The sequence below is a fragment of the Pseudomonas sp. Tun-23181 genome, assembly GCF_057415455.1.
The window spans coordinates 4439744-4496966 of record NZ_CM171630.1 but is presented as its reverse complement, the minus strand read 5'-3'; the positions used below and the strand labels follow the sequence as shown (position 1 = coordinate 4496966).

46 protein-coding genes, 2 tRNA genes, 3 rRNA genes and 1 pseudogene (2 of these 52 cut by a window edge) are annotated in these 57223 nt (G+C 63.9%); 24 read left to right on the top strand and 28 right to left on the bottom strand.

Annotated features, from left to right (window positions below):
• Nucleotides 1-485, top strand: the final stretch of a protein-coding gene (locus ACDI39_RS21275; RefSeq protein ID WP_225790524.1) for an NCS2 family permease. It extends 811 nt beyond the left edge of the window; only the last 485 of its 1296 coding nucleotides appear in the window; its start codon lies beyond the left edge, outside the window; its stop codon occupies nucleotides 483-485.
• Complete coding sequence (trmA, locus tag ACDI39_RS21270) at nucleotides 482-1567, top strand: tRNA (uridine(54)-C5)-methyltransferase TrmA (protein ID WP_368816412.1); 1086 nt, start codon at nucleotides 482-484, stop codon at nucleotides 1565-1567. Before ACDI39_RS21275 ends, trmA begins: the two co-directional genes overlap by 4 nt.
• Nucleotides 1568-1676: 109 nt before the next feature.
• On the opposite strand, the gene pcaG is transcribed toward trmA, so the two are convergent.
• Complete coding sequence (gene pcaG / locus ACDI39_RS21265) at nucleotides 1677-2282, bottom strand: protocatechuate 3,4-dioxygenase subunit alpha (RefSeq protein ID WP_225790526.1); 606 nt, start codon at nucleotides 2280-2282, stop codon at nucleotides 1677-1679.
• A 10-nt stretch (nucleotides 2283-2292) separates the two neighbouring features.
• On the bottom strand, nucleotides 2293-3012 hold the full coding sequence (gene pcaH / locus ACDI39_RS21260) for a protocatechuate 3,4-dioxygenase subunit beta (RefSeq protein ID WP_225790527.1): 720 nt from the start codon (nucleotides 3010-3012) through the stop codon (nucleotides 2293-2295).
• A 200-nt stretch (nucleotides 3013-3212) separates the two neighbouring features.
• Between pcaH and ypfJ the strand changes: the two genes are divergently transcribed.
• From ypfJ to ACDI39_RS21245, 3 genes and pseudogenes are all read left to right on the top strand, one after another.
• Complete coding sequence (ypfJ, locus tag ACDI39_RS21255) at nucleotides 3213-4100, top strand: KPN_02809 family neutral zinc metallopeptidase (RefSeq protein WP_225790528.1); 888 nt, start codon at nucleotides 3213-3215, stop codon at nucleotides 4098-4100.
• A 370-nt stretch (nucleotides 4101-4470) separates the two neighbouring features.
• A pseudogene (locus ACDI39_RS21250) lies at nucleotides 4471-5349 on the top strand (methyl-accepting chemotaxis protein); the annotation flags it as partial.
• A gap of 42 nt (nucleotides 5350-5391) precedes the next feature.
• Entirely contained in the window at nucleotides 5392-6255 is an 864-nt protein-coding gene (locus ACDI39_RS21245) for a methyl-accepting chemotaxis protein (protein ID WP_410896988.1), read from the top strand.
• A 276-nt stretch (nucleotides 6256-6531) separates the two neighbouring features.
• Here ACDI39_RS21245 and ACDI39_RS21240 read toward each other — a convergent pair whose 3' ends face one another.
• From ACDI39_RS21240 to mdaB, 4 genes are all read right to left on the bottom strand, one after another.
• The gene (locus tag ACDI39_RS21240; protein ID WP_225790530.1) at nucleotides 6532-7077 is read right to left on the bottom strand and encodes a hypothetical protein; all 546 of its coding nucleotides are present in this window, start codon (nucleotides 7075-7077) and stop codon (nucleotides 6532-6534) included.
• A gap of 244 nt (nucleotides 7078-7321) precedes the next feature.
• Nucleotides 7322-8989, bottom strand: coding sequence for a gamma-glutamyltransferase (gene ggt, locus ACDI39_RS21235; protein ID WP_225790531.1), 1668 nt, complete (start codon nucleotides 8987-8989; stop codon nucleotides 7322-7324).
• 96 nt (nucleotides 8990-9085) lie between these two features.
• On the bottom strand, nucleotides 9086-9991 hold the full coding sequence (locus ACDI39_RS21230) for a LysR family transcriptional regulator (protein WP_486537015.1): 906 nt from the start codon (nucleotides 9989-9991) through the stop codon (nucleotides 9086-9088).
• A gap of 87 nt (nucleotides 9992-10078) precedes the next feature.
• The gene (mdaB, locus tag ACDI39_RS21225) at nucleotides 10079-10669 is read right to left on the bottom strand and encodes an NADPH:quinone oxidoreductase MdaB (RefSeq protein ID WP_225790533.1); all 591 of its coding nucleotides are present in this window, start codon (nucleotides 10667-10669) and stop codon (nucleotides 10079-10081) included.
• A gap of 194 nt (nucleotides 10670-10863) precedes the next feature.
• On the opposite strand from mdaB, the gene ACDI39_RS21220 reads away from it, so the two are divergent.
• Nucleotides 10864-11178, top strand: coding sequence for a putative quinol monooxygenase (locus ACDI39_RS21220; protein ID WP_225790534.1), 315 nt, complete (start codon nucleotides 10864-10866; stop codon nucleotides 11176-11178).
• Here ACDI39_RS21220 and ACDI39_RS21215 read toward each other — a convergent pair.
• Nucleotides 11168-11932, bottom strand: coding sequence for a sulfite exporter TauE/SafE family protein (locus ACDI39_RS21215; RefSeq protein WP_410045273.1), 765 nt, complete (start codon nucleotides 11930-11932; stop codon nucleotides 11168-11170). The genes ACDI39_RS21220 and ACDI39_RS21215 overlap by 11 nt on opposite strands.
• A gap of 77 nt (nucleotides 11933-12009) precedes the next feature.
• Here ACDI39_RS21215 and ACDI39_RS21210 point away from each other — a divergent pair, with 77 nt between their 5' ends.
• A complete protein-coding gene (locus ACDI39_RS21210; protein WP_225790536.1) occupies nucleotides 12010-12894 on the top strand; it encodes a LysR family transcriptional regulator in 885 nt (294 codons plus the stop codon).
• 50 nt (nucleotides 12895-12944) lie between these two features.
• Here ACDI39_RS21210 and ACDI39_RS21205 read toward each other — a convergent pair whose 3' ends face one another.
• Together ACDI39_RS21205 and ACDI39_RS21200 are read right to left on the bottom strand one after the other, a co-directional pair.
• Nucleotides 12945-13721, bottom strand: a complete 777-nt coding sequence (locus tag ACDI39_RS21205) for a hypothetical protein (protein ID WP_225790537.1) — start codon at nucleotides 13719-13721, stop codon at nucleotides 12945-12947.
• Complete coding sequence (locus tag ACDI39_RS21200; RefSeq protein WP_225790538.1) at nucleotides 13703-14719, bottom strand: hypothetical protein; 1017 nt, start codon at nucleotides 14717-14719, stop codon at nucleotides 13703-13705. The genes ACDI39_RS21205 and ACDI39_RS21200 overlap by 19 nt, the downstream gene beginning before the upstream one ends.
• A gap of 195 nt (nucleotides 14720-14914) precedes the next feature.
• On the opposite strand from ACDI39_RS21200, the gene ACDI39_RS21195 reads away from it, so the two are divergent.
• The 4 genes from ACDI39_RS21195 to ACDI39_RS21180 all read left to right on the top strand — a co-directional run bounded on the left by ACDI39_RS21195 (nucleotide 14915) and on the right by ACDI39_RS21180 (nucleotide 18933).
• Nucleotides 14915-15520, top strand: a complete 606-nt coding sequence (locus ACDI39_RS21195) for a CDP-alcohol phosphatidyltransferase family protein (RefSeq protein ID WP_225790539.1) — start codon at nucleotides 14915-14917, stop codon at nucleotides 15518-15520.
• A 24-nt stretch (nucleotides 15521-15544) separates the two neighbouring features.
• The gene (locus ACDI39_RS21190) at nucleotides 15545-17299 is read left to right on the top strand and encodes a bifunctional alpha/beta hydrolase/class I SAM-dependent methyltransferase (RefSeq protein ID WP_225790540.1); all 1755 of its coding nucleotides are present in this window, start codon (nucleotides 15545-15547) and stop codon (nucleotides 17297-17299) included.
• 76 nt (nucleotides 17300-17375) lie between these two features.
• Entirely contained in the window at nucleotides 17376-17999 is a 624-nt protein-coding gene (locus ACDI39_RS21185) for a lysophospholipid acyltransferase family protein (protein WP_225790541.1), read from the top strand.
• Nucleotide 18000: 1 nt separating this feature from the next.
• A complete protein-coding gene (locus ACDI39_RS21180) occupies nucleotides 18001-18933 on the top strand; it encodes a phosphatidate cytidylyltransferase (RefSeq protein ID WP_225790542.1) in 933 nt (310 codons plus the stop codon).
• 94 nt (nucleotides 18934-19027) lie between these two features.
• Here ACDI39_RS21180 and ACDI39_RS21175 read toward each other — a convergent pair whose 3' ends face one another.
• The gene (locus ACDI39_RS21175) at nucleotides 19028-19303 is read right to left on the bottom strand and encodes a metal/formaldehyde-sensitive transcriptional repressor (protein ID WP_225790543.1); all 276 of its coding nucleotides are present in this window, start codon (nucleotides 19301-19303) and stop codon (nucleotides 19028-19030) included.
• A 70-nt stretch (nucleotides 19304-19373) separates the two neighbouring features.
• Here ACDI39_RS21175 and dmeF point away from each other — a divergent pair, with 70 nt between their 5' ends.
• The gene (gene dmeF / locus ACDI39_RS21170) at nucleotides 19374-20312 is read left to right on the top strand and encodes a CDF family Co(II)/Ni(II) efflux transporter DmeF (protein WP_225790544.1); all 939 of its coding nucleotides are present in this window, start codon (nucleotides 19374-19376) and stop codon (nucleotides 20310-20312) included.
• 96 nt (nucleotides 20313-20408) lie between these two features.
• On the top strand, nucleotides 20409-20753 hold the full coding sequence (locus ACDI39_RS21165) for a cupin domain-containing protein (RefSeq protein WP_023631693.1): 345 nt from the start codon (nucleotides 20409-20411) through the stop codon (nucleotides 20751-20753).
• Between the two features lie 191 nt (nucleotides 20754-20944).
• Here ACDI39_RS21165 and mmsB read toward each other — a convergent pair whose 3' ends face one another.
• Nucleotides 20945-21832 (bottom strand): 3-hydroxyisobutyrate dehydrogenase, encoded by an 888-nt coding sequence (gene mmsB / locus ACDI39_RS21160; RefSeq protein WP_486537013.1) that lies wholly within the window; start codon nucleotides 21830-21832, stop codon nucleotides 20945-20947.
• A 10-nt stretch (nucleotides 21833-21842) separates the two neighbouring features.
• Nucleotides 21843-23369 carry a CoA-acylating methylmalonate-semialdehyde dehydrogenase gene (locus ACDI39_RS21155; protein ID WP_225790546.1) on the bottom strand — a complete coding sequence of 509 codons (1527 nt, stop codon included), beginning with the start codon at nucleotides 23367-23369 and terminating at the stop codon, nucleotides 21843-21845.
• A gap of 132 nt (nucleotides 23370-23501) precedes the next feature.
• Here ACDI39_RS21155 and ACDI39_RS21150 point away from each other — a divergent pair, with 132 nt between their 5' ends.
• Nucleotides 23502-24452 carry a LysR family transcriptional regulator gene (locus ACDI39_RS21150; RefSeq protein ID WP_225790547.1) on the top strand — a complete coding sequence of 317 codons (951 nt, stop codon included), beginning with the start codon at nucleotides 23502-23504 and terminating at the stop codon, nucleotides 24450-24452.
• Nucleotides 24453-24513: 61 nt separating this feature from the next.
• Here the strand turns inward: ACDI39_RS21150 and yfiB are convergent, their stop codons facing one another.
• From yfiB to aptA, 13 genes are all read right to left on the bottom strand, one after another.
• A complete protein-coding gene (gene yfiB, locus ACDI39_RS21145) occupies nucleotides 24514-24972 on the bottom strand; it encodes an outer membrane lipoprotein YfiB (protein WP_225790553.1) in 459 nt (152 codons plus the stop codon).
• 72 nt (nucleotides 24973-25044) lie between these two features.
• Nucleotides 25045-26286, bottom strand: coding sequence for a diguanylate cyclase DgcN/YfiN (gene dgcN, locus ACDI39_RS21140; RefSeq protein WP_225790548.1), 1242 nt, complete (start codon nucleotides 26284-26286; stop codon nucleotides 25045-25047).
• Nucleotides 26283-26858: a regulatory sequestration protein YfiR gene (gene yfiR / locus ACDI39_RS21135; protein WP_225790549.1), complete on the bottom strand. Its 576-nt coding sequence runs from the start codon at nucleotides 26856-26858 to the stop codon at nucleotides 26283-26285. The genes dgcN and yfiR overlap by 4 nt, the downstream gene beginning before the upstream one ends.
• 131 nt (nucleotides 26859-26989) lie before the next feature.
• Nucleotides 26990-29065 carry an exodeoxyribonuclease V subunit alpha gene (gene recD / locus ACDI39_RS21130; protein ID WP_486537012.1) on the bottom strand — a complete coding sequence of 692 codons (2076 nt, stop codon included), beginning with the start codon at nucleotides 29063-29065 and terminating at the stop codon, nucleotides 26990-26992.
• Nucleotides 29062-32739, bottom strand: a complete 3678-nt coding sequence (gene recB, locus ACDI39_RS21125; protein ID WP_225790551.1) for an exodeoxyribonuclease V subunit beta — start codon at nucleotides 32737-32739, stop codon at nucleotides 29062-29064. Before recB ends, recD begins: the two co-directional genes overlap by 4 nt.
• A complete protein-coding gene (gene recC / locus ACDI39_RS21120) occupies nucleotides 32736-36218 on the bottom strand; it encodes an exodeoxyribonuclease V subunit gamma (protein ID WP_225790552.1) in 3483 nt (1160 codons plus the stop codon). Before recC ends, recB begins: the two co-directional genes overlap by 4 nt.
• Nucleotides 36219-36529: 311 nt before the next feature.
• Nucleotides 36530-36645 (bottom strand): 5S ribosomal RNA (rrf, locus tag ACDI39_RS21115).
• 129 nt (nucleotides 36646-36774) lie between these two features.
• A 23S ribosomal RNA gene (locus ACDI39_RS21110) occupies nucleotides 36775-39666 on the bottom strand.
• Between the two features lie 234 nt (nucleotides 39667-39900).
• Nucleotides 39901-39976, bottom strand: a tRNA-Ala gene (locus ACDI39_RS21105).
• A gap of 25 nt (nucleotides 39977-40001) precedes the next feature.
• Nucleotides 40002-40078 (bottom strand) — tRNA-Ile (locus ACDI39_RS21100).
• Between the two features lie 82 nt (nucleotides 40079-40160).
• A 16S ribosomal RNA gene (locus tag ACDI39_RS21095) occupies nucleotides 40161-41697 on the bottom strand.
• Together the 16S, 23S and 5S rRNA genes with 2 tRNA genes alongside form the textbook arrangement of a ribosomal RNA operon.
• A 553-nt stretch (nucleotides 41698-42250) precedes the next feature.
• Entirely contained in the window at nucleotides 42251-43744 is a 1494-nt protein-coding gene (locus ACDI39_RS21090) for a CoA-acylating methylmalonate-semialdehyde dehydrogenase (RefSeq protein ID WP_225790914.1), read from the bottom strand.
• A 69-nt stretch (nucleotides 43745-43813) separates the two neighbouring features.
• The gene (aptA, locus tag ACDI39_RS21085; protein ID WP_225790913.1) at nucleotides 43814-45160 is read right to left on the bottom strand and encodes an omega-aminotransferase AptA; all 1347 of its coding nucleotides are present in this window, start codon (nucleotides 45158-45160) and stop codon (nucleotides 43814-43816) included.
• A gap of 118 nt (nucleotides 45161-45278) precedes the next feature.
• Here aptA and ACDI39_RS21080 point away from each other — a divergent pair, with 118 nt between their 5' ends.
• From ACDI39_RS21080 to ACDI39_RS21055, 6 genes are all read left to right on the top strand, one after another.
• On the top strand, nucleotides 45279-46196 hold the full coding sequence (locus ACDI39_RS21080) for a LysR family transcriptional regulator (RefSeq protein ID WP_225790912.1): 918 nt from the start codon (nucleotides 45279-45281) through the stop codon (nucleotides 46194-46196).
• An 89-nt stretch (nucleotides 46197-46285) separates the two neighbouring features.
• A complete protein-coding gene (locus ACDI39_RS21075; RefSeq protein ID WP_225790911.1) occupies nucleotides 46286-46948 on the top strand; it encodes a TetR/AcrR family transcriptional regulator in 663 nt (220 codons plus the stop codon).
• Between the two features lie 9 nt (nucleotides 46949-46957).
• Complete coding sequence (locus tag ACDI39_RS21070) at nucleotides 46958-47542, top strand: IMPACT family protein (protein WP_253080407.1); 585 nt, start codon at nucleotides 46958-46960, stop codon at nucleotides 47540-47542.
• A 402-nt stretch (nucleotides 47543-47944) separates the two neighbouring features.
• The gene (locus ACDI39_RS21065; RefSeq protein WP_225790909.1) at nucleotides 47945-48631 is read left to right on the top strand and encodes an SDR family oxidoreductase; all 687 of its coding nucleotides are present in this window, start codon (nucleotides 47945-47947) and stop codon (nucleotides 48629-48631) included.
• A gap of 120 nt (nucleotides 48632-48751) precedes the next feature.
• Nucleotides 48752-50107 (top strand): 8-oxoguanine deaminase, encoded by a 1356-nt coding sequence (locus tag ACDI39_RS21060; RefSeq protein WP_253090962.1) that lies wholly within the window; start codon nucleotides 48752-48754, stop codon nucleotides 50105-50107.
• Between the two features lie 135 nt (nucleotides 50108-50242).
• The gene (locus ACDI39_RS21055) at nucleotides 50243-51190 is read left to right on the top strand and encodes an adenosine deaminase (RefSeq protein WP_225790907.1); all 948 of its coding nucleotides are present in this window, start codon (nucleotides 50243-50245) and stop codon (nucleotides 51188-51190) included.
• Between the two features lie 25 nt (nucleotides 51191-51215).
• Here ACDI39_RS21055 and ACDI39_RS21050 read toward each other — a convergent pair whose 3' ends face one another.
• Nucleotides 51216-51929 (bottom strand): ArsR/SmtB family transcription factor, encoded by a 714-nt coding sequence (locus ACDI39_RS21050; protein WP_253080409.1) that lies wholly within the window; start codon nucleotides 51927-51929, stop codon nucleotides 51216-51218.
• Between the two features lie 524 nt (nucleotides 51930-52453).
• On the opposite strand from ACDI39_RS21050, the gene ACDI39_RS21045 reads away from it, so the two are divergent.
• Nucleotides 52454-52651, top strand: coding sequence for a hypothetical protein (locus ACDI39_RS21045; RefSeq protein ID WP_368816704.1), 198 nt, complete (start codon nucleotides 52454-52456; stop codon nucleotides 52649-52651).
• On the opposite strand, the gene ACDI39_RS21040 is transcribed toward ACDI39_RS21045, so the two are convergent.
• Nucleotides 52602-53783, bottom strand: a complete 1182-nt coding sequence (locus tag ACDI39_RS21040) for a multidrug effflux MFS transporter (protein WP_225790904.1) — start codon at nucleotides 53781-53783, stop codon at nucleotides 52602-52604. The genes ACDI39_RS21045 and ACDI39_RS21040 overlap by 50 nt on opposite strands.
• A gap of 212 nt (nucleotides 53784-53995) precedes the next feature.
• Nucleotides 53996-54193, bottom strand: coding sequence for a cation transporter (locus ACDI39_RS21035; RefSeq protein WP_225790903.1), 198 nt, complete (start codon nucleotides 54191-54193; stop codon nucleotides 53996-53998).
• Nucleotides 54194-54338: 145 nt separating this feature from the next.
• Between ACDI39_RS21035 and ACDI39_RS21030 the strand changes: the two genes are divergently transcribed.
• The 3 genes in view from ACDI39_RS21030 to cueR are tightly spaced (at most 52 nt apart) and all read left to right on the top strand, a layout consistent with a single transcriptional unit that may run on beyond the window.
• Nucleotides 54339-54725, top strand: coding sequence for a hypothetical protein (locus tag ACDI39_RS21030; RefSeq protein ID WP_225790902.1), 387 nt, complete (start codon nucleotides 54339-54341; stop codon nucleotides 54723-54725).
• Between the two features lie 52 nt (nucleotides 54726-54777).
• Nucleotides 54778-57177: a heavy metal translocating P-type ATPase gene (locus ACDI39_RS21025; protein WP_225790901.1), complete on the top strand. Its 2400-nt coding sequence runs from the start codon at nucleotides 54778-54780 to the stop codon at nucleotides 57175-57177.
• Nucleotides 57174-57223, top strand: the beginning of a protein-coding gene (cueR, locus tag ACDI39_RS21020; protein ID WP_225790900.1) for a Cu(I)-responsive transcriptional regulator. It continues 376 nt past the right edge of the window; 50 of the gene's 426 nt are visible here — the first part of the coding sequence; the start codon lies at nucleotides 57174-57176; the stop codon falls past the right edge of the window. Before ACDI39_RS21025 ends, cueR begins: the two co-directional genes overlap by 4 nt.

Below are 57223 nucleotides of genomic sequence, written 5' to 3'. Positions count from 1 at the left end.
AGGACGGCTACATGCCGAAGATGGGCCGAGCCCTGATCGCCGACAGTACCGCAGCCATGGCCGGCTCCCTGCTGGGCACCTCGACCACCACCAGCTACATCGAATCCGCCGCGGGCGTGAGTGCGGGCGGGCGTACGGGCCTGACCGCCATCGTGGTCGCCATGCTGTTCCTCCTGGCGCTGTTCTTCGCCCCACTGGCCGGCAGCGTACCGGCCTTCGCCACCGCCCCGGCGCTGCTGTTCGTCGCGGTGCTGATGGCCTCGGGCCTGGCGGAAATAAACTGGGACGACGTCACCGAGGCCGCGCCCGTGGTGGTCACCGCCCTGGCCATGCCGCTGACCTACTCGATCGCCAACGGCATCGCCTTCGGTTTCATCGCCTGGACCGCCGTCAAGCTGATCTCCGGTCGCTACCGCGACCTGAACTCGGCCCTGGTGATCCTGTCCATCCTGTTCGTCATCAAGCTGGGCTGGCTCAACGCATGAGTGCTGTCTTCGATCCTTCCACCTATGCCACGCAACTGGACGCCAAGGTCACCCGCCTGCGCGAGCTGCTGGCACCGTTCGACGCGCCGGAACCGGCCGTGTTCGACTCGCCGCGCGAGCACTATCGCCTGCGCGCCGAATTCCGCCTGTGGCGCGAGGACGGCCAGCGCCACTACGCGATGTTCGCCCCGGGCGAGAAGCACACGCCGATCCTGATCGACGACTTCCCCATCGCCAGCCAGCGGATCAATGCCTTGATGCCGCGCCTGAAAGCCGCCTGGCAGGCCAGCGAGGCGCTGAGCAACCGGCTGTTCCAGGTGGAGTTCCTGACCACCCTGGCCGGCGATGCCATGGTCACCCTGTGCTACCACCGCCCGCTGGACGAAGCCTGGGAAATCGCCGCGCGACAGTTGGCCGACGAGCTGGGCGTCAGCATCATCGGCCGTTCCAAGGGCAAGCGCCTGGTCATCGGCCGCGACTATGCCGTGGAAAGACTCGAGGTGGCCGGCCGCGTGTTCAGCTACCGCCAGCCGGAAGGCGCCTTCACCCAGCCCAACGGCGCGGTGAACCAGAAGATGCTGGGCTGGGCCTTCGAGGCCATGGGCGAGCGTGATGACGACCTGCTGGAGCTGTACTGCGGCAACGGCAACTTCACCCTGCCGCTGGCCACCCGCGCGCGCCAGGTGCTGGCCACCGAGATCAGCAAGACCTCGGTCAATGCCGCGCTGAGCAACCTGGATGAGAACGGTGTGGATAACGTTCGGCTGGTGCGCCTGTCGGCCGAAGAGCTGACCCAGGCCCTGAACGAGGTTCGCCCGTTCCGCCGGCTCGAAGGCATCGACCTGAAGGGCTATGCGTTCGGCACGGTGTTCGTCGACCCGCCGCGTGCCGGCATGGACCCGGACACCTGCGAACTGGCCCGGCGCTTCGAGCGCATCCTGTACATCTCGTGCAACCCCGAGACCCTGGCGGCGAACATCGCCCAGTTGCACGACACCCACCGCATCGAGCGCTGCGCGCTGTTCGACCAGTTCCCGTATACCCACCACATGGAAAGCGGCGTGCTGCTGGTACGGCGCTGACCGCACGGGCGCTATCGCCGGCAAGCAGGCTTCCACAGGCAATGCGCTGAGCTTGAGGGCTACGCGGTGCCTGTGGAAACCAGCTTGCCGGCGATGCTTTTCCGGTGCATCAGAAGTCGAAGAACACCGTCTCTCCTTCTCCCTGAATGCGGATATCGAAGCGATACGCCGCCTGGCCCTCCACCTCGCAGCGCCTGGCGATCAGCGTCTCGCGCCGCTGCGGCTGCTCGATCAGGTTGAGCACCGGGCACGTGGCGTTGGCCTCGGCCTCATCGTCGAAATACAACCGCGTATGCAGGTGGATGTTGATGCCACGGGCGAACAGGCTGATGTTGATATGCGGCGCCATGGGTACGCCCGCGGCATTCTTCACCACCCCTGGCTTGACCGTGTGCAGGGCCCACTCGCCGGCGTCGAAGGTGGTGGCGGTGCGGCCGAAGCTGTTGAAGGCGTTTTCCAGGTTGTAGTGGTCCTGGTACTCGCCGCTGGCGTCGGCTTGCCAGAACTCCAGGAACGAATCGCGCACCAGGTGGCCGTTGCCGTCATACACGTGGCCGATCAACAGGATGTGCTCGCCCGGCGCGTGCGGCTTGGCCAGGCGGTTCCAGATCTCCTGGTCGCGGGTCGGGTTGCCGGCCGCCGCCAGGGCGAGGCCGATATGCACGTAGGGGCCGGCGGTCTGCGAAGGGGTTTCCGGCAGCAGTTCGATAGGCATGGCAGGCTCCTCAGCAGTTCTCGAAGTGGCTCTTGCGCTGGCCGCGCAGCACGATGTCGAAGCGATAGGCCAGGCAGTCCATGGGGTTGGCGTTGCTCATGTCGAGCTTGGCGATCAGCCGCTGTACCGCGTCGGGGTTGGCGATCGACTTGACGATCGGGCACAGCGGGATCAGCGGGTCACCTTCGAAATACAGCTGGGTGATCAGCCGGGTGGCGATCGACGGGCCGCTGATCGACACATGGATATGCGCCGGACGCCAATCGTTGGGGCCGTTGCGCCAGGGGTAGGGGCCAGGCTTGATGGTGCGGAAGCTGTAGTAGCCGTCGCGGTCGGTCAAGCAGCGGCCAACACCGCCGAAATTCGGGTCCAGCGGCGCCAGGTAGCGATCGTTCTTGTGCCGGTAGCGACCACCGGCGTTGGCCTGCCACATCTCCACCAGGGTGTTGGGCACCGGCGTGCCGTACTGGTCGAGCACACGCCCGGCCACGATGATGCGCTCGCCGATCGGCAGGCCGCCATGGTTGAAATTCAGCAGCAGATCGTTGTCGTGGGGGCCGAAACCGAGGTGGGAAAAGTCCGGGCCGGTGCTTTCGCTGATCGACTGCGGGATGCTCACCAAGGCTTGGCGCGGGGAGCGTGCCACGGACGTCTTGTAGTCGGGGGTGAAGGCCTTGGGGTGCCAGTTGCGATCACGGATCACGAAGCGGCGGGTGTCCTGGGCGGGCATGCCGTTTTCCTCTCTTGGAATTATGGAGTCGCCTGTGCGTGGCAGGCTGGCCTGCAGTTTCGAACAGGCCGGGCAGCGTGAATATTGAAAACATGCCGACCATCCATAACCTTTTGGTTATGGATGCACACGCCGGCTGACAGGCGCAGCGACACTGAACTAATCTTTGTCTTCATGTTTCACGCTCCGGAGAGCATTTCATGGAATGGCGAAAAGGCCGACGCAGCGACAACGTAGTCGATGCCCGCGGCGCAGGTGGTGGCGGCGGCATGCGTTTTGGCGGCGGCAAGGGGTTGGGGCTTGGCGCGATCCTGCTGATCGTGGGGATCGGCTGGATCACCGGGCAGGATCCGTTGCAGATCCTCGGCCAGATCGCCGGCCAGATGGAGCAGCAACAGCAGCAGGTCCCTGCCGGGGCGGGTGGCAAGGCACCGCCGGCCAACGACGAGCAGGCCGAGTTCGTCGCCTCGATCCTCGGCGACACCGAAGATACCTGGAAAGCCCTGTTCGCCCAGGCCGGCAAACAGTACCGCGACCCCAAGCTGGTGCTGTTCAGCGGCCAGGTCAGCTCGGCCTGCGGTTTCGCCTCCTCGGCGGTCGGACCGTTCTACTGCCCGGCCGACCAACGGGTGTACCTGGACATGACGTTCTTCCGCGAAATGGAAACCCGCTTCGCCGCCGCCGGCGACTTCGCCCAGGCCTATGTGATCGCCCATGAGATCGGCCACCATGTGCAGACCCTGCTGGGGGTCTCTGCCCAGGTCGACGCTGCCCGCCGCAGTGGCCAGCGCATGGAGGGCGACAACGGCCTGCTGGTGCGCCAGGAGCTGCAGGCCGACTGCCTGGCCGGGGTCTGGGCCTACCAGGCGCAGAAACGCCTGAACTGGCTGGAGCCGGGCGATGTCGAGGAAGCCCTCAGCGCCGCCAATGCCATCGGCGACGACCGCCTGCAGCAGCGCGGCCAGGGCCGCGTGGTGCCGGACTCGTTCACTCATGGCACCTCGGCCCAGCGTGTGCGCTGGTTCAAGGCTGGTTTTTCCAGCGGCGACGTCAATCGCTGCGATACCTTCAACGCACGCAACCTCTGAAACCCACCTAACCCCCCATTCGCGGCGCTCCGGCGTCCCGGCAAGCCCGCGAATGGGGCGCAGAGCGCCCTCCGCGATCTCCCGCACGCAAACGTTTCAAATGTTCTCGAAAAAGCGTTTCAGCTTCGGCCCTGCTTGCCGATAACCCCTCCACGAATCAGCGGGCCCACCTGATAACAACAAACGCCCGGCGGTTGGAGATCAAGAGAGCGAAAATCACTTCGGGAGAGCGTGCATGAACAGCTGGTTTGCCAACATCAGCGTCAACCTTAAACTCGGGCTGGGCTTCGGCCTGGTCCTGCTGCTGACCGGCCTGCTGGCCCTGACCGGCTGGACCAGCCTGGGCAGCCTGATCGACCGCAGCAACTGGATGAGCGACATCACCCAGCTCAACAGCGACCTGACCAACCTGCGCGTCGCGCGCCTGCAATACATGCTGACCAACGGCGACGACACCTCGGCCGCCAACGTGCTGGACAAGCTCGACACCTTCGGCGCCCAGCAGCAACACCTGGTCAACACCTTCAAGAGCCCGGAAAACCTCAAGCTGCTGCGCGAGCAGGGCCAGACCATCAGTGAGTACCGGGTCTCGCTGGACAAGATGCGCAAAGGCTACAAGGCCACCCTCGCCGCCCGTGAGGCCATGGACCAGACCGCCAGCCAGGCCCACGATGCGATCGAGACGATCGGCCGCGACGTGCTGGCAAGCCCGCAGGACGATGCCGCCCGCCTGGCGCAGTACCTGGTGGTCAGCAAGGTCGAGCAACAGTTGGCCCAGGTGCGCCTGGACGTGCGCAACTACATCACCGACCTTTCCCCCGATGCCGAACAGGCCGCCCTGCGCCAGCTCGATGCCGCACTGGCGCAAATCGACGGCCTCAAGCGCCAATTGCCGAGCGAGACCGCGCCTATCCAGCAGTTCGAGCGTGCCATGCTGGCCTATCGCGATGCCGTGCGTCAGTTCCGCGACGCCACCGCCGAGATTGGCGTGGCCCGCGCGGAAATGACCGTACAGGGTGCCGATATCGTCAAGCGCAGCGATGCGCTGTACAAGATCCAGCTCGAGCGCCGCGACAACGAAAGCGCCCAGGCGCGCAGCCTGCAGACCATCGCTACCCTGCTGGCACTGCTGGTGGGCGTGCTGGCGGCCTTCCTCATCACCCGACAGATCACCCGCCCGCTGCGCGAGACCCTGGATGTGGTGGAAAAGATCGCCAGCGGCGACCTCACCCAGGACCTGCGCGTCACCCGTCGCGACGAACTGGGCGTGCTGCAGCAGGGCATCGCCCGCATGGGCGTGACCCTGCGCGAGCTGATCACCGGTATTCGCGACGGCGTCACGCAGATCGCCAGTGCCGCCGAGGAACTGTCGGCGGTGACCGAGCAGACCAGCGCCGGCGCCAACAGCCAGAAGGTCGAGACCGACCAGGTCGCCACGGCGATGCACGAGATGGCCGCGACCGTCCAGGAAGTGGCGCGCAATGCCGAGCAGGCCTCCCATGCCGCCACCGGCGCCGATGAGGAAGCCCGTGCCGGCGATCGCGTGGTGGGCGAGGCGGTCAGCCAGATCGAGCGCCTGGCCGCCGAGGTGCATCGCTCCACCGAGGCCATGAGCCTGCTGCAGCAGGAAAGCCAGAAGATCGGCAGCGTCATGGACGTGATCAAGTCGGTGGCCGAGCAGACCAACCTGCTGGCGCTCAACGCCGCCATCGAGGCGGCACGCGCCGGTGAGGCCGGTCGTGGCTTCGCGGTGGTGGCCGACGAGGTACGCGGGCTGGCCCAGCGTACCCAGCAGTCCACCGAGGAGATCGAGGAGCTGGTGGCCAGCCTGCAGAACGGTACCCAGCAGGTGGCCGACGTCATGCTCGGCAGCCGCTCCCTGACCGACAGCAGCGTGGAGCTTGCGCGCAAGGCCGGGCTGTCGCTGGAGAACATCACCCGCACGGTGTCGAACATCCAGTCGATGAACCAGCAGATCGCTGCCGCTGCCGAACAGCAGAGCGCCGTGGCCGAGGAAATCAGCCGCAGCATCCTGAATGTACGGGATGTGTCGGAACAGACCGCCACGGCGAGCGACGAGACGGCGGCCTCCAGCGTCGAACTGGCGCGGCTGGGTGGGCACCTGCAAACGCTGGTCAGCCAGTTCCGCGTTTGACCGACAGGACCAGGGGCTGCTTCGCAGCCCATCGCCGGCAAGCCCTGCCCGCATAGAGCCTGGTGTAATTTATTGATTTAGTAGGGTTCCTGTGGGAGCTTGCTCGCGAATTAAGGGCGCAGCCCTTGTCATACACCTGGGGTGTCAGGGCCGGCCTATTCGCGGCGGTTCGGCGCCCCGACAAGCCCGCTACAGGGCCCTGCGTCAACCGCATGTCTCTGCGCGACAGCGCACCCGATGGCCCCAAGAGCATGCGACTGGCATGACACCCGCCCATCAGAATAGTTGGAACAAACTACTGAAAAATTCCCGGCAAAAATTCGTCGATCCAGAAAGCGTATGGCAGTCTTGCCATATGACTCCGCCCCAAATCGCAAAGGAGATAGAAACCAGAGAGCCGAACATACCTAAGTAGGCGCGTAACAATCCGCTACCATCTGTATCTCCGCTTTTATCATCGGTGAAAATTCTGTAGTGAACTTGCCCCTTGATCGCAACCCATGCAATAGCAGCCTGCACAACCCCTGAGGTTCCCAGCAGCCCGATTGCCAATGTGAAAAAAAATCTCTCGACAATTCCGGTTAGCACACCCGTAAAAATAAAATCGGACAGCCCCTCTTTGTTATTTTCCCCGTGCACGTCTGATCCAGCACTTTCCCTGACAGCCCTTCCCTTCTTCTGGGCAACAATTAACTCCTTCACATACCACATCATCAGAAAAGCTATTTGCGTACCAATCGCTCCCAAGACCCCCGAAACGACTACTAAACCCAGAAACCATGAAGAATCACATATCAAAACGCTTTCTATATTGTTATCCATGATGTCCACTTCTCTCAGGCAGCCAAACGCCAACGTTTTGCGCGTCCTAGCCCCAACAGAAGGACTCCCATAAAACCCATCACACGGTGGCTATCAATAAAAGAAATAGCCTAGAAACAATCAATGTGCCATCAGTCATCCATGCCGGCGATCTGACATTCACAACGCTTGCCAACCTACGCTGAGTGGAACGGCTAGCTAAGAGGCGGACCACTCAACCCACCATCCCAAGTCCAGCCAACGCTTATTCGACAACCTTCCCCACACCCCGCCCACGTGGATCGGACGCCGTCTCCAGCTTGTCCCCCGTCACCCGGATCGCCTGGATATCGCCCATTTCCCAGCCCTGGTCCTCCAGCACATAGCCCATCGCCTTCAGCTCCTCGGCCACCGGCCCGGTCAGCGGCGCGTAGCTGTCGAAGTAGATCGTGTCCTTGGGCAGCAGTTGGTGATGCACGCGCTGCGCCGCCACGGCCTTCTCCAACGGCATGCCGTAGTCATACAGGTTGTTCATCACCTGGAAGATCGAGGTGAAGATCCGCGAACCACCCGGCGTGCCGATCACCAGCGTCACCTTGCCGTCACGGGTGACCAGGCTCGGGCTCATGGACGACAGCATGCGTTTGCCCGGCGCGATGGCATTGGCGTCACCGCCGACTACACCGAAGGCATTGGCCACGCCAGGCTTGGCGCTGAAATCGTCCATCTCGTCGTTGAGCAAAAAGCCCGCGCCCTTGACCACCACACCGCTGCCGTAGTCGAGGTTGAGGGTATAGGTGTTGCTCACCGCGTTGCCCTGCTTGTCGACGATGGAGAAGTGGGTGGTCTGGTGCGACTCCAGGCCCGGGCGCACCTTGTCGGTCTCGGAGATCGCATCGGGGTTGACCTGTTCAGCGCGCTTGGCCAGGTAGTCCTTGTCGATCAACCGGGCGACCGGCACCTGGGTGAAGGCCGGGTCGCCCAGGTAGTCGGCGCGGTCGGCGAACACGCGCTTCTCGATCTCCGCCAATAGGTGGATGTAGCGCGCCGAGTTGTGCGCCACGCCCTTGAAGTCCGCCGCCCGCACTTCCTTGATGCCCAGCAGCTGGGCCAGTGCAACACCGCCGGAGCTGGGCGGCGGTGCGGTATAGACCACGTTGCCGCGCCAATCGAGGGCCATCGGCTGGCGCCACACGGCCTTGTAGTCCTTGAGGTCGTCCTTGGTGATCAGGCCCTTGTCGGCCTGCATCTGCGCCACCAGCAGGTCGGCGGTCCGGCCCTGGTAGAACTCGCTGACGCCCTTGTCGGCGATGCGCTCGAGGGTCTGCGCCAGCTCCGGCTGCTTGAACAGCTCGCCGACCTTCATGCTGGCGAAGTAGTCGTTGAAGTTGGTGGCCTCCTTGAACAGGCCCTGGGCGTCGTCGCGGTACTGGTACTGTTTTTCGGCGACCTTGAAGCCGTTTTTGGCATAGCCGATGGCCGGGGTCAGCAGCTCGCTCCAAGGCAGCTTGCCGAACTTCTGATGGGCCTCCCACAGCCCCATCACCGTACCCGGCACGCCGGCGGCACGGGCGCCGACCAGGCTCAGGTTCTCGATGACCTCGCCCTTGTCGTCCAGGTACATGTCGCGGCTGGCGGCCTTGGGAGCCACCTCGCGGTAGTCGAGGAAATACGGCTTGCCGTCGACGAACAGGGTCATGAAGCCACCGCCACCGATGTTGCCGGCCTCGGGGTAGGTCACCGCCAGGGTGAAGGCCGTGGCCACTGCGGCATCCACCGCGTTGCCGCCCTTCTTCAGAATATCGGCGGCGACCTGTGCGCCATATTCATCGGGGGCGGCCACGGCACCGCCTTCGAGGGTCACGGCAAATGCCGAGGAACAGCTGAGGATCGCGGCCCCGAAGGCCAGGGACCGGAACATGACGATACGCATGCGCACTTTCCTTGGTGTTGTTCTTGTCGAACAGTCATTAAGGCCCAAGCCTCTGGACTACGCAAACACCCAGGGAATTTCCACCGTCGATGAACGTCAGGGCAGCGAGCAGGCGTACATCGCCAGCTTTTGCTGGATGAAGTCGAGGAAGCACTGGATGCGCAGGGCCAACTGGGTATTGCGGTAGTACACCGCGTGAATCGGTTGGCGATAGCCAGTGTTGAACTCGCCTAGCACGACCTGCAGGCGACCGCTGCGGATGTCCTCGTGGGTCATGAAGTGCGACAGGCTGACGATGCCCTCGCCAGCCAGGGCCAACTGACGCAAGGTCTCGCCGCTGGAGGCGACCAGGCTGGGGCGGATGCTCCAGCGATCGCCCTCGGCATGACGCAATGGCCACTGGTTGAGGGTTTCCAACTGGCTGAAGCCGAGCAGGCAATGCTCGTCGAGGTCCTCCACCCGCTGTGGGGTGCCATGGCGGGCCAGGTACTCGGGGCTGGCCAGTACCTGCACCGGGCTGCAGCCCAGGGAGCGGGCGTGCAGGCTGGAGTCGGCCAGCTCGCCGATGCGGATGGCCACGTCGGTGCTCTGCTCCAGCAAGTCGATGATCAGGTCGTCGGTGTTCAGTTCCAGTTCGATCCCTGGGTACTGGCGGCGGAACTCGCCGATCCAGGGCAGGATGGCATGCAGCATGAACGGCGCGGCGGCATTGATGCGCAGGCGCCCGGAGGGGGTCTGGCGGTGCATCGACAGACGTTCTTCCATCTCGTCCATCTGCTCGAGGATCAGCCGCGCGCGTTCGAGGAAGAAGCGACCTTCCTCGGTCAGGTCCATGCGCCGGGTGGTGCGATTGACCAGCGTGGTGCCGAGCTTGGTTTCCAGCCGCGACAGGGTGCGGCTGACCGCCGAGGGGGTCTGGCCGATCTGCTCGGCGGCGGCGGAGATCGAGCCGCAGTCGATCACGGCGACGAATACCTGGAGCTCTTCGGATCGGGTTTTCACGTATCAGACCTGTGCTGAAGCATGCCGTGATTGATAGCCGGTGATGGGGGTTCCTGCAAGGGGGCCGCTTCGCAGCCCCAGGCCCCATCACTGGGCCTTGCCGAACACCTTGTCCAGGTGCGCCTCATAGGCCGCCACGGTCGCCGGCACATCCGGCCGCTTCATCACATCCACCGCCAGGAAGGTCGGCAGCCCACTCATGCCCAGGAACTGGTTGGCCTTGTGGAACGGGAAGTACACCGCATCCACCCCCTTGCCCTCGAAGAAGTCGGCTGGGTCATCGAAGGCCTGTTGCGGTGCGTTCCAGGTGGCCGAGATCATGTACTGCTTGCCCTGGACCAGCCCACCGCTGCCGTACTTCTGCGAAGCATCGGAGCGGGTGCGGCCGTCGTTGGCGTACAGGCTGCCGTGGCCGGCGGTGAAGACTTCGTCGATGTACTGCTTGACGGTCCAGGGCGCGCCCATCCACCAGCCGGGCATCTGGTAGATCACCACATCGGCCCAGAGGTACTTTTCCACCTCTTCCCGGATGTCGTAGCCGCCGTCGATATAGGTCTGCTTCACGTCGAAACCGGCGCGGTCCAGGTGGGCCAGGGCGACATCGTGCAGGGTCTCGTTCAGGCGACCGTCGGAGTGAGCGAAGCGTTTGCCGCCGTTGAGCAGGAGGATCTTTTTCATGGGGGCCTCGTAAGGTGGTGTCGATCCGAGGCCAGTGAGCCGCCGATCGAGTCAAGTTGGATGGCGGTAGAGTAGGTATCCAGCGGAGGAGGAAAAAGAGATCCCAACGCAAAATACATTTGCGCTCAAATCATGAATGACAACCCTATTGTTGCCTTAGACTCTGACACCTCCCCATTCCCAAGGCCCTCTCCATGACCGAGCAATACGCCTTCATCCTCAAAGCCAAGACCCGCCCGGAAAAGGCCGAAGCCTTCGAACGACTGTTCCGTGCCTACGTCGAGCCCAGCCGCCAGGAGCCGGGTTGCATCGAGTACCACATGCTGCGCGACAAGGAAGACCCGAGCCTGTTCGTGTTCTACGAGGTGTGGGCCAGCAAGGCCGACCTGGACGTGCATTCGGCCCTGCCGCATATGCGCGAGTTCTTCGAACGGCGCATGGACTACCTGGAGCGCGACTTCGATATCCAGCTGATCGAAATGCTCAGCCCGTCCTCCGCTACCCGTTGACCAGCAGCTGCCCCCCCAGCAGCGCCAGGCCGATGAAGAAGCAGCGCCTGAACAGCGGGGCACTGATGCGCTGGCGCAGCCACTGGCCGCCGAGCATCCCCAGCAGGGCGGGTACCAGCACCAGCAGTGATGCGCCCAGTGCCTGGCCACCCAGCGCATCCTGCCCTGCCAGGCCCAAGGCCAGGGCGAAGGTGGAAACCGTGAACGCCAGGCCCAGGGCCTGGACCATCTCGTCGCGCGACAACCCCAGGCTCTGCAGGTAGGGCACCGCCGGCATCACGAACACGCCCGTCGCCGCCGTCACGACACCCGTCGCCAGGCCACACAACGGGCCCAACCACCACTCCCGCCGCGGCACCACCGACACTGTCGGCCCCACCAGCCCGTACAAGGCATACACCAGCAGCGCCCCACCCAGTGCATGCGCCGCCCAGGGGCCGCTGTCGATGCCCAGCCAGGCGCTGCCGAGCAAGGTACCGACGAAGATCATCGACAACATGCCGGCCAATCGGCGCAGCAGCACGCGCAGGTGCCCGCCGGCAGCCAGTTGCCAGAGGTTGGTCACGGTGGAGGGCACGATCAGCAAGGCAGCAGCCTGCGCCGGCGCCATAGCCAGGCCCAGCATGCCCATGGCGATGGTCGGCAGCCCGAGGCCGATCACGCCCTTGACCGCGCCGGCCAGGAAGAAGGTCAGGAGCACCAGCAGCGACAGTGCCAGGCCCATGTTCTGGTAGAACTCGAGGACAGTATTCATGGACCCATGGTGCCCGGCCCGGGGGCTTGGGAAAATCTGCCATATACTCAGCCAGACTCTTGCCAGGACAGAGGCTGATGCATTTCGACCTGACCGACCTCACGCTGTTCCAGCACACCCTGGAATGCGGCAACATCACCGCCGGCGCCCGCCGCAGCCACCTGTCGCTGCCCGCCGCCAGCGCCCGTATCCGCGCCATGGAGGCGTCCCTCGGCATTCCCCTGCTCGAGCGCAATCGCCGTGGCGTGCAGCCTACCCCAGCCGGCCAGGCCCTGTTGCAGCATGCCCGGCTGATCGGCCAACAGGTCGAGCGCCTGCAATACGACCTGGCCCAGTACGCCCAAGGCCAACAGGGCCAGGTGCGCTTGTTGTGCAATACCGCCGCGCTGACCGAATACCTGCCGGAACTGCTGGCCGCGTACCTCGTCGAGCACCCTGGGGTCAGCGTGGATGTGCAGGAGTTGCCGAGCCTGCGCATCGTGCAGTCGATCAGCCAAGGCATGGCCGACCTGGGGATCATCTCCACCGCTGCGCCCAACGAGCATTTGCAGACCCGGCCGTTTCGCGCCGATCCGCTCGTGCTGGTGATGCCCCTCGGCCATCCCTTGGCCAAACACGACGCACCCACCTTCGTCGACAGCCTCGCCCATGGCCACGTCGGCCTGGGTGCCAACAGTGCCCTGGCCCTGTACCTGGAGGAACAAGCCCTGCGCGAAGGGCGGCGCATGCAGGTACGGGTGCGGGCCGAGGGGTTCGATGGTGTGCTGCGCATGGTCGCCGGAGGGGCTGGGATCGGCGTGGTGCCATTGGCTGCCGTGCACCGCTGGGAAGGGATACTACCCTTGTGCTGGACGGCCTTGACCGAAGACTGGGCCAATCGCCAGTTGTTGCTGTGTGCCCGGGACTTCGAGGCATTGCCAGGCTATGCGGCGGCGTTGGCAAGGCGACTGGAGACAGAGTGAGACTCGTCTCAGCCGGTCCCGCTGCAACCGCGAGCACGTTGCTAACCACATCAAGGCTGCGTTGCCGTTCTGGTCGTCACGCCGAATATTGCCTTCAATCGCTCGACATAGGTTTCCAGCTCACCTGAAAGCCCCAGGTCCTTGAGCCTGACCTGCTCTTTTCCAATGCGCTCAAGAAACACCGCCATATCCTGCTGAAGTACCTCTGGCAGCGGTATCGGCTCTTCGGAAAGCAACGAACTCAATTGAAGGACATCGTTCCTGTGCTTGCGGATATTCCTGCTATCCACCTGCTCACCGGCGTCCTTTCGCCTCGACAGGTCCAGCCATGCCTTGGCCTTGAACGGGATGAGGCATGACGCACCGATATGCGTGATATCACTGCCAACTTGGCGAGCTTCCAGCAGAAACGCGTAGTACGCGTCGTCGAGAAGAATTGCCGACAAGCTGGAGACTGCCTCGCCGGAGGGAATGGGCGTCAGTGTTTCACCCTCTTCGTGACCAAGCCCCTCTGGCTTGCGAGAGAACAACTCGATCTGTGCAGGATAGGCTTCCTTCGCAGGATTCTGGAACCGATAGAGGATCGGCCGGTCTCCGCTGCGCTGCCTGACGCGATAACCGCCATCGCGAATGAAGTGCCAGAATTGATTGACGAAAGCGGCATCCAGTGCCTCGATGATCAGCACGATGTCGAGATCCTTGGTGGCTCGGAACTCACCGCCCGCCTCGTCCATCACCAGCCAAGCCGCCACGCCACCGATCATGACGTACTGATCGCCGTATCCTTTGAAATGCTCAGCGAATAGCTCTAGTCCCCTGATAGCCAATGAATACTCTCCCTGATTTCATCCAATGCCATTTGAATACGTTCATCGGGGTTTTCTTCGAGACTCAACAGCAATGAGGCCTTGTCGGCCAGATTGGCCTCGTTCGGCAGTCCAGCGTATGACCAGACTTCAACCTCTGCCCTGATCTGGTCGACATCCTCAGTGACCCTGAAAACCTCTCCCTCCAGACGCGAGAAAACCTTCCGGGTCATGCCATAAACAGGCCGGCCAGGTGCGGCGAGCAATGTGTACTCGGCCAATGCCGCTTCCCCGGCAAGGAACACACCGTTACCCAATTGCAACGTCGAATCGATGAAAACCCTTCGCTTTACAGGCGAACGGAAATACTGCCTGGCCTGGCTGAAAATTTCCGGCGCAGAAGCCTTGAATTCGTAACGATTGATGTTCACCCGATCGGCCACCGGTACAAGCAACCCAAGGGCCTGGAGTTGCTCAAGCACCTTGCCCAAGGTGACCCGGCTGTAGGTGTATTCCCCAAGGATGTCGACCGAAGAGAAGACGTCATGGCTAGCCCAGCCCCCATAGAGGCATTGCAAGAGAACCGCCTGGGTCGCAGGCAACAGGCCGGCTCCGGACAGCACGGGTTTGCGCTGGCGAAAGCGCTCGCGCAGGTCAATGGCTATCTCGGGGATGAACATCTGATAGCGTGGCTGGATGAAATTGATCCGATGACCGATAAGGCTGCGTCGCTCATGGGCGGAAAGAGAGGCGAAAGCCAGCACGATAGTCGCGTCCGTCGCCTTGCGGATCTGGTCGAGATGCTTGTTCAGGGCTATCACGCCTGGATAGCGGCTCTCTCGCGGTACCAGCAAGAGCAGTTCCAGATCCGCTAACGAGCCGAGCCCCAATCTCACCTCGACTGGCTGGTACGCATCCTTGATATGAAACGGGAGTTTCAGCAGGGAAATCCTGGTCTGGACGCTGGCACCCAGCATCGACTCCAGATAAGCCCCGACTTCCTTTCGCAGATTGTCCATACCAGCCCCTGTAAACTCTATTTTTAAACTGTAAACCAGCATTGTTTACAATTCAAAAATCACGTTTACACAAAGCCGCTGACTCCGTTCCCGCTTGATCGATCCTTTCACACCGTTGGAATATCGCGCTTGCCGTTACACAAAATAATCCTCTAGGTTTGCGCCTTGAAGCCGCACCATGACAGGGAGCTCACCGTGCCATCCATCTACCAGCTAAAACCCCGCTTCCAAGCCTTGCTGCGCCCTGCGGTAAAGCGCTTGTACGAGCGTGGCGTCACCGCCAACCAGGTCACCGTCGCCGCCGCGCTCGTATCGGTACTGCTCGGCCTGCTGCTGGCCTGGCAAAGCCACATGGCCTGGCTGTTCATCCTGGTTCCGATCTGGATGCTGCTGCGCATGGCGCTCAATGCGGTCGATGGCATGCTCGCCCGGGAGTTCGGCCTGCAGTCGAAGCTGGGCGCCTACCTCAACGAACTGTGCGACCTGATCGCCGATGCCGCGCTGTACCTGCCATTCGCCCTGCTGCCGGGTGTGTCGTCTACCCTGGTGGTGCTGGTCGTGCTGGCATCGCTGATCAGCGAATACGCCGGGGTGATGGGGCCGCTGGCCGGAGCCTCGCGGCGCTACGACGGGCCGATGGGCAAGAGCGACCGGGCGTTTGCCTTCGGCGTGCTGGGGGCCGGAGTCGCCTTCGGGGTATTGAATGCGGCATGGATCGACGGCCTGTTGCTGGTCATCCTGGCGCTCTCGCTCTATACCCTCTACAACCGGGTTCGCCAAGGGCTGGCCGAAACCCGCTGACCTCGCCGGACAAGGACCTTCGCCATGCGCCAAGCGCAATCGCTGCACTTCCCGACCCATGACGGTGTCGAGCTGCATTACCGCCACTGGCCCGCTACCCGCAACGAACACCAGCCGCGCCGGGCGGTAGTGATGTTCCACCGCGGCCACGAGCATGGCGGGCGCATGGCCCACCTGGCCGACGAACTGGACATGCCCGGCTACGACTTCTTCGCCTGGGACGCCCGCGGCCACGGCCAGTCGCCGGGCGCACGTGGTGACAGCCCGAGCTTCGCCACCAGCGTGCGCGACGTGCAGACCTTCATCGAGCATATCCAGGCCCAGCACGGCATCGCGGAGCAGGACATGGTGGTGCTGGCGCAGAGCGTCGGCGCCGTGCTGGTGGCCACCTGGGCCCATGACTATGCGCCCAGGGTACGCTGCCTGGTGCTCGCCTCGCCGGCCTTCAAGGTCAAGCTCTACGTGCCCTTCGCCCGCCCAGGGCTGAAACTGCTGAAGGCCTTGCGTGGCAACTTCTTCGTCAACAGCTACGTCAAGCCGCGCCTGCTCACCCATGACCCGGAGCGGGTCATGTCGTACGTGGCCGACCCGCTGATCAGCCGACCGATCTCGGTGACCATGCTGCTGGGCCTGTACGAGGCGGCCGAGCGGGTGCTCGCCGATGCCCAGGCGATCCAGGTACCGACTCAGTTGCTGGTCTCCGGCACCGACCTGGTGGTCGAACGCAAGCCGCAGGAGCGCTTCTTCGAGCGCCTGGGCAGCACGCGCAAGGAACTGCACATCCTCCCGGGCTTCTTCCACGACACCCTCGGCGAACGTGATCGCGGCCACGCCCTGGCGCGTATCCAGCGCTTCGTCGAACACTGCTTCGACGCCCCCGCCCCGCGGCCTTCGCTGCTCGATGCCGACAAGGTCGGCGCCAGCTGCGCCGAGGCCGAGTGCCTGGCCGCACCGCTGCCGCGTCACTCGCCCCGCGACCTCTACTGGCGTGCCACCCGTGCCGGCCTGCGCCTGGGCAAGGGCTTCTCGGACGGCGTGAAGCTGGGCTTCGAAACCGGCTTCGACTCCGGCAGCACCCTCGACTACGTCTACCGCAACCAGCCCTGCGGCAAGGGCAAGCTGGGCGAATGGATCGACCGCAACTACCTCGATGCCATCGGCTGGCGCGGCATCCGCCAGCGCAAGCAGCATGCGGAGGAACTGCTGCGCCTGGCCATCCAGCACCTGCGCGCGCAGCAATGCAGGGTGCATATCGTCGATATCGCCGCCGGCCATGGCCGCTACATCCTCGAGGCCCTGCAAGGCCTGGAACAGTTGCCCGACTCGATCCTGCTGCGCGACTACAGCGAACTGAACGTGCAGCAAGGCAGCGCACTGATCGCCGAGAAAGGCCTGGACGAGATCGCCCGCTTCGTCCAAGGCGACGCCTTCGACCGCCAAGGCCTGGCCGCCCTCGACCCACGTCCGACCCTGGCGGTGGTCTCGGGCCTCTACGAGCTGTTCGCCAGCAATCAGTTGGTGGGCAACTCCCTGGCAGGCCTGGCCGATGCCGTCGAGCCTGGCGGCTACCTGGTCTACACCGGCCAGCCCTGGCACCCGCAACTGGAGATGATCGCCCGCGCCCTGACCAGCCACCGCGACGGCCAGGCCTGGGTGATGCGCCGCCGCAGCCAGGCAGAGATGGACCAGTTGGTGGAGGCGGCAGGCTTTCGCAAGATCGCCCAGCGCATCGACGAATGGGGCATCTTCAGTGTCAGCCTGGCGCAGCGGGCAGGCTGATGGTGTACGAAGCGGCCACGGCCTACTGGCCCTCGCTACCCTGCTGACACTCCCTTTCACTGGATGAGAACGTGCCATGCTCGCCGCCCTGACCGCCTTCGCCATCACCTGCGCCGCGCGCCTGATCACTGGCGCACGCGCCCTGTGGCTGGGCTGCACACCCCAACCGGTGCAGCGCCTGTACTTCGCCAACCACAGTAGCCACGGCGACTTCGTGCTGCTCTGGGCCTCGCTGCCAGAGCCCTTGCGCCGCCGCACGCGTCCAGTGGCCGGTGCCGACTACTGGAGCAAGCCCGGTATCCGCGACTTCCTCATCCGCAAGGTCTTCAACGGCGTGCTCATCGACCGCCAGGGCGGCAACCCCCACGACAACCCGCTGCAACCGGTGCTGGATGCCCTGGCCCAGGGAGACTCGTTGATCTTTTTCCCCGAGGGCACCCGCAACCTGGGCGAGGAGCCCCTGCTGCCGTTCAAGAGTGGCCTGTTCCACCTGGCAGCGGCCAACCCCGACATCGAACTGGTCCCGGTGTGGCTTGCCAACCTCAACCGGGTGATGCCCAAGGGCCGTGCCCTGCCGTTGCCGCTGCTGTGTACCTTGAGTTTCGGCGAACCGATCCGCCTGCAGGCCGACGAAAGCAAGCAGGCCTTTCTCGAGCGGGCCAGCCAGGCCCTGCTGAACCTGGCCCCGAAGGATGCCTGAAATGGACGACAACACCCTTTCCCTGTTCGCCGGCATCGGCGCCCTGCTGCTGCTCGCCAGCGTGATCGGCCGCCTGCTCAAGTGGCGTGCCGGCCCTGCGCCGCATGCGGTGATCGACAACCTCAACGCACGTATCAACGCCTGGTGGGTGATGGTGCTGGTGATCGGCCTCGCCTTCGTGTTCGGCAAGTACGGCGTGATCCTGCTGTTCTACTTCGTCTCGTTCTACGCCCTGCGCGAGTTCATGACCCTCACCCCGACCCGGCGCAGCGACTACCCGGCGCTGCTGGGAGCGTTCTACCTGGCGCTACCGGTGCAGTACCTGCTGATCGCCATGGATTGGTACGGCCTGTTCAGCATCTTCATCCCGGTGTACCTGTTCCTCTTCCTGCCGATCCTGGCGAGCTTCGGCGGCGACACCACGCGCTTTCTCGAGCGTGCCTCGAAGGTGCAGTGGGGGCTGATGATCGCGGTGTACTGCCTGTCCTCGGTGCCGGCGCTGATGACCCTGGACATCCCCGGCTATGAAGGCCGCAACCTGCTGCTGATCGCCTGGCTGATCCTCGTGGTGCAGATCAGCGACGTGTTGCAGTACGTCTGCGGCAAGCTGTTCGGCAAGCACAAGGTCGCACCCAACCTGTCGCCATCGAAGACCGTCGAAGGCCTGGCCGGCGGCGTCGCCCTGGCCACCCTGGTCGGTGCGCTGCTGTGCTGGATCACCCCGTTCAGCTTCTGGCAGGCCGCGCTGATGGCCCTGACGGTGAACACGATGGGCTTCTTCGGCGGGCTGGTGATGTCGGCGATCAAGCGCGACCGTGGGGTGAAGGATTGGGGGCACATGATCGAGGGCCATGGCGGCATGCTCGATCGCATGGACTCGGTGTGCTTCGCGGCGCCGGTGTTCTTCCATTTCGTGCGCTATTGGTGGGCGTGAGGTAGTTGATACCCCTTGGGGGTATTGATGCGTGAACACCACTGCCCATTGTGTAGCGTGCCGGCGATGGGCTGCACAGCAGCCCTCGACCTCATTACTTGAGGTAAGACCGCAACAACGACGCCACTTTGTCCACCTCTTCCTGCCGCGCCTCAGCACTCAGCCCGTCCGCCACCAAGTGCTCGCGGATATGCCCTTCCATTACCTCAGCCATCAACCCGTTCACCGCCCCCCGTACAGCAGCGATCTGCTGCAGGATGGCTAGACAGTCCTTGTCCTGCTCCAGCGCAGTTTCCAGAGCCGCCGCTTGGCCTTTGATCTTGCGCACGCGGGTCAGCAATTGCTTCTTGCCATTGACAGTATGTGCCATTCAGTCTCGCACCATGGTAGGTATACTGGGGTATAGTATATTTTCGATCATTTGCGGAGCATGATAAACCATGGTGGAGCAAACCTCGGACAAGTGGCTGCACAGTCACCAGTTCCACACCAGCAACCTGGGCGCAGAACGCAAGACACGCCTGGCGGTATGGCTCACCGCCGTAATGATGGTGGTGGAAATCGCCGGGGGCTGGTTCTTCAACTCCATGGCCCTGCTCGCCGACGGCTGGCACATGAGCTCCCACGCCCTGGCCCTGGGGCTTTCACTGCTGGCCTATGCCGCCGCACGGCGTTATGCAGGCGATCGGCGCTTCGCCTTCGGTACCTGGAAGATCGAGATCCTCGGCGGCTACTCCAGCGCGCTGCTACTCCTGGGCGTTGCGGGGTTGATGGCTTTCCAGTCGGTCGAGCGACTCCTGGCACCGGGCCCGATCCACTATGACCAGGCAATCGCCATCGCAACCTCGGGCCTTGCGGTGAACCTCATCTGCGTCTGGCTGCTGCGCGACGATCACTCACACCATCACCACCGCCACGACCATCATCACGACCATGGTCATCACCACGACCTGAACCTGCGTTCAGCGTACTTGCATGTGATCGCCGATGCTGCCACCTCGGTACTGGCGATCATCGCCCTGCTGGCGGGCAAGTTCTGGAGCGCGGGTTGGCTCGACCCGGTGATGGGCCTGGTGGGTGCAGTATTGGTGGCATGGTGGGCCCGAGGCTTGCTACGCGACACTGGGCGGGTGTTGCTGGACGCCGAGATGGATGCGCCGGTGGTCGAGGAGATCCGCGAATCGGTGGCACAACTGCCGATGCCCGCCACCATTACCGACCTGCACGTGTGGCGCGTCGGCAAGGACCAGTACGCCTGCATCCTCAGCCTAGCGACCCGCGCGCCACTGGATGCGGACGACGTTCGCCGGGTACTTGATGTCCATGAGGAGCTGGCCCATGTCACCGTGGAAGTGAATGCGCTGGCGAGCCCCCGATAGCGCGTCCAGGCACTTGGGCGTCGAGCCCAGGCAACTCCCCCTCAGCCACAGCCCCTATGGTGATGCGTCATTCAGCCATTCACCTGGAGCCCTGCCATGTCCGACTTCATCACCGTCCTACGCGAAACCTGCCCGACCCCCGTGGTCGATGCCACCAAGTGGAAGCGCATCGGCGGCGATCCGCACACGGTCAACCTCAACGCCTACCTGTCGGCCGATGGCAGCAAGATCATGGGCACCTGGATCTGCACCCCTGGCAAGTTCGAGGTCAACTACGAGAAGTGGGAGTACTGCCACTTCCTCGACGGCTACTGCATCGTCACCCCGGAAGGTGAGGAGCCCAAGCACCTGAAGGCCGGTGACGTGTTCGTCATCGAACCAGGGATGAAGGGGACCTGGGAAGTGGTCGAGACCGTACGCAAGTACTTCGTCTTCGCCTGATTGCTCTTGGGCCCTGCAGGGCCTCTGGATGGGCTTGCCCGCGATGGGCTGCAAAGCAGCCCACTTGCAGCGGTCCATCAATCGAATGCATTTCCCGGACGGCAAAAAAATCGCGGAGCAGATGCCCTTCCCCAAGGTGCGCAGTTACATGGGGAAGGCCACCTGGCCCGCGATGAAGTCCACCTCGCGCATCAATCCTTCTTGCGATAGCTCTCGATGATCGCCGAGAAATCCTTGCCACCCTCGCCACGCAGGCTCATGGCCTGGTACAGCTGCTGGGCCACGGCGCCAAGGATCACTGGCTGGTGGGCCAGACGCGCCGCTTCGGTGGCCAAGCCCAGGTCCTTGAGCATCAGTTCGGCACCAAAGCCGCCGGTGTAGCCCCGCGACGCCGGGGCGGTCTCGATGATGCCCGGCCATGGGTTGTAGGTGTCCGAACTCCAGCAACGGCCCGTGGAACTGTTGATGATGCCGGCCAGCACCTGGGTGTCGATGCCCAGGGCATTGCCCAGGGCCATGGCCTCGGACACGCCGATCATCGAGATGCCCAGCAGCAGGTTGTTGCAGATCTTGGCGATCTGGCCCGTGCCGACCTCACCACAGTGCACGATGTTACGGCCCATCTGCTCCAGCACCGGCTTGAGGGTGGCGAACAGCTCGTTGCTGGCCCCGACCATGAAGGTCAGGGTGCCGGCCGCGGCGCCCCCGGTACCGCCGGACACCGGCGCATCGCCCATGTCCACGCCCTCGGCCGCCGCGGCCTTCGACACCTCCCGAGCGGTCTGCGGGTCGATGGTGCTGCAATCCACGGTCGGCGTGCCGGGACGCACGCCGGCCAGCACGCCGTCGTCACCGAGATAGACGCTGCGCACAAGGGCCGCAGCCGGCAGCATGGTGATCACCAGGTCACTGTTGGCGGCAGCGTCCTTGGGCGAGGCGCTGACCTGCCCGCCCAGCTCGGCGAGTTCGGCGAGCACGGCCTTGTTCAGGTCGAACAGGTTCAATGCGTGCCCGGCCTTGATCAGGTTGCGGGCCATGGGCGCGCCCATGTTGCCCAAACCGATGAATGCGATGCGCATGGCGATCTCCTTAGCGCAGGCTGATGGTGGTGTTCACGCCGTCGCCCAGGCTGTCGTCGTCGAACCAGCGGGCGGTGACGGTCTTGGTCTGAGTGTAGAACTGCACCACCTGCTTGCCGTACGGGCCCAGGTCGCCCAGCTTGGAGCCACGGGACCCGGTGAAGCTGAAGTACGGCACCGGCACCGGGATCGGGATGTTGATGCCGACCTGGCCGATGTCGATCTCGCTCTGGAACTTGCGCGCCGCCGCGCCGCTCTGGGTGAACAGGCCGGTACCGTTGCCGAACGGGTTGCGGTTGACCAGGGCGATGGCCTCGTCGAGGGTATCGACCTCCAGGGTCACCAGCACCGGGCCGAAGATCTCCTGGGTGTAGATCTGCATGTCGGTGGTCACGCCGGAGAACAGGGTCGGGCCGACGAAGTTGCCCTGCTCGTAGCCCGGTACCTTGACGTCGCGGCCATCGAGTTCGAGCGTGGCGCCTTCCTCGATGCCGCTTTCGATCAAGCCCAGCACACGTTCCTTGGCGCGCTTGGAAACCAGCGGGCCGACATCGGTGCCCGGCTCGCAACCGGCGTTGACCTTGAGCTGACTGGCCGCGGCCTTGATGTCCGGCAGCCATTCGCGGGCCTTGCCCACCAGCACCGCCACCGAGGTGGCCATGCAGCGCTGGCCGGCCGCGCCGAAGGCAGCTCCGACCAGGGCATTGATGGTCTGGGTGCGGTTGGCGTCGGGCAGCACCACGGCGTGGTTCTTCGCGCCCATCATCGACTGCACGCGCTTGCCATGCTGGCTGGCCAGGTTGTAGACGTGGGTGCCGACCTCGGTGGAGCCAACGAAGGAGATCGCCTTGATGTCCGGGTGGGTGCAAATGGCGTCCACCACCTGCTTGCCACCATGCACCACGTTGAGCACACCGGCCGGCACGCCGGCTTCCAGCGCCAGCTCCACCAGTAGCATGGTCGACAGCGGGTCCTGCTCGGACGGTTTGAGGACGAAGGTGTTGCCGCAGACGATGGCCATGGGGAACATCCACAGCGGAATCATCGCCGGGAAGTTGAACGGGGTGATGCCAGCGCACACGCCGATCGGCTGACGCAGGGTGTAGGTGTCCACGCCGCCGGCGACATTCTCGGCGAACTCGCCCATCTGCAGGGTGCCGATGGACGCAGCGTGCTCGACCACTTCCAGGCCGCGGAAGATGTCGCCTTCGGCGTCGGCCAGGGTCTTGCCCTGCTCGGCACTCAAGGTCTGGGCGATGCGCTTGGTGTGCTCGCGGATCAGCGCCTGCAGCTTGAGCATGATGCGCATGCGGGCGCCGATCGGGGTTTCGCGCCAGGTGGCGAAGGCGCGCTGGGCAGCCGCCACGGCGGCATCGACTTCCTCCACGGTGGCGAACGGCACCCGTGCCAGCACCTGCTGGGTGGCCGGGTTGACGATATCGCGCCACTCGGTGGTCTTGGACTCGACCCACTGGCCGTCGATCAGCAGCTTGACCTGCTCGACCTTGGCCTGGTCGGGGGTGTGGGGTGCGTTCATCTGCGCTCTCCTTGGAATTATTGTCGGGACGAGATCGCCAGCGCCGGGCAAACGCGAGGTGGCGCTCTTGGGTCTGTTTCGAGTATAGATGTGCAAACATCCAACAAGAACGCACAAAAAAACCGGATCATCATGCAAAAAGACCTCACCTCCCTGAGTTCGCTGAACTGGGACGACCTGAAGTTCTTCCTGGAAGTGGCGCGCACCCGCAAGGCCAGTAGCGCAGCCAAGCGCCTGGGTGTGGACTACACCACGGTGTCGCGGCGCATCGGCTCGCTGGAGGGGGCGCTGGGCACGCTGCTGTTCGAGAAATCGCGGACCAACGGCTTCGTCCTCACCGCCGAGGGCCAGCGCCTGCTGGGCTATGCCGAGTCGATCGAAAGCACCCTGCACATGGCTTGCGAACAGGTGTCCGGCTCAGGTGTGGCCTTGTCGGGGCATGTTCGCATGGGCTGTACCGAGGGCTTTGGCAGTTTCTTCGTCACCCCGCAGTTGAGCCACTTCGTCGACGCCTACCCAGCCATCTCGGTGGACATCCTGCCGCTGCCGCACTTCATCAGCCTGTCCAAGCGCGAGGCGGACATCGTCATCGCCCTGGAGCGTCCCGAGCATGGGCCCTACGTGTGCTGCAAGCTGTGCGACTACCGCCTGCGGCTGTATGCCACCCAGGCGTACCTGGACAGCCACGAGCCGATCCGCCAGGTCGCCGACCTGGTGCGCCATCCGTTCATCAGCTATGTCGACGACCTGGCCTTCAGCTCCGAGCTGCTGTACCTGGCCAACCTGATCCCCAACGCCAATGCCCACCTGCGCAGCACCAGCGTGATCGCCCAGTACACGGCTGCGCTGCAGGGGCGTGGGCTGGCCATCCTGCCGTGCTTCCTGGCGGCCCAGGACCCTCGGCTGATCAACGTGCTGCCGGTGGAGGTGGATATCACCCGGCAGTTCTGGATGTACTGCCGGGAGGACTTGCGCAAGCTCAAGCGCATCACCTTGCTGTGGGACTACATTCGCGAGGTGACCGAGGCCAATGCGCCGTTGTTGATGGGGGAAACCCGAGAGATGCGGTTTGCCCACACGTGAGCCTGGGGCTGCCGTCTCAGGCTTTACAACCCTGTTGGGGCCGCTTCGCGACCCAGGCCACTCAGTCCGACGCCACCACGATCGACACCCGGCGATTCTCGGTTCGCCCCAAGCGGGTGCGGTTGTCAGCCACCGGCTGGCTGCTGCCAAGGCCTCGGGTCTCGATATTCTGCGGCTGCATGCCGATACCGACCAGCACCCGCGCCACGCTCTGCGCCCGGCGCTCGGACAACTGCTGGTTGTAGGCGGCGCGGCCCGACGCATCGGCATGGCCGTCGATGCGTACGTGCGGGATACCCACCGCCACCAGTGTCTTGCCGATGCGTTCGACGATGGCCTGGCTCTGGCTGTTGAGCCTGTCCAGGTCACTGCCGAACAGCACCTTGCCCGACAGGTCGAACGCCCAGCCTTCATCGGTCGGCGAGAAGCCCTCGCGCTTGAGCGCGGCAATCTGCTCGGCAGTCAGGCCCTTGGGTGGCACGCTCTGGCAGCCAGCCAGCGCCAGCAGCACCAGCAACATGGCCAAGCAAGGAAAACGCAATGACGGAAAACGGTGAATCACGATTAAGCTCCTGTGTTTAACATCAGCGGCTCAGCGCTCCGGCTGGGCCACTTGCCAATGGCCACGGCGCATGCGCTTGGCCTGGTACATCGCCGCGTCGGCGGCATTGAGCAGACTGGCGGGGTCGTCGCCATCGTCCGGGTAATAGGCGATGCCGACACTCAGCGAGGTGGTGATGCTGCCGTTCTCCAGCTGGATCGGCAGCGTCATGCTGTCGACGATCTTCTCCGCGATACCCTGCGCGTCCTCCCGCGAATGCAGCGGAGTCAGCAGCACGGCGAACTCGTCACCGCCCAGGCGGGCCACCAGGTCGTGCTCGCGCAACTGCGCCCGCACCCGGCTGGCGACACTGACCAGCACCTCGTCGCCCACGGCATGGCCAAGGCTGTCGTTGATCTGCTTGAAGTGGTCGCTGTCGAGGAACAGCACCGCCAGGTGTTCCTGCTGCCGGGCCGCGTTGCGCAGGCTACGGCTCAGGCGCCCTTCGAAGAAGGCACGGTTGGGCAGGCCGGTCAGGCTGTCGTGGCTGGCCTGATGGGCCAAGGTCTCGTTCTCGCTCTGCAGGTGGCTCTGCCAAACCTCCAGTTCATCGAGCAGGGCGTTGAAGTCGTTGCCCAACTCGTTGAGCTCGGCGATCTGCGCCTCGGGCACGCGCCGGTCGAAACTGCGCTCGCGGCGGGCGGCATGAGCCACGCTGGCCAGGCTGCGCAGCGGGCCGATGATATTGCCGAACAAGCGACGCGACAGATGGATGGCAAGGACGGCGCTGAGGACCGTGCAAAAGAGGATCCCGGCCAGGCCACTGAGCAGGAAGCGCAGCAGGTTGCGCCCCTGGCCGACCAACTCCATATGCCCGACCTGTTGCTGGCCATGCATGATCGGCAGGTTGATCGGCTCGTCCAGCAGCGCGCTGGCCACCTTGGCTTCCAGGTGACTGAGCATCCCATCCTCGGCACGCTGCCAGTGCGCCAGGAGCTCGCCCTCCCTGTCGAAGACCTTGGCGTCGGCCACCTCCTCGGTGGCGGCGATCACGGCCAGGGCCTCGTTGGCCGCGGGGCTGTCATCGAACACCACGGCGGCTTCCACCGTGTAGTTGATCGAGCGCGCGATCAGGTGCAGGTTGTGATTGGCATAGACACGCAGGGCGAGCACGCCCAGCAGGGTCAGGGAGACCCCGACCAGGCCCACCGCCAGCAGGGCCACTCCCAGGTGGCCGCGGCCGAGTACGGAACGCAGGGTCGGGCGAGTGGCCCGCTTGGTCGTCGACTTCATGGCTGCACCGCCCGCCGTCGAGACAGCTGCAACACGCTGGGGTGGATACGTACGCCACTGCGCGCCACCGAGTCGAGGTTCACCTCGAAGGCCACCTGCGCGTCAGCGACCCGCAGGCAGAACAGGCTACCCACGGTACAGGGATCGTCGGCCTCGCTGATGCTCAAGACCGGATGGCCGCTGATCGCCTGGAACAGGCGATCACGCTCGCCCCTGTCGAGCTTGCCGATATAGACGGCATCGCAGGCGCCGGCAATGCGCCCATCGTCGGCCAGCAGGCGCCGGACCTGCAATGGCTGGCCGGAGTTCTGCACGTTGCCCTTGATCAGGTCGTCGGCGTATTCGGTGGGGCCGACCAGGCACAGGCGCAGGGGCACAGGTTCCACCGGCCAACGCGCATAGCTGAGAATGCCCAGTACTACCTGGGTCACGGCCTTGGCTCGTTGCTGCGCCTGGATGGCGGTCGCGGGGGTGTCTGCCTGGGCGGGGCCAGCGAATAGCAGCAGGACGCCCATCAGCAACGAAAGTACACGGCCCGTCACTCGTCCCCAGGGCGGGACAGCCACGATCATGTGAGAAATCTCTCAAAATCCTTTCAGATATTGCCGCAACGATAGCATAAGGCTGTCATGAGATTAATGCTGAGGGGCATACCATCTGGGGCCACGTCGCGTCCCAGCGATCTCCAGATGGGTCGGGCCCCTCAGACCTGCTCGAGCATCAACCCGGAAATCCTCCGCACCCGGCGCCCCACTGCTTCCTCGAACACGCCCATCCGCGGCTCGACCAGGCTGAAGCAATGCTTGGCCCGAGTGATCCCGGTGTAGACCAGCTCCTTGGTCAGCACCGGGTTGAGCGCATCCGGCAATACCAGGGCGGTATGGCTGAACTCCGAACCCTGGGACTTGTGCACCGTCATGGCGAACACCGTCTCCACCTCGTTGAGCCGGCTGGGCAGGACGAAACGCACCCCGCCACTGCCATCGTTGCGTGGGAAGGCCACGCGCAGTACCGGCTCGCCCTGCTCGTCCGGCAGATGCAAGGCGATACCGATATCACCGTTCATCAGGCCCAGGCCATAGTCGTTGCGGGTCACCAGCACTGGGCGGCCTTCGTACCAGGGCTGCTGGCTGTCGATCAGGCCGGCGTTGCCCAGTACCCGTGCCACCCGCTCATTGAGCCCTTCGACACCCCAGGGGCCCTTGCGCACCGCACACAACAGCTGGAAATCCTCGAAACTGCGCAGGACCTGGCCGGCCCACCGCTCCCAACGGGGATCATCGGCTGGCGTGCCGTGGGGCGGACGGTGACGGCCGATGGCCCGCAGGTAGTTGCGATAACCCTGCGGCCCCGTTTCGTCACGGCCCAGGCCATCGAGCAGCAGGCGGTCGAAAGCACGATCATGCTCACCACGCAGGGCCAGGCCGAACACATCGGCCGGTGGCATCGTCAACAAGTCGCGAGCTGCCTGCACCTGCTGGCGATTGACCAGGCGCGCCAGCTGGCCGATACCGCTGCCCTCGCCGAAACGCCGAGAATGGCGCAGCATCACCACCTGCTGGGCCAGCGGGTTGCGCTGCGCATCGCCGGCCTGCAGGCCGCTGCCCTCAAGCGACTGGCCACCGACCTGCTCCAGCCAGGCGCGGGTGGCGGGGGAATAGCAGCCGTCCTCGGCATCGCGGCACAAGTCGCCCAATACCGCGCCAGCTTCCACCGAGGCCAACTGGTCCTTGTCCCCCAGCAGCACCAGCCGCGCACGCGGCGGCAGGGCGTCGAGCAGGTTGGCCATCATCTCCAGGTCGATCATCGAGGCTTCATCGACCACCAGCACGTCCAGCGGCAGCGGGTTGCCAGCATGGTGGCGGAAATGCCGTGAGCCGGGGCGGCTGCCGAGCAGGCGGTGGACGGTGCTGACATCGGTGGGGATCTGCTCGCGAACCGCGATATCCACCGGCAGGCGTTCCACTTGCTGGCCGATGGACTCGGTCAGGCGCGCGGCAGCCTTGCCGGTCGGTGCCGCCAGGCGTATCCGCAGCGGCCGACCCTGCTCCACCGCCGGCGCCTGCAACAATGCCAGCAGGCGCACCACGGTGGTGGTCTTGCCGGTGCCTGGGCCGCCGGTGATGATGCTGAACGCGGCGCGGGTGGCCAGGGCGCAGGCGAGCTTCTGCCAGTCCACTTGCCCGGCCGGAGCCGAGCCTTCGAACAATGGTGCTAGGCGTGCGGGCAGGTCCGCCGGTACGGCTTCATCCTGGCTCAGGCGCTGGCGCAAGGCCTCGTCGATACGACGCTCGTAGCTCCAGTAGCGGCGCAAGTACAGGCGCCGGCCGCTGAGCACCAGTGGGCGCGAGCCCTGCCCTGGCGTGGCGCCGGCAGCCACCAGGGGGCTGTGGGCGATGCGCTGCTGCCAGGTGTCCAGCCCAAGGCTGGCGAGCAACTGCGACGGCAACAGCAGGGGGCCTGCCAGGGCATCGCCTTCCGGTGGCAGCGACAAGGCGAAGTCCGGTTCGGCCAGGGTCTGCTCCAGGTCCAGGCAAACATGCCCATGGCCCAACTGATGGCTGGCCAGGGCTGCCGCCAGCAGCAGCAAGGGATCGCTGCCGGGGGCAAGCTCTTCGAGAAAGCTCACGAAGGCCCGGTCCAGGGCCCGCAGCCAACCGCGCTCGACCCAACGGTCGAGCAGTACCAGCAGGTCGCGACTGTCGCGCAATGGCGCCAGGGCGGCCAGTTGCTCGGCCTGCAATGGGGTGGGCAACAGGTCGTCGAGACGTCGGCTCATGGTGTGGCTCCGGCAAACAGGTCTGGCTGCTCGGGCTCATGGACGCCACGGAACAGCGCGTCCAACGCCTCGATCAAGGTGCGCGGTGGCTTGGTGAAATACAGGCCATGGCCGCTGCTGTCGGCACCGCGCAGGAAGATGAACAGGGCGCCACCGACATGGCGGTCGTAGTCGTAATCGGGCAGGCGGGCGCGCAACTGGCGGTGCAAGGCCAGCAGGTAGAGCACGTACTGCAGGTCGTAGCGATGCTCGAGGATCGTCTGCTCCATGGCCAGAGCGTTGTAGGACGCGGTGTCCGGGCCGAGCCAGTTGGACTTGTAGTCGGTCACGTAGTAGCGCCCGTCCAGTTCGAAGACCAGGTCGATGAAGCCCTTGAACATGCCGTTGAGCTGGGTCGGCTGGGCGGCTGGCCGCGCCGCGCCGCCGTGGGTCTGGCGGGCCACCAGGCGGTCCAGGCGCACGGCGTCGACCTGGTGGCTGGCGAACCAGAACTCCATCTCGACCTGATACTGGCGTAGCCCGGCCAACGTCAGGCTCGGCCCCTCGGGTTGCAACGGTAGCGGCTGGGCCAGCAGTTGCCGCAGCCATTGATCCAAGGCCGGGATCCAGCCGGTCCAGTCGCGGCGGTTGCAGCGCTGGCCGACGGTACGCGTGATCAGTTCGGGCTTGCCGCTGACCTCGGCGAAACCTTCGCGCCCCGCCCATTCGAGCAAGCCATGGAGGAAGGTGCCCGGGTTCGGCCCCCGGGGAAAGCGATGGATATCACCGCCCTCGGCAGGCACTTCGCGCAGCAGTTGGGCGTCGACCTGTTCGTCATCCAGCAATTGCTGGGCCTGGGAGCTGTCGGCGCCAAGGGTCTGGTCGCCGACACGCAGGGCACTGTAGGAGGCGATCCACCAATGCTCCGCAGCGGGGCGGCGCGGCTTGCGCGCAGGCAGCAGCTCACGCTCGTCGTGGGGAGCCCGGTAGTGCTGTTCGTCGGCCTCGGGCAAGGCAATACAGGCCATCTCCGGGCAGCCCTGCTGCACGGCCTGCAACCAGCCGGCCAGCTGGCTCGACGCTGGCAACGGCAAGCCGCCGCCGAGCAGGTAGCCCAGGGCCGAGCGATGCAGCTGCGAGATCTTCTGGTTGCCACGCTTGAGGTCGGCGACGCCGAGCCAGCAGGCGTGCTGGGCACGGGTCAAGGCAACGTAGAGCAGGCGCAGGTCCTCGGCCAGGCGCTCATCGTCGGCGCGGGCGACCTGCTCGTCATCGGGGGTCAGGGTCAGGTGGGCCTGGCCGTCGCTGTCGTGCCAGACCAAAGGCAGGCGCTGGCCGTCCACCGGCTTGCTGGTGCAGATGAACGGCAGGTAGACCAGTGGGTACTCAAGGCCCTTGGACTTGTGGATGGTCACCACCTTGACCAGTTGCTCGTCGCTCTCCAGGCGCAGGATCTGCTCCTCGCCGGCGTGCCCGGCACTGGCCAGGTGCTCGGCCAGGTGACGGATCAACGCCTGCTCGCCGTCCAGCTCGCCGGCCGCCTGCTGCAACAGCTCGGCCAGGTGCAACAGGTTGGTCAGCACTCGCTCGCCGTCGCTGCGCCCCATCAGCGTGCGCGGTAGCTGGAAGTCGTGCAGCAGGCGGCGCAACATGGGCAACACGCCCTGGCGCTGCCAGGTATCGCGGTACAGGCGAAAACGCATGACCCAGGCTTCCCAGACCCGTTCGTCCTGGTTCAGTCGCTCCAGTTCGGCCAGGGGCAGGTCGAGGGTGAGGCTCGCCAACGCGGCCTTGAGCTGGCGTTCGGAGTCCGGCTCGGCGCACGCCTTGAGCCAGGCCAGCAGGTCGTGGGCTTCCTGGGCGGCGAACACCGAATCCTTGTCGGACAGGTACACGCTGCGTACATCACGCGCCGCCAGTTCGGCGCGGATCAACTGCGCCTCGCGGCCGTCGCGCACGAGGATGGCAATGTCCGAGGGCAGGCAAGGACGTAGCGCACCTGTGCCATCGGCAAAACCGGCGTGCCCCTGCTGACCACCATTGAGCAGCCCGACGATATGGCTGGCGCAACTGGCCGCCAGGCGCTGGCGGTACAGCGTGCTGGCGACCGGCTCATCGCTCTCCAGCAGCCAGCATTGCAGCGCGGCGCACGGCTGGCCCTGGACCAGAAACTGCTCGCTGCGGCCCTTGGCACGGACCTCGACGAAGGGCAAGGGGTTGCCCTGCGCCTCACGGAACAGGAAGGCACCGCGGCCTTCGCCACGCGCCTCCGCCTGGAGGAACATACGGTTGACCGCGGCGACCATGGCCTGGCTGGAGCGGTAGTTGGTGTCCAGGCTGTGCAAGCGGTCGGCGGTGGCACGACGGGCAGCCAGGTAGGTGAAGATGTCGGCGCCACGGAAGGCGTAGATCGCCTGCTTGGGGTCGCCGATCATGAACAGGCCGGTTTCCGGGCGGTTCTCGCTGATCCGGTAGATGCGCTCGAAAATGCCGTACTGGATCGGGTCGGTGTCCTGGAATTCGTCGATCAGCGCCACTGGGAACTGCTCGCGGATCAGCCCGGCCAGGCGTTCGCCGGCTTCGCTGGCAAGGGCATGCTCCAGACGCAGGAGCATGTCGTCGAAACCCATCTCGGCACGCCGGCGTTTCTCCACCTCGAAGCGCGCCGATACCCAGGCGGCGGCGTGCTCGAGCAGGCGCGCATCGGGGCTGGCCAGGCCCTGGAGCTGCTGGCTCAGGTTTTCCATGGCATGCAGCGCGGGATGCTCTGGTGGTTCGCCGCTCTTCCAGACTTCGGCCAGGCCGGCGGGGGTCAGGCGAGTGAAACCGGTGCCCAGCTCGAGTTGCGCTTCCTGGCCGTCAGCGGCCCAGGCGCGCAGCTTGTCGAACCACGGATCGAAGTAGCGTGCCTGCATCTTGCGGCCGTCCACCTGCTTGGCCGCCACGGCCTCGCGGCAGATCCGCTGCAACTCATCGGCCCACTGGCCCCAGGGCGCCTTGAGCTGACAGAGTTGCTCGGCGCGCTGCCGCAGCGCCGCCTCGATGAGCCCTTGCAGCGACTCGTCGCCCTGTTCCTCGCGCACCCGGCCGAACAGCGGGCGGATCCTGGGCAGCAGCGCATCGGGGCTGCCCCAGTGCCGACGGACCCAGGCCAGGGCTTCGCCATGCATGCCATAGCAGAAGCGCCGCCAATAGTCGCGCATGACCTGGCCGAGCAGTTCGCTGTGATCGGTCTCCAGGCTCTGGGTGAACAGGCTGCCACTGTCGAAGGCATGTTCGCGCAGCATGCGCTGGCACCAACCGTGGATGGTCGATACCGCGGCCTCGTCCATCCACTGCACGGCGATCTCCAGGCGGCTGGCACAGCGCGGCCAGTGCTCGCTGGGGTAGTCGTCGCGCAACTGCTCGAGCAGTGGGTCGGCCTCGGCCAGTTCGCCACGGAAAAAACGCGCGGCTTCGGCCAGGCGGGCGCGGATGCGCTCGCGCAGTTCCTTGGTGGCAGCATCGGTGAAGGTCACCACGAGGATCTGCGGTGGCAGCAGCTCACGGGCGAAACCTTGCTCACCGCCATGGCCGAGGATCAGGCGCAGGTACAGCGCCGAGATGGTGAACGTCTTGCCGGTGCCGGCGCTGGCTTCGATCAACTGGCTGCCATGCAGGGGAAAACTCAATGCCAGGGGGCGTGCCTGGGTCATGCGGCGCTCTCCGGGTTGCCCAAGGTTTGCCAGGGGGCGGTGAACAGGGGGCGGTACAGGGTTTCGCACCAGCCTTCGAAGGTCTCCTCGGCGCACAGCGCGGCGAAGTCGCGAAACTGCCGCGCCAGGGCCAGGCTTTCGCTACGTTCGCCGAAGTTGTTCTGGCCATCGCCTTCGTAGGCACGGGCGGCAGCGGCCAGGGCCTTGTCCGGATCGCCCTGGGCGAGCCAGGCGAATGCCGTCTTGGCCGCCACCGGCAGCGGCGCATTCATCGCCGCCTGGCGGGCTACCAGCAAGTGGCCCAGCAGTTCGGCCGCCTGGCCTTGCGGCAGCGGCTCGAGCAACAGCGTCAGGTCGCTGGCCACCAGGGCACTGTGCAATGGATAACCGGCGGCGCAGGCGGTCAAGTGCATCACCCAGGCGGGTATCAGCCGGTGCCATTTGAGGCTGTTGCGCCCGGCGCCAAGGGTATTGGGCACGGTCGTGATGCTCAGCAGGCTCTGGTCCTGAGCCTGGTAGACCCGGCCCAGCCAGCCTTCCAGGCGCTGTGCGCCCTGTTCGAAGTGCACAGGCAAGGCACCCTCCACCACCGTCGGCCAGCGCTGCAGCAATTGACGGTGACGTTGCAGCAGGTCGGGCAAGGGCTGGATCAGTTCTTCCTGGAGGATTTCGCCGAAGCCGGCCAGGGGCAGCAGACCGCAGGCCTGCAGACGCCGGGCCTGGGCCTGCAGGGTACGCTCGGCATTGTCCGGATCGGCCAGCGCGGCCCCCAGCAGGTTTTCGCTGAGGCTGTAGCGCTGCAAGGCATCGAGGACGAAGGGTTCTTCATCCGGAGTTGGCACCTCCAGGGCTTCGAAAAATACGTTCAGACGCTGGCTGAAGAAATGCCGTACAGGATGACGAAGGAAATCCTGCAACAGGCTCAGGCTCAGGGGCTCATCGCTGGTATAGGGCGACAAGGGCTCATCGAACGCCGTGGATACCTCCCTGGCGTGGTGCAGCACCTGCCATTCATGGGCATAGCTGAACAGCGCGCTGCCTTTCTGGAAGTAACGCTGGCTGAACGGCTGCAGCGGATGTTCCACGGTCAGGGCGTGCAGCAACTGCTCACCCGGGTCCTGGCGCAGCCCCTCCTTGGCCCCGGCCAGACGCCAGCCTGCGGCCAGGTGGTCGCGTAGCTGGCCGATCAATACCGAGGCAGGGCGCTCGCTGTTGTCGCGAATGCTGCGTCCGACCCAGCTGACATAGAGCTGGTCACGTGCCGAGAGCAAGGCCTCGAGCAACAGGTAGCGGTCGTCCTCGCGGCGGGAGCGATCGCCGGGGCGATAGTCGCTGGCCATCAGGTCGAAGTCCAGCGGCGGTTGGGCGCGGGGGTAGTCGCCGTCGTTCATGCCCAGCAGGCAGACCACCCGGAACGGGATGGCACGCATGGGCATCAGGGTGCAGAAGTTCACCGAGCCGGCGAGAAACCGCTGGGACAGCTTGCCCTGGTCCAGCCCCGACAGCCAGGCCTCGCGCACCACGGTGAGCGGCAACGGGTCCTGCAGGCCCACGGCCTCGCAGGTCGCCAGCCAGCTATCGCGCAGCTCCTGCAACTGCATCAGGAGAAACTCGTCGTGCTCGCTTCCGGCCAGGAAGAACACCTGCAGCAAGGCATGCAAGCGCTCCCCCCACTGGGCTGCCGTGGCGGGCTGCGCCAGGGCCTTGCAGGCCACGTCGAGGGCATCGAGCAACGCCACCAGCGGACCGATCAGCGCAGCATCGAGGCCGCCGATTTCGTCATAGGGCTCGATGCCATCGCATCCTTCGCCCATACCGACCGCATAGCCGAGCAGCATGCGTCGCAAACCGAACCGCCAGCTGTTCTGCTCCAGGCCCTCGGGCAGGCCCAGGGTGGCCCGCTGCTCGGCATCCAGGCCCCAGCGGATGCCCGCGCCTTCGATCCAGCGGTGCAAGGTCGGCAGGTCGCTTTCCTGGATGGCGAAGCGGGCACGCACGGCCGGCACGTCCAGCAGGTCCAGGACTTCGCTCACGGCGAAGCGGCTGTCCGGCAGCTTGAGCAGGTGCTCCAGGGCGATCAGCAGCGGATCACGGCCGCGCTGGCCCTGGTCGGTCAGGGTGAAGGGAATGTAGCGTGGGTCGTTGCGATCGAGCTGGCCGAACACGGCGCGGATATGCGGTGCATAACTGTCGATCGCTGGCAGCATGACGATGACGTCACGCGGGCGTAGCGTGGGGTCGGCGCTGAAGCGGGCGAGCAGTTGGTCATGGAGGATCTCCACCTCGCGCTGTGGGCTGTGGGCCACATGAAAGCGCACGGAGCGGTCCTGGCCGGGATCGACCGCCGGCCAAAGGGCGCGGGTCTCTGCCAGGGGACGCAGCTCGAGGATGTCGTCCTGCAACTGCTCGAGCAAGGTGGTCGGCTGGCCTTCGCTGAACAGGTCGATGCGACCGTCGCTGAAGACCCCACGATAGCTGGCCGGGTCGTCGTAGCTGTCGAGCAGGTTGATGTAGTCACGGCCCTGCTTGCCCCAGGCGGCCAGCAGCGGGTGGGCATGCTGGTGCAGGGATTCGTCGTCCAGTTGCAGGGGCATGCCCTGCTTGCGTTGCTGGCGCTTGTATTGATGCCGCAGCAGGTCCTTGTCGGCAACGATGTCGGCCCAGTGATGGCGGCAAGGGTTGTGCACGCACAGCACTACCTGGCTGAAGCGCGCCAGGCCGGCCAGAGCCTCGAGCGCCTGGGCCGGCAAGGATGAGATGCCGAAGACGATCACCCGTGGCGGTAGCCCCGCGGGCGCCTGCTCCAAGCTGTCGATACGCGCCATGAAACGCTGGTGCACGCCGGCACGGCTCTGGGCCATGCCCGCCTCGCCGACGTCTTCGAGCAGTGCCCGCCATAGCTCGGCCTGCCAGCGGTTCCCCGCCGCCATGGGCTTGCGCTCGCCACGGGCGGTATTGAGCACATGCTCGCCAGCAGCCCAGTCCTTGAGCCAGTCGGCGCGGTAGACCTGGTACTGGTCGAACAGGTCAGCCAGGCGCTCGGCCAGTTGGTAGCGCTTGCGCAGGTCGCTGTCGTCGGTGAGAAAGCGGCGCAAAGGCTCGAAGTGCGGGCGTTCGATCAATTCGGGGAGCAGGCGCATCAGACGCCAGGTAAGGGGGGCCTTGTCCAGCAGCGAGACTTCCGGAATCTCGTCGCGCCCCAGGACCCGACGGTACAGCTGCCACATGAAGCTGCCCGGCAGTTGTACCTCGATGGCTGCGGCGATGCCACAACCGCCCAGTTCATCGTCCTGCGGATCCTCGGCCAGGGCCAGCTTGAGCCACTGGGCGATACCGTTGCTCTGGACCAGGGCGATCTCGTTCTCCAGGGGGGCCAGGGGGTAATGGCGCATCACGTTCACTACCAGATTGCGCAGGTCGTCCAGGCGGTTGCCCTGGATGATCATGAAGCCGGGATGCAGTGAGGTGGTGTCGGTCATCGAGGATCTCTGGGGAGGAGCGATTCTGGTAGGGAACCATATCACTCTCTACCGGGTACAGGCAGTGAGACAGCAACGGCGTACTCTGTGGGAGAAAGGATGGAAGCGTGAGGCTTTGGGCTGGCCTTCGGGGCCTCTTCGCGCCCAATCGCCGGCAAGCCGGCTCCCACAGGGATGGCGCTGGCTTGCAGGTCTGCGCTGTACCTGTGGGAGCTGGCTTGCCAGCGATGGGGCCACCGCCAATCCCCAGCCAGACGCCAGAAAGACAAAACCCCTACCTGCTCGCGCAGATAGGGGTTTTGCGAAATGAATCTTGACGATGACCTACTCTCACATGGGGAAACCCCACACTACCATCGGCGATGCATCGTTTCACTGCTGAGTTCGGGATGGGATCAGGTGGTGCCAATGCTCTATGGTCGTCAAGAAATTCTGTTGCCAGAACATCCAGATGGACACTCCAGCCAATTCGGATATGTGATCTTTGTGGTTGCGAACTTTCGGCCTTGCGTCTTCACCACCGCAATCCGCTGCACGCAAATTGCTTGGGTGTTATATGGTCAAGCCTCACGGGCAATTAGTATCGGTTAGCTCAACGCCTCACAGCGCTTACACACCCGACCTATCAACGTCGTAGTCTTCGACGGCCCTTCAGGGGGTTCAAGACCCCAGTGAGATCTCATCTTGAGGCGAGTTTCCCGCTTAGATGCTTTCAGCGGTTATCTCTTCCGAACATAGCTACCCGGCAGTGCCACTGGCGTGACAACCGGAACACCAGAGGTTCGTCCACTCCGGTCCTCTCGTACTAGGAGCAGCCCCTCTCAAATCTCAAACGTCCACGGCAGATAGGGACCGAACTGTCTCACGACGTTCTAAACCCAGCTCGCGTACCACTTTAAATGGCGAACAGCCATACCCTTGGGACCGGCTTCAGCCCCAGGATGTGATGAGCCGACATCGAGGTGCCAAACACCGCCGTCGATATGAACTCTTGGGCGGTATCAGCCTGTTATCCCCGGAGTACCTTTTATCCGTTGAGCGATGGCCCTTCCATACAGAACCACCGGATCACTAAGACCTACTTTCGTACCTGCTCGACGTGTGGGTCTCGCAGTCAAGCGCGCTTTTGCCTTTATACTCTGCGACCGATTTCCGACCGGTCTGAGCGCACCTTCGTACTCCTCCGTTACTCTTTGGGAGGAGACCGCCCCAGTCAAACTACCCACCATACACTGTCCTCGATCCGGATCACGGACCTGAGTTAGAACCTCAAGGTTGCCAGGGTGGTATTTCAAGGATGGCTCCATGGGAACTGGCGTCCCCACTTCAAAGCCTCCCACCTATCCTACACAAGCAAGCTCAAAGTCCAGTGCAAAGCTATAGTAAAGGTTCACGGGGTCTTTCCGTCTAGCCGCGGATACACTGCATCTTCACAGCGATTTCAATTTCACTGAGTCTCGGGTGGAGACAGCGCCGCCATCGTTACGCCATTCGTGCAGGTCGGAACTTACCCGACAAGGAATTTCGCTACCTTAGGACCGTTATAGTTACGGCCGCCGTTTACCGGGGCTTCGATCAAGAGCTTCGCTTGCGCTAACCCCATCAATTAACCTTCCGGCACCGGGCAGGCGTCACACCCTATACGTCCACTTTCGTGTTTGCAGAGTGCTGTGTTTTTAATAAACAGTCGCAGCGGCCTGGTATCTTCGACCGACATGGGCTTACGGAGCAAGTCCTTCACCCTCGCCGGCGCACCTTCTCCCGAAGTTACGGTGCCATTTTGCCTAGTTCCTTCACCCGAGTTCTCTCAAGCGCCTTGGTATTCTCTACCCGACCACCTGTGTCGGTTTGGGGTACGGTTCCCGGTTATCTGAAGCTTAGGAGCTTTTCTTGGAAGCATGGCATCAACCACTTCGCGCTCTAAAGAGCACTCGTCATCAGCTCTCGGCCTTGAGATCCCGGATTTGCCTAAGATCTCGGCCTACCACCTTAAACTTGGACAACCAACGCCAAGCTGGCCTAGCCTTCTCCGTCCCTCCATCGCAATAACCGGAAGTACAGGAATATTAACCTGTTTTCCATCGACTACGCTTTTCAGCCTCGCCTTAGGGACCGACTAACCCTGCGTCGATTAACGTTGCGCAGGAAACCTTGGTCTTTCGGCGTGGATGTTTTTCACACCCATTGTCGTTACTCATGTCAGCATTCGCACTTCTGATACCTCCAGCAAGCTTCTCAACTCACCTTCACAGGCTTACAGAACGCTCCTCTACCGCGTCATCAAAGATGACACCCGTAGCTTCGGTGCATGGTTTGAGCCCCGTTACATCTTCCGCGCAGGCCGACTCGACTAGTGAGCTATTACGCTTTCTTTAAAGGATGGCTGCTTCTAAGCCAACCTCCTAGCTGTCTAAGCCTTCCCACATCGTTTCCCACTTAACCATGACTTTGGGACCTTAGCTGACGGTCTGGGTTGTTTCCCTTTTCACGACGGACGTTAGCACCCGCCGTGTGTCTCCCATGCTCGGCACTTGCTGGTATTCGGAGTTTGCATCGGTTTGGTAAGTCGGGATGACCCCCTAGCCGAAACAGTGCTCTACCCCCAGCAGTGATACATGAGGCGCTACCTAAATAGCTTTCGAGGAGAACCAGCTATCTCCGAGCTTGATTAGCCTTTCACTCCGATCCACAGGTCATCCGCTAACTTTTCAACGGTAGTCGGTTCGGTCCTCCAGTCAGTGTTACCTAACCTTCAACCTGCCCATGGATAGATCGCCCGGTTTCGGGTCTATACCCAGCGACTAAACGCCCTATTAAGACTCGCTTTCGCTACGCCTCCCCTATTCGGTTAAGCTCGCCACTGAATATAAGTCGCTGACCCATTATACAAAAGGTACGCAGTCACCTAACAAAGTAGGCTCCCACTGCTTGTACGCATACGGTTTCAGGTTCTATTTCACTCCCCTCTCCGGGGTTCTTTTCGCCTTTCCCTCACGGTACTGGTTCACTATCGGTCAGTCAGTAGTATTTAGCCTTGGAGGATGGTCCCCCCATGTTCAGACAAAGTTTCTCGTGCTCCGTCCTACTCGATTTCACTGACAAGAGATTTTCGTGTACGGGGCTATCACCCACTATGGCCGCACTTTCCAGAGCGTTCCACTAATCTCAAGCCAGCTTAAGGGCTGGTCCCCGTTCGCTCGCCACTACTAAGGGAATCTCGGTTGATTTCTATTCCTCAGGGTACTTAGATGTTTCAGTTCCCCTGGTTCGCCTCTTGCACCTATGGATTCAGTACAAGATACCTAGGTTATCCTAGGTGGGTTCCCCCATTCAGAGATCTCCGGATCACAGTCTGTTTGCCGACTCCCCGAAGCTTATCGCAGGCTACCACGTCTTTCATCGCCTCTGACTGCCAAGGCATCCACCGTATGCGCTTCTTCACTTGACCATATAACCCCAAGCAATCTGGTTATACTGTGAAGACGACATTCGCCGAAAATTCGCATGTCGCTCTTTCGAGCGGAACTCACAAATTTTACCTTAGCCTGATGCCACACCAGTGAAAGTGCGTCATCAGTCTTTCTATCACATATCCGAATTTTTAAAGAACGATCTGACAAAAGTCAGAAATCAACATTCATTCACGAATGCTCATTTCTAAGTTCTGCAGGTAACGGCAACATGGTGGAGCCAAGCGGGATCGAACCGCTGACCTCCTGCGTGCAAAGCAGGCGCTCTCCCAGCTGAGCTATGGCCCCGTATACAGGCTGCACCACAACAAATTGGTAGGTCTGGGCAGATTTGAACTGCCGACCTCACCCTTATCAGGGGTGCGCTCTAACCAACTGAGCTACAGACCTATCACAGGGTCGCGTCACATCGTCTTCTTCAAGGAATCAAGCAATTCGTGTGGGTGCTCATCAGCAGGCTGATGTCTTCGATTAAGGAGGTGATCCAGCCGCAGGTTCCCCTACGGCTACCTTGTTACGACTTCACCCCAGTCATGAATCACACCGTGGTAACCGTCCTCCCGAAGGTTAGACTAGCTACTTCTGGTGCAACCCACTCCCATGGTGTGACGGGCGGTGTGTACAAGGCCCGGGAACGTATTCACCGCGACATTCTGATTCGCGATTACTAGCGATTCCGACTTCACGCAGTCGAGTTGCAGACTGCGATCCGGACTACGATCGGTTTTGTGAGATTAGCTCCACCTCGCGGCTTGGCAACCCTCTGTACCGACCATTGTAGCACGTGTGTAGCCCAGGCCGTAAGGGCCATGATGACTTGACGTCATCCCCACCTTCCTCCGGTTTGTCACCGGCAGTCTCCTTAGAGTGCCCACCATGACGTGCTGGTAACTAAGGACAAGGGTTGCGCTCGTTACGGGACTTAACCCAACATCTCACGACACGAGCTGACGACAGCCATGCAGCACCTGTGTCAGAGTTCCCGAAGGCACCTCTCCATCTCTGGAAAGTTCTCTGCATGTCAAGGCCTGGTAAGGTTCTTCGCGTTGCTTCGAATTAAACCACATGCTCCACCGCTTGTGCGGGCCCCCGTCAATTCATTTGAGTTTTAACCTTGCGGCCGTACTCCCCAGGCGGTCAACTTAATGCGTTAGCTGCGCCACTAAAATCTCAAGGATTCCAACGGCTAGTTGACATCGTTTACGGCGTGGACTACCAGGGTATCTAATCCTGTTTGCTCCCCACGCTTTCGCACCTCAGTGTCAGTATCAGTCCAGGTGGTCGCCTTCGCCACTGGTGTTCCTTCCTATATCTACGCATTTCACCGCTACACAGGAAATTCCACCACCCTCTACCGTACTCTAGCTCGCCAGTTTTGGATGCAGTTCCCAGGTTGAGCCCGGGGCTTTCACATCCAACTTAACGAACCACCTACGCGCGCTTTACGCCCAGTAATTCCGATTAACGCTCGCACCCTCTGTATTACCGCGGCTGCTGGCACAGAGTTAGCCGGTGCTTATTCTGTTGGTAACGTCAAAACAGCAAGGTATTCGCTTACTGCCCTTCCTCCCAACTTAAAGTGCTTTACAATCCGAAGACCTTCTTCACACACGCGGCATGGCTGGATCAGGCTTTCGCCCATTGTCCAATATTCCCCACTGCTGCCTCCCGTAGGAGTCTGGACCGTGTCTCAGTTCCAGTGTGACTGATCATCCTCTCAGACCAGTTACGGATCGTCGCCTTGGTGAGCCATTACCCCACCAACTAGCTAATCCGACCTAGGCTCATCTGATAGCGTGAGGTCCGAAGATCCCCCACTTTCTCCCGTAGGACGTATGCGGTATTAGCGCCCCTTTCGGAACGTTGTCCCCCACTACCAGGCAGATTCCTAGGCATTACTCACCCGTCCGCCGCTGAATCCATGAGCAAGCTCACTTCATCCGCTCGACTTGCATGTGTTAGGCCTGCCGCCAGCGTTCAATCTGAGCCATGATCAAACTCTTCAGTTCAATACTGCTTGGGTTTTTAAGTAACCCTAAACTTGGCTCAGCAATCTCAAATGACTATGTGATTTCTCATATGGCCACTTGTGATGCTGATAATCTTGGCGACTATCAGTCCGTACTCACAAGCACCCACACGAATTGCTTGATTCGATTGTTAAAGAGCGTTTGGCCAAGAGCGTTTCGTCTCAACCGAGGCCGCGCATTCTACGCTTTTCTCAAAGTCTGTCAAGCGTTTATTTTGAAGTTTTTCGTTTCACTTCAACCACTTGACTCGCTGCGATCGCTCGTAGCGGGAGGCGAATCATACAGCGTTACCGCCTGCTGTCAACTGCCTTTTGCACCGCTGCCGATCTAGGGACCGAAGCTCTTCCGATACTACCCGAAGCGTTCAACTCGTTGAATCTCAAGGAGTTTTTCGTTTCGACTACGTCGGAAGTGGGGCGCATTATAAGGGGATTCGAAACCCCGTCAACCGTTATTTTCATAAATCTTTAAATAAAGAGCACAGCACAAACAAAACGGGGAGGCCTACTGGCCTCCCCGCTTCACTGCTTCATTACAGGCTTGGGAACGCGAACTGCGACGCCTCATGGCTGGCGCGCTGCGGCCAACGCTGGGTGATCGCCTTGCGACGGGTATAGAAGCGCACACCATCCGGGCCATAGGCGTGCAGGTCGCCGAACAGCGAGCGCTTCCAGCCACCAAAGCTGTGGTAGGCCACCGGCACCGGCAGCGGCACGTTCACGCCGACCATGCCTACTTCGATCTCGTCGCAGAACAGGCGCGCCGCCTCACCGTCACGGGTGAAGATGCAGGTACCGTTGCCGTACTCGTGCTCGTTGATCAGGCGCATGGCATCTTCCAGGCTGTTCACACGCACCACGCACAGCACCGGGCCAAAGATCTCTTCTTTATAGATGCGCATTTCTGGGGTCACGTTGTCGAACAGGGTGCCCCCCACGAAGTAGCCGTCTTCATGACCGGCCACACGCAAGCCACGCCCGTCGACCACCAGCTTGGCACCAGCCGCCACGCCGTCGTCGATGTAGCCAACCACCTTGTCACGGGCCGCCGCGGTCACCAGCGGGCCCATGTCCAGGCCGCAGGACGTGCCGGCACCGATCTTCAGCGCCTTGATCTGTGGCTCCAGCTTGGCGATCAGCGCATCAGCGACCTGGTCACCTACGCACACCGCCACCGAGATGGCCATGCAACGCTCACCGCACGAACCGTAGGCGGCGCCCATCAGTGCGCTGACCGCGTTGTCCAGGTCGGCATCGGGCATCAGCACGGCGTGGTTCTTCGCGCCGCCCAGGGCCTGCACGCGCTTGCCGCGCTTGGTGCCTTCGGCATAGATGTATTCGGCGATCGGGGTCGAGCCGACGAAGCTCAGGGCCTTGACCTCGGGCGCCTCGATCAGTGCATCGACCGCTTCCTTGTCGCCATTGACCACGTTGAGGATACCCTTCGGCAGGCCAGCCTCGTGCAGCAGTTGGGCAATGAACAGAGTCGAGCTCGGGTCACGCTCGGACGGCTTGAGGATGAAGGCGTTACCGCAGGCGATGGCCAGCGGGTACATCCACAGCGGCACCATGGCCGGGAAGTTGAACGGGGTGATGCCGGCGACGATACCCAGCGGCTGGAAGTCCGACCAAGCATCGATGTTCGGGCCGACATTGCGGCTGTACTCACCCTTGAGCAGTTCTGGCGCTGCACAGGCGAACTCGACGTTCTCGATACCGCGCTTGAGCTCACCGGCGGCGTCTTCCAAGGTCTTGCCGTGCTCCTCGCTGATCATCTGCGAGATACGCGCCTCGTTCTGCTCCAGCAGTTGCTTGAAGCGGAACATCACCTGGGCACGTTTGGCCGGCGGGGTGTTGCGCCAGGCAGGGAAAGCGGCCTTGGCAGAATCGATGGCCGCCTGGATGGTGGCGCGGCTGGCCAGCTCGACCTTGCGGGTGCTCTCGCCAGTGGCTGGGTTGAAGACATCGGCGGTGCGCTCGCCCTTGGAAACCAGCTCGCCGTTGATCAGGTGCTGAACGATGCTCATGCAGAACTCCAAGTAAAGAAGGTTGATGCAGGCGCGTGGGTGTGCGCCTGCCGTCAGAGTCGGAAAAGATCAGTCGATCTGGTTCAGGGCTTCGCCCACCGCGTCGAACAGGCGGTCCAGTTCCTGCGGCTGGGTATTGAAGGTCGGGCCGAACTGCAGGGTGTCGCCACCGAAGCGGACATAGAAGCCCGCCTGCCACAGCTTCATCGCAGCCTCGTACGGACGCACGATGGCATCGCCGTCACGCGCAGCGATCTGGATGGCACCAGCCAGGCCGTAGTTGCGGATGTCGATGACGTTCTTGGTGCCCTTGATGCCGTGCAGCACCTTCTCGAAGTGCGGCGCCAGCTCGGCGGCCGACTGCACCAGGTTCTCCTTCTGCAGCAGGTCCAGCGCGGCGATACCGGCGGCGCAGGCCACAGGGTGGGCCGAGTAGGTGTAGCCATGGGGGAATTCCACGGCGTATTCCGGCGTCGGCTGGTTCATGAAGGTCTGGTAGATCTCGCTGCTGGCGATCACCGCGCCCATGGGGATGGCGCCGTTGGTGACCTGCTTGGCGATGCACATCAGGTCCGGCGTCACACCGAAAGCTTCCGAGCCAGTCATGGCCCCCATGCGGCCGAAGCCGGTGATGACTTCGTCGAAGATCAGCAGGATGTTGTGCTGGCTGCAGATCTCGCGCAGGCGCTTGAGGTAGCCCTTCGGCGGCGGCAACACACCGGCCGAGCCGGCCAGGGGCTCGACGATCACCGCGGCGATGTTCGAAGCATCATGCAGCTCGATCAGCTTGAGCATTTCGTCGGCCAGGGCGATGCCGCCCTCCTCCGGCATGCCTTTGGTGAAGGCATTGCCCGGCAGCAGGGTGTGCGGCAGGTGATCGACGTCCAGCAACTGACCGAACAGCTTACGGTTGCCATTGACGCCACCCAGGCTGGTACCGGCGATGTTCACCCCGTGGTAGCCACGGGCACGGCCGATGATCTTGGTCTTGGTGGCCTGGCCTTTCAGGCGCCAGTAGGCGCGCACCATCTTCAGCGCGGTATCGGCGCACTCGGAGCCGGAGTTGGTGAAGAACACATGGTTGAGGTCGCCCGGAGTCAGATCGGCGATCTTCTCGGCCAGTTGGAACGACAGCGGATGGCCGAACTGGAAGGCCGGCGAGTAATCCAGCACGCTGACCTGGCGCGCCACGGCCTCGGAGATTTCCTTGCGGGTATGCCCGGCACCGCAGGTCCACAAGCCGGACAGGGCGTCGAAGATCTTGCGGCCCTTGTCATCGACCAAATAGCTGCCTTCGGCCGCCACGATCATGCGGGGGTCACGCTGGAAGTTACGGTTGGCGGTGTAGGGCATCCAGTGGGCATCCAGCTTGAGCTGGCTGGCGATACCGGCGGAAGCGGTTTCGGGCATGTTCATCGGCGGTTCCTCGGAAGACGATTAGGCAACGATGGATGTTGTTGCAGCTAAGTTGTCACGGGGATAAAGTCTGAAAAACCCAACATTTCTAATCTTCAGTTAGTAGAAGACTAAACTTATGAGCCGACGTCCCGATCCCCTGGCCCAGGTCAGCGACTTCGACATCCGCCTGCTGAAGATCTACCGCAGTGTGGTCGAGTGCGGGGGGTTCTCGGCTGCGGAGAACGTCCTCGGAATCGGCCGCTCGGCCATCAGCCAGCAGATGAACGACCTGGAGCAGCGCCTCGGCCTGCGCCTGTGCCAACGGGGGCGCGCCGGCTTCTCACTGACCGAGGAAGGCCGCGAGGTGTACCACTCGGCCCTGCAACTGCTCAGCGCCCTGGAGACCTTCCGCACCGAGGTCAACGGCCTGCACCAGCACCTGCGCGGCGAGCTGAACATCGGCCTGACCGACAACCTGGTGACCCTGCCGCACATGCGCATCACCCATGCCCTGGCCGAGCTCAAGGACCGTGGCCCGGACGTGCGCATCCAGATCCGCATGATCGCCCCCAGCCAGGTCGAGCAAGGTGTGCTCGACGGCAGCCTGCATGTCGGCGTAGTGCCCCAGACCAGCCCGCTCTCGGGCCTGGAATACCAACCGTTGTACAGCGAGCGCTCGCTGCTCTACTGCGCGGTCGGCCACCCGCTGTTCTATGCCGACGACCAGCAGATCGACGACGACCGGCTCAACAGCCAGGAGGCCATCGCCCCGACCTTCCGCCTGCCCGCCGACATCCAGGCGCACTACCAGGCCCTGCGTTGCACCGCCAGCGCCTCGGACCGCGAGGGCATGGCCTTTCTCATCCTCACCGGGCGCTACATCGGCTACCTGCCCGACCACTACGCCACGTTCTGGGTCCAGCAGGGCCGCCTGCGAGCCCTGAAACCCAGCGAGCGTTTCTACGACCTGAGCCTGAGCTGGGTGACGCGCAAGGGACGACGGCCGAACCTGGTGCTGGAAAGCTTCCTGGATAGCCTGGCAGCGACACGCTGATGCCTGTCGCTGACGCCAATGCTTGTCACTTCGGCACAGGAAGGTAATCTGTCCGACATCCGTTGCCACAGACCCGTACGGAATCGTCCATGACCCTTGAAGTCCCTGCGCATCGTCCCTCCGCCTCCGGCAAGCCCGCCGGCCGCATCCGCCAGAAGAACGAACAGGCCATCATCCAGGCCGCCGAAGACGAGTTCGCCCGCCACGGTTTCAAGGGCACCAGCATGAACACCATCGCCCTGAAGGCAGGCTTGCCAAAGGCCAACCTGCACTACTACTTCACCAACAAGCTGGGCCTGTACATCGCCGTGCTCAGCAACATCATCGAGCTGTGGGACAGTACCTTCAACGCCCTGAGCGTCGAGGACGATCCAGCCCAGGCGCTGAGCCAGTACATCCGCACCAAGATGGAGTTCTCCCGGCGCAACCCACAAGCCTCGCGGATCTTCGCCATGGAAGTGATCAGCGGCGGGCAGTGCCTGAGCGAATACTTCAGCGCCGACTACCGCGAATGGTTCCGTGGCCGTGCCGCGGTGTTCCAGGCCTGGATCGATGCCGGCAAGATGGACCCGGTCGACCCCGTGCACCTGATCTTCCTGCTCTGGGGCAGCACCCAGCACTATGCCGACTTCGCCACCCAGATCTGCCAGGTCACCGGCCGCAGCCGCCTGACCAAGCAGGACATGGAAGACGCCAGCAACAACCTTATCCACATCATTCTCAAAGGCTGCGGCATCACTCCGCCCGCCTGAACCGGACCTATGCCTTCTACCCTGCTCGAGCTCTGCGAATTCCGCGAGGAAATCCGCAAGAGCCGCTTCATCACCCTCGCCGCCCCGATCACCAGCGCAGCCGAGGCGATGGCCTTCATCGAACGCCACAGCGACCTGGCGGCAACCCATAACTGCTGGGCCTGGAAGCTCGGCGCGCAGTACCGCAGCAGCGACGACGGCGAGCCCGGCGGCACCGCCGGCCGGCCGATCCTCGCCGCCATCGAGGCCCAGGACTGCGACCAGGTGGTGGTGCTGGTGATCCGCTGGTACGGCGGCATCCAGCTCGGTACCGGTGGCCTGGCCCGCGCCTACGGCGGCGGCGCCAACAAATGCCTGCAGCAGGCGCCCAAGCGGGTACTGGTGCAGCGCAGCGAATACCGCTGCAGTTGCAGCTTCAGCGAGCTGGCGCTGCTCAAGCTGCGTCTGGCGGAAGCCGACGGTCTGGTGCTGGACGAGCAATTCACGGCCAACGGGGTGGACCTGCACCTGGCGCTCGGCGAAGCACACCTGGAGAGGCTGCAACAACAACTGGCCGACCTCAGTCGTGGTCGGATCCACCTTGAAGCGTGCTGACGTTTCCCACAACTACTGTGGGCCTGCCTGTGGATAAGCTTGGGGCATTCTGTTGCAAGCCTTTACCCCCAAGGCCTGCAGGGTGTTGAGCATATTTTGATCACAGGCATGTGACAGCCGGGCAAGCGATCCCGAATCAATGAGTTATCCCCAGTTTCGGCGCCCGTGCCCCCTCTGCCGCCAGCATTCGACAGCGCTCCCGCTTGCACACAGATACTGTGGAGCAGCTTGTGGATAAGCCGTGAACCACCCGGCCGGAGCCCGACGGCGTCGGCCTCGGGGCGCATTGGTCATTTTTTGTTCGGTTCCGGCGAATGTCTTCGTCCCATGCCATGAAGGCGACAGGACAATACCTGGAGTATGCTCCAAGACCCTTCCTGAACCTGCTCAAGGAGTATCGAGATGCCCGCAAACAAGACTGCCCTGATCATCGGCGCCTCCCGTGGGCTGGGGCTGGGCCTGGTACGACGCCTGCACGAGGATGGCTGGAACGTCATCGCCACCGTCCGCGACCCGCATAAGGCCGATGACCTGCGCACCCTCCCCGGTGTGCGCATCGAGACCCTGGAAATGAACGACGGTGCCCAACTGGACGCCTTGCGCCAGCGCCTGCAAGGGGAAGTGTTCGACCTGCTGTTCGTCAACGCCGGTGTCATGGGCCCACTGCCACAGAACCTGGAAACCGTCCAGCCCAAGGAGGTGGGCGACTTGTTCATGACCAATGCCGTGGCGCCGATCCGCGTCGCCCGGCGCCTGGTCGGGCAAGTCCGCGAAGGCTCCGGCGTGCTGGCCTTCATGAGCTCGATCCTGGGCAGCGTGACCATCCCCGACGGCGGCGAGATCTGCCTGTACAAGGCCAGCAAGGCGGCCCTCAACTCGATGATCAACAGCTTCGTGGTCGAACTGCAGCGCCCCGACCTCTGCGTGCTGGCGATGCACCCAGGTTGGGTCAAGACCGACATGGGCGGCGAGAATGCCGAGATCGACGTGCTGACCAGCACCCAAGGCATGCTCGAGCAGATCAAGGCACAAAGCGGCAATGGCGGCCTGCGCTTCATCAACTACAAGGGCGAGGCCCTCATCTGGTGAATTGAAAGCCGCGTGGCGAGGCAGTAGACTCGATGCCTCGCCCACACGGCGGACCTGGATCAGCAGACAGGGCAACACTGAGCTGGCTAACCTGAACCCACCTTCAGAGGAGCCGGCACCATGCCTGCGACCCGTATCTGGTTGAAATCCCCGCTTGCCATCTTCACCGCCAACGATGCCGACGCCCGCAGCGGCCTGGTCATCGAAGACGGCCGTATCACCCAACTCCTGGCCCTCGGCGAAAGCCCCAGCCTGCCGTGCGAACAGGTCTTCGACGCCCGCGAGCACGTGGTCCTGCCCGGCCTGATCAACACCCACCACCACTTCTACCAGACCCTCACCCGCGCCTGGGCGCCGGTGGTCAACCAACCGCTGTTCCCCTGGTTGAAGACCCTCTACCCAGTCTGGGCACGCCTCACCCCGGCCAAGCTGGCACTGGCCAGCCAGGTGGCCCTGGCGGAGCTGCTGCTGTCGGGCTGCACCACCGCCGCCGACCATCACTACCTGTTCCCCCAGGGCCTGGACAATGCCATCGACGTGCAGGTCGAGGCCGTGCGCAAGCTGGGCATGCGCGCCATGCTGACCCGCGGCTCCATGAGCCTGGGCGAGGCCGATGGCGGCCTGCCGCCGCAACAGACGGTGCAACAGGGCGAAGTGATCCTGGCCGACAGCCAGCGACTTATCCACAGTTACCACGAACGGGGTGACGGCGCGCGCATCCAGATCGCCCTGGCACCCTGCTCGCCATTCTCGGTCACTCCCGAAATCATGCGTGCCAGCGCGGCCCTCGCCGAAGAACTGGATGTGCGCCTGCACACCCACCTGGCCGAAACCCTCGATGAAGAGGACTTCTGCCTGCAACGCTTCGGCCTGCGCACCGTCGACTACCTGGACAGCGTCGGCTGGCTCGGCCCACGCACCTGGCTGGCCCATGGCATCCACTTCAACGCCGAGGAAATCGCCCGCCTCGGCGCTGCCGGCACCGGTATCTGCCATTGCCCGAGCTCGAACATGCGCCTGGCCTCGGGCATCTGCCCGACCGTCGACCTGGAAGCGGCTGGCGCACCCGTTGGCCTCGGCGTCGATGGCTCGGCCTCCAACGACGCCTCGAACATGATCCTCGAGGCGCGCCAGGCCCTGTACCTGCAGCGCCTGCGCTATGGCGCCGAACAGATCACCCCGCAACGCGCCCTGGGCTGGGCCACCCGTGGCTCGGCACGCCTGCTGGGCCGCGACGACATCGGCGAACTGGCGGTGGGCAAGCAGGCCGACCTCGCCCTGTTCAAGCTCGACGAACTGCGCTTCTCTGGCAGCCACGACCCACTCTCGGCCCTGCTGCTGTGCGGCGCCGACCAGGCCGATCGGGTCATGGTCGGTGGCCAGTGGCGCGTCATCGACGGGCAGATCGAAGGGCTGGATGTACAGGGCCTGATCGCCGATCACCGCCAGGCAGCGGCCCGCCTGATCGCCGGTTGACTTCACGGGCCGTTGTACGCCCCCATCGCCGGCTAGCCGGCGATGGGCTGCAAGGCAGCCCCAAGGCCTCGACTGAACAGCATCGGCTCCAGCCCTGTAGAATGACGGCAACCGTACCTGATCGAGACTACACACATGTATGACTGGCTCAACGCCTTGCCCAAGGCGGAACTGCACATGCACCTGGAGGGCTCGCTGGAGCCGGAGCTGCTGTTCGCCCTGGCCGAACGCAACAAGATCGCCCTGCCCTGGGCCGACGTGGAAACCCTGCGCAGCGCCTATGCCTTCAACAACCTGCAGGAGTTCCTCGACCTCTACTACCAAGGCGCCGATGTCCTGCGCACCGAGCAGGACTTCTACGACCTGACCTGGGCCTACCTGCAACGCTGCAAAGCACAGAACGTGGTGCACACCGAACCCTTCTTCGATCCGCAGACCCACACCGACCGGGGCATCCCCTTCGAGGTGGTGTTAGGCGGCATCCGCCAGGCCCTCAGGGATGGCCATGAACAACTGGGCATCAGCAGCGGGCTGATCCTGAGCTTCCTGCGCCACCTGAGCGAAGAGGAGGCACACAAGACCCTCGACCAGGCGCTGCCATTTCGCGATGCCTTCATCGCCGTGGGCCTGGACAGCTCCGAGCAAGGCCACCCGCCGAGCAAGTTCCAGCGCGTCTTCGAACGCGCCCGCGCCGAAGGCTTCCAGGCCGTCGCGCACGCTGGCGAAGAAGGCCCACCCGAGTACATCTGGGAAGCCCTCGACCTGCTGAAGATCAAGCGTATCGACCACGGCGTGCGCGCCATCGAGGACGAACGCCTGATGCAACGCATCATCGACGAGCAGATCCCCCTGACCGTCTGCCCGTTGTCGAACACCAAGCTCTGTGTGTTCGAGCACATGGGCCAGCACAACATCCTCGAAATGCTCGAGCGTGGCGTCAAGGTCACGGTCAACTCCGATGACCCGGCCTACTTCGGCGGCTATGTCACCGAGAACTTCCATGCCCTGCACATCCACCTGGGGATGACCGAAGACCAGGCCCGGCGCTTGGCACAGAACAGCCTGGATGCCCGCCTGGCCTGAGACCTGCCCGGCGTTGCGGGTACGGCTATCCGACCTGCAACGCTGGCACGTGGGCGATACGGTTGATGCACTGGATGCCCAGCGCTGAAATCTGCAACAGCCGGGAGCCCTCCTGTTCGCGTATCCAGCCTGACTGCAGGAACAGCCTGAGCAGCGCCTGCCCCAGGCTGCCCCCCAGGTGCGGGCCCTGGTCGCTCCATTCGCTGCAACGGCAGATGGTGCACTCGCCCTGCTGCGGCGAGGCCAACGCCTCGGTGTAGACGCCGATGGCCGCCAGCTGCGTACGCCCTTCCAGGCTGATCCGCGGTTGCAGGTCGCTCCCTTCCAGCCAACCGGCCGCGACCAGCCGCTGGTAGAGATCGCTCGCCAGCTCGCCGCCCAGGTGAGCACCGCAGCGGCGCGCCCGGCGCATCGACAGGGGCACTTGCAGCGGCGCCGCCTGCCCAGGCTGCGATCCGTTGTCCTTCAGTTGCAGGCTGGCCAGAGCCTCCACCGCCGCACCGACGGCCGGCGAGGCCAGGCGGAAATAGCGTTTGCGCCCCCGCGCCTCGAGCTTGAGCAAGCCGGCCGACGACAGCAACGACAGGTGCGCACAGGCAGACGAGGCGGTCAGCCCAGTCATGTCGGCCAACTCGTCGGTAGGACGGGGAATGCCATCGATCAGCGCCCACAACATGGCGCTGCGTTTCGGGTCGGCCATCAGGCCGGCGACCTGGCTGATACTGCTGACTGCTTTCATATCCCTGTAACTCCCTGCAAGGTCACGTCTTGTTCCAGTGGCCAGCCATGGCAGCGAAACGGCCGTGCGGCATGCCGGCCCACCTGCAAGGGCAGTCATCGCTTGCCGCTCCCTGGCAGGGAAGTGTCTCTCGCTGGCACTGACCGCAGCAGCCAGTATAAGTCGCGCGCCGGCGACGCGACCTGGCAGCCCACGGCACAAAACCGCAGGGTATCCCGACCCTCTACCCACCAGCAGACGCAGATTCGCCGAGGCCGCGTTGCCCGGAAGAAAGCCTGGCAGCCCACGGTAGCGAGCGTTCGGTGCTGGCGGGAGCAAGCTCGGGCAAGCATGCCCTGGAACAATGCCGACAACGCGCTTCATCAAGTACGGCAAACAAAAGCGAAGCGTCCACATGCAGCCCCACTGGGCAGCCGACCGGCCCGAGACCACGACCGTCAGTCAGGAGATCCCACGCCGGTCATGGCGAACACAAGCGGCGGCGCTACACTTCATCCGCTCTCACCCAGTGGAGGTAGGCCGCGATGAAGATTGTCGTCAGTGCGTCGAACCGCAACCCCAACTGTCCATGGCAGGTACGCCTCGACCAACATGTGGTGAGTTTTCGCAGTGAAGCGCAGGCGCGTGCCTTCGTCGCCACGCTGGAATCCCGCCTGCAGGCGCCTCACCCACTCACGCCGGACGCCTGGCCTGCAAGCGCCGAGTCAGCATCGCGACACTGACCACCAGCGCACCGCACAGGCTGATCACCAAGGCCATCGGCACCGCGCTGCCATCGTGCAGCAGGCTCACCAGCGCCGCCGCGCCCGCGGCGACGCTGAACTGGACGCACCCCATCAGCGCCGAGGCACTGCCGGCCCGTGCGCCCTGCCCACTCATGGCGCACGCCGAGGCATTGGGGATGATGCAGCCCAGGCTGGCGATGCACGCGAACAGCGGCACCAACAATGGCCACAACTGCGCCGGCCGCCATGCCGCCATGCCCAGCAGCACCAACCCCGCCCCCAGGTACAGCCACACGGCCCGCCCCAACAGGAAGGCCGGACCACGCTTGGCCAGCAGGCGCGCATTGACCTGGGCGACGAGGATGAAACCCGCGGCATTGGTGCCGAACAGCCAGCCGTAGTGCTCGGGGGGCACGCCATACAGCTTGATGAACACGAACGGCGAACCGGCGATGTAGGCGAACATGCCGGCGATGGCGATGCCCCCGGTCAGCGCATGGCCCATGAACACCCGGTCGCCCAGCAGCCGCAGGTACTGGCGCAACGCCCCCGACAGCGGCTGGCGCGGCATGTCCGGCGCCAGGCTCTCCGGCAGGCCCAGGCTGACCGCCAGCAAGCAGGCGGCGCTGAACAGGCCCAGGGCGAGGAAGATCGATTGCCAGCCCGCGAGGTTGACCAGCACCCCGCCCAGCATCGGCGCGAGGATCGGCGCCAGGCCCATCACCAGCATCAGTTGCGAGAACACCTTGGCCGAAGCCACCGCGTCGCACTTGTCGCTGACGATCGCCCGCGACAGGACCATCCCGGCGCAGCCGCCCAGGGCCTGGACGAAGCGCGCCAGGATCAGGGTGTCGAGGTTCGGCGCATAGGCGCAGGCCAGCGAGGCCAGGGTGAAGAGCGTGATGCCGAACATGAGCGGCTTGCGCCGGCCGAAGCGGTCGGCCACCGGGCCATAGGCCAGTTGGCCGAGGGACAGGCCGAGGAAATAGGCGGCCAGGGTGGTCTGGACATGTTTCTCGTCGGTGGCGAAGGCTTGCGCCATGGCCGGGAAGGCGGGCAGATAGAAGTCGATCGCCAATGGCCCGAACGCACTGAGGGCGCCCAGGATCAGCACAATTCGCAGGTTCATCAGGAATCCATAGCAGGCTAAGCAAGTGGGTAAGTCTACCTGCTGCAGGCAGCACCGGTATGAAAACCTTTGTAACAGTTACTGGAGAGATCGCCCAGTCCCATGGGCCGCGCTGGGGTGGCAGAGAACATCGAGAGCAGTTTTGTAGCCATCTGGGGCCGCTTCGCAGCCCCAAATACCGGCTTAACGCTGTCAAACATCGAAAGGCGGTTTCAGGCCACTTCAGCCTGGTACCCTTGCTCGCGAATCGCCGCCAGGATCCGCTCACCCGCCACCTGGCTCTGTACCCGTACCTGCTTGCCCGCCAGGTCCACCTCCACCTGGGCTGCCGCGTCCAGGTCCTGTACCGCGCGGGTCACCGCCTTCACGCAGTGGCCGCAGGTCATGCCTTGCACATTGAACACTTGCATCGGTCCTACCTCCTTCAGGGTTTGCCGCAGTTTCAGGCTTGCCATCATGGCAAGGTCAAGTTCTGCCCGAAACGGCCGGGGTGGAAATCCGCGTGCGGCTCGGCCAAGCTGCGCCTTTGACGATTCGGCAAGCAGGAGATTCTTCATGTTCAGGGCAGCATTGGGCCTGGTCGGGCTGCTAGGCGCACTGGCGGTGGTGCCACCGGCCAGCGCCGAAGGCAACTCGGACTACAGCGTATTGGTCATTTCCCGGGAGCGCCTGGAAGTGGCCAGCAGTTGCGAGATCGGCATCTACCTCAACGACCAGTTGGCCGGCCGCCTGTTCCAGGAACAGTCGACCTCGTTCAACCTGCCGCCAGGGCCCGTGGACGTCCGCCTGCGCCTGCTGCCAGGGCAGACACCCGGCTGCGCCCCAGGGATCGAGGACCAACGCAGCACCCGCCTGAACCTGCAAGCCGGACAAATCAGCAAGTACCGCATTGCCACGGGTCACCAGGGCCTGGAGTTGAAGCGCGCCAGCCTGGGCTATTGACCTTACCAACGTGGCAAGCTTGATGCTGGAGGCCAGTCCAAGGAGGAGAGCCATGTCCGCATCCACCACTTTCGACCTGCCGATCTCCGGCATGACCTGCGCCAGCTGCGCTGGCCGCGTCGAGCGCGCCTTGCGCAAGGTCACCGGCGCCGAGCAGGTCAGCGTCAACCTTGCCACCGAACAGGCCCGGGTCCAGGCCCCGGCCGGCAGCCTGCCAGCCCTCGTCGATGCGGTACGGGAGGCTGGCTACGGCGTGCCGACCCGCACCGTCGAGCTGCAGATCGGCGGCATGACCTGCGCCAGTTGCGTAGGCCGCGTCGAACGCGCCCTGGGCAAGTTGCCGGGCGTCGAGCAGGTCAGCGTCAACCTGGCCAGCGAGCGCGCCCACCTCGAAGTCCTCGCGGCCGTCGACGACAGCCTGTTGCTCCAGGCCGTGGAAAAAGCCGGCTACAGCGCCAGCCTGCCTCACACCACCCATGACGACCAAGCACAAGCCCTGCGCCGCCTGCGCAACGAACGCCTGGCGGTTGCCGCCGCGCTGCTGCTGGCCCTGCCGCTGGTGCTGCCGATGCTCGGCCAGCCGTTCGGCCTGCACTGGATGCTGCCGGCCTGGGCGCAGTTCCTGCTGGCGACGCCGGTACAGTTCATCCTCGGCGCCCGCTTCTACGTGGCCGCCTGGAAGGCCGTGCGTGCCGGTGCCGGCAACATGGACCTGCTGGTCGCCCTGGGCACCAGCGCCGGCTATGGCCTGAGCCTGTACGAATGGGCCCGTGCCCCGGCCGGCCTGCAGCCACACCTGTACTTCGAAGCCTCGGCGGTGGTGATCGCCCTGGTGCTGCTGGGCAAGTACCTGGAAAGCCGCGCCAAGCGCCAGACCGCCAGTGCCATCCGGGCGCTGGAGGCGCTGCGCCCGGAGCGGGCCGTGCGGGTGCTCGACGGCCACGAGGAAGACGTGGCGATCAGCCAGTTGCGCCTGGGCGACCTGGTGCTGGTCAGGCCCGGCGAACGTTTCCCGGTCGATGGCCAGGTGCTCGAAGGCAGCAGCCACGCCGACGAGGCCCTGATCAGCGGCGAAAGCCTGCCGGTGCCCAAGCAGCCTGGCGACCCGGTCACCGGAGGCGCCATCAACGGCGAGGGCCGTCTGCTGGTACGCACCCTGGCCCTCGGCACCGAGACCGTGCTGGCCCGCATCATCCGCCTGGTCGAGGATGCCCAGGCAGCCAAGGCACCGATCCAGAAGCTGGTGGACCGGGTCAGCCAGGTGTTCGTACCGGCGGTGCTGGTCGTCGCGCTGGTCACCCTGGCCGGCTGGTGGCTGGCCGGTGCGCCGCTGGAAAACGCCCTGATCAATGCCGTCGCCGTGCTGGTGATCGCCTGCCCATGCGCCCTCGGCCTGGCCACTCCCGCCGCCATCATGGCCGGCACCGGCGTGGCTGCCCGCCACGGCATCCTGATCAAGGACGCCGAAGCGCTGGAGCGCGCCCATGCAGTGAATCGCGTGGTCTTCGACAAGACCGGCACCCTCACCTCCGGCAGCCCCCGCGTGGTCCACAGCCAGGCCCTCGACGGCGACCGAGGCGAACTGCACCGCCTGGCCGGCGCTCTGCAGCGGGGCAGCGAACACCCGCTGGCCAAGGCGGTACTCGATGCCTGCGCCGAGCAAGGCCTGCACGTGCCGCAGGTGGCCGACAGCCAATCCCTCACCGGCCGTGGCATCGCCGGGCGGGTGGAGGGCCGCGAACTGGCCCTGGGCAACCGCCGCCTGCTCGACGAGAGCGCCCTGCAAGCGGGCGAACTGGCCGCCAAGGCCCAGGCCTGGGAAGCCGAAGGGCGCACCCTGTCCTGGTTGATCGAGCGCGGGCCACAGCCTCGGGTGCTGGGCCTGTTCGCCTTCGGCGACAGCCTCAAACCAGGCGCCGGGCAGGCTATCCATGCATTGCACGAGCAAGGCATCAGCAGCCACCTGCTGACCGGCGACAACCGTGGCAGTGCCAAGGTGGTGGCCGATGCCTTGGGCATCGACGACGTGCATGCCGAAGTGCTGCCGGCCGACAAAGCGGCCACGGTGGCGGCGCTCAAGCGCAATGGCGTGGTGGCCATGGTCGGCGACGGCATCAACGACGCCCCTGCACTGGCCGCCGCCGACATCGGCATCGCCATGGGCGGTGGCACCGACGTGGCCATGCAGGCTGCCGGGATCACCCTGATGCGTGGCGATCCGCGCCTGGTGCCCGCCGCCCTGGAGATCAGCCGCAAGACCTACGCGAAGATCCGCCAGAACCTGTTCTGGGCTTTCATCTACAACCTGATCGGCATTCCCCTGGCCGCCTTCGGCCTGCTCAACCCGGTGCTGGCTGGCGCGGCCATGGCGTTGTCCAGCGTCAGCGTGGTGAGCAATGCCCTGTGGCTGAAGACCTGGAAGCCCACCGCCCCCCGACAGGAGGCCCCATGAACATCGGCCAAGCCGCCCGCCGCAGCGGGCTCAGCACCAAGATGAT

Excerpts from the sequence above, each read along its gene's own strand:
- trmA (WP_368816412.1), top strand. The coding sequence starts at position 482 with ATGAGTGCTGTCTTCGATCCTTCCACCTATGCCACGCAACTGGACGCC.
- pcaG (WP_225790526.1), bottom strand. The coding sequence starts at position 2,282 with ATGCCTATCGAACTGCTGCCGGAAACCCCTTCGCAGACCGCCGGCCCC.
- pcaH (WP_225790527.1), bottom strand. The coding sequence starts at position 3,012 with ATGCCCGCCCAGGACACCCGCCGCTTCGTGATCCGTGATCGCAACTGG.
- ypfJ (WP_225790528.1), top strand. The coding sequence starts at position 3,213 with ATGGAATGGCGAAAAGGCCGACGCAGCGACAACGTAGTCGATGCCCGC.
- ACDI39_RS21245 (WP_410896988.1), top strand. The coding sequence starts at position 5,392 with ATGGGCGTGACCCTGCGCGAGCTGATCACCGGTATTCGCGACGGCGTC.
- ACDI39_RS21240 (WP_225790530.1), bottom strand. The coding sequence starts at position 7,077 with ATGGATAACAATATAGAAAGCGTTTTGATATGTGATTCTTCATGGTTT.
- ggt (WP_225790531.1), bottom strand. The coding sequence starts at position 8,989 with ATGCGTATCGTCATGTTCCGGTCCCTGGCCTTCGGGGCCGCGATCCTC.
- mdaB (WP_225790533.1), bottom strand. The coding sequence starts at position 10,669 with ATGAAAAAGATCCTCCTGCTCAACGGCGGCAAACGCTTCGCTCACTCC.
- ACDI39_RS21220 (WP_225790534.1), top strand. The coding sequence starts at position 10,864 with ATGACCGAGCAATACGCCTTCATCCTCAAAGCCAAGACCCGCCCGGAA.
- ACDI39_RS21215 (WP_410045273.1), bottom strand. The coding sequence starts at position 11,932 with ATGAATACTGTCCTCGAGTTCTACCAGAACATGGGCCTGGCACTGTCG.
- ACDI39_RS21210 (WP_225790536.1), top strand. The coding sequence starts at position 12,010 with ATGCATTTCGACCTGACCGACCTCACGCTGTTCCAGCACACCCTGGAA.
- ACDI39_RS21200 (WP_225790538.1), bottom strand. The coding sequence starts at position 14,719 with ATGGACAATCTGCGAAAGGAAGTCGGGGCTTATCTGGAGTCGATGCTG.
- ACDI39_RS21190 (WP_225790540.1), top strand. The coding sequence starts at position 15,545 with ATGCGCCAAGCGCAATCGCTGCACTTCCCGACCCATGACGGTGTCGAG.
- ACDI39_RS21185 (WP_225790541.1), top strand. The coding sequence starts at position 17,376 with ATGCTCGCCGCCCTGACCGCCTTCGCCATCACCTGCGCCGCGCGCCTG.
- ACDI39_RS21180 (WP_225790542.1), top strand. The coding sequence starts at position 18,001 with ATGGACGACAACACCCTTTCCCTGTTCGCCGGCATCGGCGCCCTGCTG.
- ACDI39_RS21175 (WP_225790543.1), bottom strand. The coding sequence starts at position 19,303 with ATGGCACATACTGTCAATGGCAAGAAGCAATTGCTGACCCGCGTGCGC.
- dmeF (WP_225790544.1), top strand. The coding sequence starts at position 19,374 with ATGGTGGAGCAAACCTCGGACAAGTGGCTGCACAGTCACCAGTTCCAC.
- ACDI39_RS21165 (WP_023631693.1), top strand. The coding sequence starts at position 20,409 with ATGTCCGACTTCATCACCGTCCTACGCGAAACCTGCCCGACCCCCGTG.
- mmsB (WP_486537013.1), bottom strand. The coding sequence starts at position 21,832 with ATGCGCATCGCATTCATCGGTTTGGGCAACATGGGCGCGCCCATGGCC.
- ACDI39_RS21155 (WP_225790546.1), bottom strand. The coding sequence starts at position 23,369 with ATGAACGCACCCCACACCCCCGACCAGGCCAAGGTCGAGCAGGTCAAG.
- ACDI39_RS21150 (WP_225790547.1), top strand. The coding sequence starts at position 23,502 with ATGCAAAAAGACCTCACCTCCCTGAGTTCGCTGAACTGGGACGACCTG.
- yfiB (WP_225790553.1), bottom strand. The coding sequence starts at position 24,972 with ATGTTGCTGGTGCTGCTGGCGCTGGCTGGCTGCCAGAGCGTGCCACCC.
- dgcN (WP_225790548.1), bottom strand. The coding sequence starts at position 26,286 with ATGAAGTCGACGACCAAGCGGGCCACTCGCCCGACCCTGCGTTCCGTA.
- yfiR (WP_225790549.1), bottom strand. The coding sequence starts at position 26,858 with ATGATCGTGGCTGTCCCGCCCTGGGGACGAGTGACGGGCCGTGTACTT.
- recD (WP_486537012.1), bottom strand. The coding sequence starts at position 29,065 with ATGAGCCGACGTCTCGACGACCTGTTGCCCACCCCATTGCAGGCCGAG.
- recB (WP_225790551.1), bottom strand. The coding sequence starts at position 32,739 with ATGACCCAGGCACGCCCCCTGGCATTGAGTTTTCCCCTGCATGGCAGC.
- recC (WP_225790552.1), bottom strand. The coding sequence starts at position 36,218 with ATGACCGACACCACCTCACTGCATCCCGGCTTCATGATCATCCAGGGC.
- ACDI39_RS21090 (WP_225790914.1), bottom strand. The coding sequence starts at position 43,744 with ATGAGCATCGTTCAGCACCTGATCAACGGCGAGCTGGTTTCCAAGGGC.
- aptA (WP_225790913.1), bottom strand. The coding sequence starts at position 45,160 with ATGAACATGCCCGAAACCGCTTCCGCCGGTATCGCCAGCCAGCTCAAG.
- ACDI39_RS21080 (WP_225790912.1), top strand. The coding sequence starts at position 45,279 with ATGAGCCGACGTCCCGATCCCCTGGCCCAGGTCAGCGACTTCGACATC.
- ACDI39_RS21075 (WP_225790911.1), top strand. The coding sequence starts at position 46,286 with ATGACCCTTGAAGTCCCTGCGCATCGTCCCTCCGCCTCCGGCAAGCCC.
- ACDI39_RS21070 (WP_253080407.1), top strand. The coding sequence starts at position 46,958 with ATGCCTTCTACCCTGCTCGAGCTCTGCGAATTCCGCGAGGAAATCCGC.
- ACDI39_RS21065 (WP_225790909.1), top strand. The coding sequence starts at position 47,945 with ATGCCCGCAAACAAGACTGCCCTGATCATCGGCGCCTCCCGTGGGCTG.
- ACDI39_RS21060 (WP_253090962.1), top strand. The coding sequence starts at position 48,752 with ATGCCTGCGACCCGTATCTGGTTGAAATCCCCGCTTGCCATCTTCACC.
- ACDI39_RS21055 (WP_225790907.1), top strand. The coding sequence starts at position 50,243 with ATGTATGACTGGCTCAACGCCTTGCCCAAGGCGGAACTGCACATGCAC.
- ACDI39_RS21050 (WP_253080409.1), bottom strand. The coding sequence starts at position 51,929 with ATGAAAGCAGTCAGCAGTATCAGCCAGGTCGCCGGCCTGATGGCCGAC.
- ACDI39_RS21045 (WP_368816704.1), top strand. The coding sequence starts at position 52,454 with ATGAAGATTGTCGTCAGTGCGTCGAACCGCAACCCCAACTGTCCATGG.
- ACDI39_RS21040 (WP_225790904.1), bottom strand. The coding sequence starts at position 53,783 with ATGAACCTGCGAATTGTGCTGATCCTGGGCGCCCTCAGTGCGTTCGGG.
- ACDI39_RS21035 (WP_225790903.1), bottom strand. The coding sequence starts at position 54,193 with ATGCAAGTGTTCAATGTGCAAGGCATGACCTGCGGCCACTGCGTGAAG.
- ACDI39_RS21030 (WP_225790902.1), top strand. The coding sequence starts at position 54,339 with ATGTTCAGGGCAGCATTGGGCCTGGTCGGGCTGCTAGGCGCACTGGCG.
- ACDI39_RS21025 (WP_225790901.1), top strand. The coding sequence starts at position 54,778 with ATGTCCGCATCCACCACTTTCGACCTGCCGATCTCCGGCATGACCTGC.